We start from the raw sequence: 57092 nt of genomic DNA on the forward strand, positions 1-57092 counted from the left end.
GCCGCATCCGCCGAGCTAGGCTGGCTCCGCCGCGAAGAAGTCGTCCGCGTGCGCCATCTCATCGCCGCCGCCGGCCTGCCGGTCAAGGCGCCTGCCATGCCTACCGAACGATGGCTGAATCTGATGAGCCACGACAAGAAGGTGGAAGCCGGCACCGTGCGTTTCGTCTTGTTGCGACGGCTTGGCCAGGCCGTGATAGAGTCAGGGCTGGAAACCGCGTTGCTGGACAAAATTCTGCGCGAGAACTGCTGAATCCGGCTGTTCGGACGGCCAGGCTACGGATTTATACGAATTGCCAAGCCGCCCTCCTCGTCAGAATAATCAACAGACTAATAAAAGATGTTGTTTCACAACGAGGGGGGAGAATTAGAATGGATGTCTTCACGGCACTGGCCAGCAGTCTGGCCCTGATGCTCGTCTATTACACCTTGCGCCAGTTCTGGCGTCGCCTGCGTTACACCAAACCCATCCAGCGCGGCATTGATCCCGTAGGGGAGGCGGAAGTCTTTCTCGCCTACGGCCGCACCCGCGAAGCCGTCAGGGTGCTGAAGGATTCGCTGAAGGATGATCCCGACAATCTGCACGCCAAGGTCGCTCTGCTCCGCGCTTACTCCAGCGCGGGCGACAGCAAGGCCTACGTGTCGCTGGCCCGCGACGTGCACCCTCAGGTGCAGGGACAGGCCGTCTGGCACACGATACGCGAAAACGGTCGCGAACTGGCGCCGCAGGAGCCCCTGTTCGCCAAACCCTGAACCTTGCCTGCGAATGAAACAAGGCCGCCGAAAGGCGGCCTTGTCTTGTCTTCGCTCCCGCGCGAAACTCAGTCCGCCTGAGGCTCGCTGAATTGCAGGCTGTGCAGGCGGGCATACATGCCCCCCATGGCCAGCAGTTCATCGTGCCGGCCTTGCTCCACCAACCGGCCCTGATGCATCACCACGATACGGCTGGCGTTCTCGATGGTGGATAGCCGGTGCGCGATCACGATGGTGGTGCGGTTCTTCATCAGGTTCTCCAGCGCCGCCTGCACCAATCGCTCTGACTGGGTATCCAGCGCCGATGTCGCCTCGTCCAAGATCAGCAAGGGGGCATTCTTCAACAATGCCCGCGCGATGGCCAAGCGCTGGCGCTGGCCGCCGGACAGCCGAGTGCCGTTTTCGCCGATGACCGTCTCCAGGCCCTCTGGCAGGGCCTCGATGAACTCCCAGGCATTCGCCGCCCGGGCCGCCTCGATGATCTCCTCTCGCGACGCGCTGCTCCGGCCATAGGCGATATTGGCTGCCACGGTATCGTTGAATAGTTCCACCTGCTGGCTTACCAGCGCGATGCCGTCCCTCAGCTGATGCAGCGGGATGTCAGTCAAGGACACGCCATCCAGCAGCAAACGGCCGACGGATGGCTCGTAAAAGCGCGGCACCAGGCTGGCCAGCGTGGTCTTGCCGCTGCCAGAGGACCCCACCAGCGCCACGGTCTCGCCGGGCTGGATCACCAGATCGATATCGGACAACGCCGGCGCGTCTACATTAGGGTAGGCGAAGCTGACGCCATCGAAGCTCAACTGCCCCTTGCTTGCCCCCAAATCGCGGACGCCATCGTCCGGTTCTCCCGGTTCGTCGATGAAGGCGAACACCGACTCCGCCGCGGCCAGCCCTCGCTGCATCGCCTGCGACACGCTGGAAATCCGCTTCACCGGCGCGAACAGGCCCAGCATCGCGGTCAGGAACACCATGAAATCGCCGGCTGTCAACGCGCCATGCTGAGCGCGCAGGCCGGCGAAATACAAGATGGCCGCCAGCGCGCAGGCGATCATCAACTGGGTCACGCCGGTATTGGCCGCGCTGGCCGCGCTCTGCTTGACCTGATTGCGCCGCACCGAAGCCGCGGTCTCGTCGAAGCGCGCCGTTTCCCGCTCTTGGCCGCCATACACCTTGATCGCCCGCTGGCACTGTATGCTTTCCGCCAGCACCTGGGTCATCTGGGCCATATGCTGCTGGTTCTGGCGCGCCAAGCCGCGCAGCCGCTTGCCGACCAATCGCATGCAGTAGGTGACGCCCGGCATCACCAAAAGGCAGATCAGCGTCAGTTGCCAGTCGGTGGTCAGCATCAGGCCCAACATGCCCAGCGCGGTCAGGCCATCCCTGACCGTGACGGTGATCACGTTGAAACCCGCCTCGGTCACTTGGTTCACGTCATTGGTGATGCGGGACATCAGCCGCCCGGATTGGTTTTCGTCGTAATAGCGCGCCGGCAAACGCACCAGCTTGGCGAACATCTGCTGCCGCAACCGCTGCACCAGCTGCCCGGTCAGCCAACTGGCGGTGTATTCATTGATGAAGCCGGCCACGCCGCGGATCAGGTAAATGCCGATGATGGCCAAGGGCACCCACAGGATCACCTGCGGATCCTTGTTGACGAAGCCTCCGTCTATCAGCGGCTTGAGCAGCTTGGCGACCGCGGGCTCGGTCAGCGCCGCCACCGACATCGAAAGAATGGACAGCAACAGCACCTTCCAATAGCCCAGCAGATAACCCAGCAAACGCCGGTAAATGGCCCAGCTATCCTTGAAACCGCTCTTCGTCATGCGCCTCCTTGTGGCGGCACTTCCGCCAACCCCGATATGCTGTTAATTCATATTCCGTCGCGGAGCGGAAATCCGCGGCGATCGCAACTGCCTATGGCCCAATCACATCAAGCCGATGATGGACGGACGCCCTCCGCAGCGACAACGTATCAACGCCACCGCCTTCCGCCAACAAACCGGCTGCGCTCATGGGCCAGGCCTCCATCGAGTACCTCGGCAGCATCCCTGAAGACCGCCGTCGCCTCATGCCTGGCCAGGAGAGCGAGTTCAGCTTCTGTCGCCCTCTTCCCGACGACGGCTCATCTCCGCCAACAACGCTGCGCTGGTGAACAGGAAGATATGCAGCATATGGTCGCGAAACACGCTCTCCAGCATCATCCGCCCCAGGAAGCCGCAAGTGATCAACATCAGTACCAGACCAAGCACATCGCGTCTTTGCTTGAACCCCTGAAAGCCAATAAAGATCAGACTGCCGCAAAAAGCGACCCACAGCAGAATGCCAGCGACGCCCAAGCCCAGGCCCAAATCGATGAAGCCGCTATGGCTATGGCCAACCTGATTCGGGCGCCCGGTCTCTGCCAACGCCAAACGGAAGGCATCCCGGCTATAACCGTAGCCGGCGGGCTTCGCAGCGATCAGATCCAAACCGCTGTGTATCCAAGCCACCCGCTCATAGGCAGAGGCATCCACCATGACGCCTGGGCTGATCATGGGGTAGGGCTCCATGCGCAACCATGCCTTGGTAGCCGAATAGTCCCATCCAGCCTGCGCTGAGGCCATGAACAGCGCATTGCGCTCGTCCTTCTTCACCGCATAAGCCGCCATGCCGCCAACGCCTATCACAACCACAGCGAATAACGCCACAGCCTTGCGCCAGCCAAACTCGATCCCTTCGAATACCATGTAGACGAACAACATCGACAACATCAGGTAAACCATCCCGATCATGCCGTTGCGTGCGCCCGCGCACAGGCTGACGAACAGGATCAAGACGGCTGCCGCCAACAAAAACCAACGTGGCAGGCGGCTGATGCGTTGCCGATGGCCAAAACACAAGATGGCCACAATGAACGCCAGCACGAAGTTCATGAAGAATGTGAACTCGAGCTTGGTCGCCGTGGTAAAGGCTTTCATGTATGGCCAATAACCGGTGCTGCAATAGGTATAAAGCCCGTACGAGAACTCTGTGGCAGCGATCAGCACCCCCGCTACGATGGTCAAATCGAGTATCGATCCCATCCTGGGGCGACGGAACAATACCAGGCCGACACCGAACCACAAACCGCCGATCAGCAACTGGCTATACACCTCTCCCAATGACTCCTCCCGCCACAACGACAGCGACAAGCTATGCGCCACGGCGAAAGCCAGCAGCGCCGACAACAGCGACACCGGAACTATCCGCTCTTTAAACACTGCCTTGCACGCGGGCCACTGCAGCCACTGCGAACCAGCCATCAGCAACAATATCGCCAGGATGACATAGCGCAGCGCGATCGTATGCGACACATTCGCCAATGACAGAAAAACCACGAACAACAGCGACAACACGCCCGCTGCAAACGGCTCTTGCTTAAGACCCCACATTCAACAGACCTTCCAGATGCTTGATAACCTCGGCAGCCGCTACCGCCGCCATGCATTGCGGCAAACGGCAACGTCCCTCTTCGGAGCCCGCCTGCCTGAAACAGCGCAGCGCCCAATCGACTTCCCTATAATGCACGCTGCGTTGGTTGCGGCACGGAAACAGGCTGGGCCCGACTCCGACACAGACATGCTCCGCAAAAAATCGGCTGCCGCCGAACAGCATTTCGCTGCCCGGACCGAACAACATGATCAATGGACAGCCCGCCACCTTGGCCAGGTGCGCGATGCCGGTATCGGGGCAGACGCAGGCGCTGGCGCCGGCCAGCGCCGCGCGCAACTGGACCAGGGACAGGGAGCCGGCGAAGACCCTATCGCCCGGCTGCGGCGCCAGTTCGTCGATCAAACGCTGCTCGCCTGGGCCGCAAGACCAGACCACCGTCGCCCCCAGGCTACGCGCTTGCCGCGCCACCTGCCGCCATGAGTCGGCCGGCCAGAACCGCGTGGCCGAGCTGGCTCCGACATGCAGCACCACATAACGCGCAGGCAGCGTCGGCAGCGACGCCTCCCCCAGCGGCCAGTCCGTGAGGCGGAACGGCCTGGGCTCGGGACCGTCGACCAGCCTGCCCGCCGTATCGGTCCAGGCTTCCGGCTGATCGGCATACGGCACCGCCTCGTCCACCAGCCAGTTCTTGTAGCGCGGCGTCTCTCCGGCGAAACCGACGATCCAGCGCGCCCCCATCGCCCTCGCCAGAAAGCTCAGCCGGTTTTCGCCCATCAGGTAGGCGATGTCGAACCGCCGCTCGGCGAACAAGCGGCGTATGGAAGCGAAATCGCGCGGATGCCAGGGCAAGGGCCGGATACCGTATGGGCGGCTTTCATACAGCTCGGCCTGGCCCGGCGGGCAGGCCAGCGCGATATCGGCATTCGGAAATCGCTGGCGAGCCTTGGCCAGCAGGCTGGTCGCCATCAGCGCGTCGCCCAGCAAGAACTGGTGCAGGATCAGCACCCGCTCCACCGCTTCCGGCTTTGGTTTGCGCCGCAGCCATTGCCATGGCAGCCGGCACAGCAACGCGGCGAAAATCAGTAAGCGGCCGGGAAAACGTCCAGGCCTCATTTCACACTCTCCATCCTTCTCGCCGCCGCTCAGCGGCGGCCTTCCCGTTCCGACAGCAGACGCCGATACAAGGCCAGCATCTGCGCAACCATACTCTCTTCGCTCAGGGCTTCCACCCGCGCGCGCGCGCGGTCGCCCATTTCGCTCCAGCGCCCCCGAGACGCCAGCCAGGAAGCGACATTGCGCTGCCAATGGCCGGCGTCCAGCGCAGGCGCCACCCAGCCGGTTTCCCCTTCTTCCAGCAGTTCGGCGCCACCGCAGCGCGCGCTGGTCAACACCGGCAGCCCGCACGCCATCGCCTCCGCCACTACCGAGCCGAAAGGCTCGTACAGGGTAGGCAGAATGAATCCGTCGGCCATGCCGTAAAATCCGCGCACATCGCGCTGCGGCCCGACGAAGCGGACACGTCCGCCTATGCCCAGCGTCTCGGCCAGCCGACGATAACGCGCCAGCTTCTTGTCGCCTCCCACCACCACGAGCCGCACGGAGGGATGCGCTGCTATCGCATTCAGCGCCTGCGCGACGCCTTTGCGCTCGAAACCTGAGCCCACGTAGACCAGCACCGGCGCATCCTGTTCGATGCCATATCGCTCGCGCAGTTCTGCGCGTGTTCGCCGCGCCTCCCGCGGATGGAAAAACGCGCTGTCCACGCCGTTGTAGATCACTTCGCAGCGCGCGGCCGGCACGCCGAAACGACGCGTCACGTCATTGCGCACCAGCTCTGAATTGCAAATCACCGCCCGCAGCGATGGGTGCAGGAACATCGCCCGCTCGGTGCGCAGCATGTAGTGGTGGTAGGGATTGCAAAACGTCGCCAGCCGCGCCAGCCAGGTCTTCCCTTCCAGCCGGGCCTCCAGCCAGGCCGCATGCACGCCGTCTCCCGCGCGGAAAATGTCGCAGCCGGGAATGCGTTCGTGCGACTGGACCAGATCGGCCCCCGCCTCGCGCCAGGCGCGCCGCGCCGCGCGGGCGAATCCCCAGTCGCGCCAGACGCTGCCCAGATAGAACGGCTTGACCCGCGCGGCCTCGATGCCGTCCACCGCCTCCCAATTACGGGTGATCAGCAGCGGACGCAGACCGCCGCCGCCGCGCAACTGACGCAAGATGGCGCTGACGATGCGCTCGGCGCCGCCGGCTGGATTGTACTTCTGCCGGACGATGGCCAGGCGTTTCATTATGTTTCCTTTTGCAACGCGTCCACCGCCGCCAGCACCCGCGCCACCGGAATGCGCTGCAGGCACTCGCTCTGCCAGCCGCCGCCGCAGCCGGCATTGCCGCATGGGCGACAGGGCATCGGTTCGGTCACGACGCGGTGCAGCACCTGCCACGGCCCCCATTCGATGTCGCCGGACGGGCCGAACAGCGCCACGCAAGGCGTCTTCATCGCCGAGGCGATATGCATGGGCACCGAATCCACGCCGATATACAGACTAGCCTGATCGATGGCGGCCGCCAGCTCCTTCAGGCTGAGCAGCCCGGCCAAGCTGGCTACCGGCCTCGCCAAGCGGCTCTCGATGTCGGCCACCATCGCCAGTTCCTCCCGGCTGGGCGCCGCGGACAAGACCACCGTCTCCCCGCGCGCCGTCAAGGCGTCGATCAGGGCGGCCATCCTGTCCGCCGGCCAGCTCTTGAACGACCAGCGCGAAGTCGGATGCACCAGGATGTAGCGCCCCGCCTCCAGCCCTCGCTCGGCAAGCTTGGCGCGCAGCGTCTCCTCGGCATTGGCGCCCGGCACCAGCGTCAGCTCCCGCTGCGCCTCGGCCGGGTAAACGCCGATTCGGCGCAAGGCGTCCAGATGGATTTCTATGGTGTGGCGGCGGTTGCCCGGCACCTGCAGATAGCGACGGCTGAAGCTTTTCTTGAAGAAGCGGCCATACGGACCGTGCGGCCCCACCGACCAGCGCGGCTTGAGCAGCCTGACCAGCCAGGCGCCGCGATTATGCTCGGTCAACGTGACCACCAGGTCGTAACCGCGCGCCTTCAGGCGGGATAACAGTCCCCACTCCGCGCGCAGTTGCCCCAGCGGCCCCAACTTTTTCCAGCCGCGGTCTATCGTATGCAGCTGGCTGATGGCGGGATGCAGGCTCAGCATCTCGCGGGTATCGTGGTAGACCAGCGCGTCGATTTCCACATGCGGCGCAGCGGCCCTCAGCGCGGAAAACACCGGCGAGGCCAGCAACACGTCGCCATGATGGCGCAGCTTGATCACCAGCGCGCGGCGGACTTGGGATAAATCGACAGGATCGTTCAGCATGGATTGAAAAAGCCGGGCTAGTCACCCGGCTCTGCATTCAGCAGTTGTAACAAATCGGCTATTTTATCAGGGTCTTCCGATCTGAGCATGCGCGCCGCGATCGGCGCGATTTCGTCCAGATGGCTGGTCAGCACCCGCTGCTTGACCGACAGCAGATTGGCCGGATGCATCGAGAACTTGCGCAGCCCCATGCCCAGCAGCAGCCGGGTCAGCCTGGCGTCTCCGGCCATTTCGCCGCACACCGACACCGGCAGATTGGCCTTGATGCCGGTCTTGATGGTATGCAGGATCAGCTTCAGCACAGCCGGGTGGATAGGATCGTACAAATGGCTGACGGTGTCGTCGTTGCGGTCTATCGCCAGCGTGTACTGGATCAGGTCGTTGGTGCCGATGGACAGAAAATCCACGTGCTTGGCCAGGCTGCCGGCCACCAGCGCCGCCGACGGGATTTCTATCATCGCGCCGACTTCCACGTCGTCGGCGTAGCCTATGCCCTCGTCGCGCAGCTCTTCCTTGGCGTACTCGAACTGGGCGATCGCCTGCCTCAATTCCGGCAGCGAGTTCAGCATCGGGAACAGCACCCGTATCCGGCCATGCACCGAGGCGCGCAGCAGCGCCCTCAGCTGGGCGCGGAACATCAAGGGCTCGGCCAGGCACAGCCGGATGCCGGTCAAGCCCAGCGCCGGGTTCTCCGCCTGGCAATGGTTCAGCCACTTCGGACTCTTGTCCGCGCCCAGGTCCATGGTGCGGATGGTGACCGGCATCCCCTTCATCGCGGTCGCCACATGGCGGTAGGCTTCGAATTGCTCATCCTCGGTGGGCAGCGTGTCGCGCCCCAGAAACAGGAATTCGCTGCGGAACAGACCAATGCCCACCACGCCGGACTCGCGCACCTCCTCCACATCCTGCGGCCGCTCGATATTGGCCAACAGCTCGATCACGGAGCCGTCGCGGGTGACGGCGTTGGACTTGCGGATGGACGATAGCTTGCGCCGCGCGCCGCGCCAGGCGCGCAGGCGGCGGCGATACTCGGCCAACACCAGCGCGTCCGGATTGATGATCACCACGCCCTGCTCGCCATCGATGACGATCATCTCGTCCTGGCGGATCAGCTCGCGCGCGTGGTGCAGCGCGATCACCGACGGCAGGTCCAGGCTGCGGCCCAGGATGGCGGTATGCGAAGTGGCGCCGCCGACATCGGTGATGAAGGCGGCGAAGTTGGAATCCTTGAAATAGACCATGTCCGCCGGCGACAGGTCGTGCGCGATCAGGATATGGTCCTCGACCAGATCCTCCGGCGCCGGCAGTTGCGGCGCGTCGCCGTCCAGATTGTTGAAGATGCGCTCGATCACCTGCAGCACGTCGTTCTTGCGCTCGCGCAGATAATCCTCTTCGATGGCGTCGAACTGTTCGACCAGGTGGTCGCACTGCAGCTTCAGCGCCCATTCGGCGTTGCAATGCTGCTTTTCGATGATTTCGCGCGGTTCGCGCGAGATGGTGACGTCGCCCAGCAGCATGATGTGCAGCGACAGAAAGGCGCCCAGCTCGGCCGGCGCGTTCTCCGGGATGCTGCCCCACAGCATTTCCAGTTCCTTGCGCGTGGCTTTCACCGCTTCGTCGAAGCGCGTCTTTTCCGCCGGGACGTCGTCGTCGTCCAGCAGATAGTGCGCAACATCGTCCATGCTGCGCGAAATCAGGTGGGCCCGGCCGATGGCGATGCCGCCGCCGATGGCCACCCCATGCAGGATGATGCTCATTGCCCCCTCCCGGGCAGGCCGGTTTTATTATGCTGTGCCTGCCATTGTCTCCACCCGGAGGCGCCGCTCCGCCCACGCTTTCCGCTGATGCGGCCAGTGGTCTGCGCGTTACGGTCGACAGCCCCAAGCGGGCTCCCTGAAAGCCGGAGGAAACCGGCCTCCCGTCCCGTTACGTCTTACTCCGCCTCGTCGAAGCGGTTGTTGATCAGCGCGGTCAGCGCCTCCAGCGCCTGCTGTTCATCCTCGCCGCTGATCTCCAGCTCCACCTTGGCGCCCTTGGCCGCCGCCAGCATCATCACGCCCATGATGCTCTTGCCGTTGACCCGGCGGTTGTTGCGGGAGATGAAAATATCGCTCTTGTAGCGGCTGGCCAGTTGGGTGAACTTGCTCGACGCGCGCGCGTGCAGCCCCAGCTTGTTGATGATTTCGACTTCAGATCGCAGCATTACCTTCCCCCGGGATTATATAAAGCACACCTTCCAGCCCGCCGGTGATCGCCTTGCTGACGACGATTTCGAGCGGCTGGCTGCTGTAGCACAGCGCGCGCACCAGCATGGGCAGACTGGCGCCGGCCACCGCCTCGACGCGGCCCGGCCGGATCAGCCGGCTGGCGATGTTCGATGGCGTGCCGCCGTACATGTCGGTCAGCACCACCACGCCCTCGCCCTGCTCCAGCTTGTCCACCAGTCCCTGCGCTTCGGCCAGCTTGCGCTCCGGGTCTTCGGTCTTGTCCACCGCCATCACAGCCAGATTGTCCGGCTCTCGGCCCAGGATGTGCTTGGCGCAATCAGCCAGGCTGCGTCCCAGGTCCCCATGTGCAATTATCAGAACACCTACCATGCCCGAGTCTTCGAATTGGTGGGCCGGACGAATCCAGCCGCTTGATTTGAACCGCGCGGCGACGCCGAACCAACCGGCGCGCCGCGCATCCGCGAAATCAATCTTCCTGAATTGTAACAGCTGAATTCTCGCTGCGGCGGTACCAGGCCAGCTTGTCCGCCAATTCCACCACTTCTCCGACGATGATCAGCGCCGGCGACGCGATGCCGTGCGAAGCCATCAGACCGGGCAGCGTGGCCAAAGTGCCGCACACCGTGCGCTGCCTGTCGGTGGTGGCCCACTCCACCGCCGCCGCCGGCGTGGCCGCGGCGCGGCCGTTGTCGACGAAGGCCTGGCACAGCTCGGCTGCGGTGGATACCCCCATGTACACCACCACGGTCTGCTGCGGCCGGGTCAACGCCTGCCAGTCCAGATCCATGCTGCCGTCCTGCTTGTGGCCGGTGACGAAAGTCACCGACTGCGCGTAATCGCGATGAGTCAGCGGAATGCCGGCATAGGCCGCCGCGCCGCTGGCCGAGGTGATGCCGGGCACCACCTCGAAGGCGATGCCCTGCTCCGCCAGGGTGGCGATCTCCTCGCCGCCGCGGCCGAAGGTGAACGGATCGCCGCCCTTGAGCCTGAGCACCCGTTTGCCCTGGCGGGCCAGATCCACCAGCAACTGGTTGATGTCGTCCTGCGGCAACGCATGGTTGGCGCGCGCCTTGCCCACGTAAATCCGCTCCGCGTCGCGCCGCACCAGCTGCAGCAGCTCCGGTGCCACCAGTTTGTCGTACAACACCACGTCGGCCTGCTGCATCAGCCGCAGCGCGCGGAAGGTCAGCAGATCGGGATTGCCGGGGCCGGCGCCCACCAGATAGACCGCGCCGGCGCGGTCGGGGGCGTCCGTCGCGATGCGGCGCGCCATCTCGGCTCGCGCCGCCTCTTCGTCTCCGTTCATCACCATGTCGGCCAGCGGGCCTTCCAGCGCCGTCTCCCAGAAGCGGCGACGAGCGTCGACGTCGGGAAAACGCGCCTTGACCGCGTCGCGGAACGAGGCGCCGAAGCGCGCCAGCCTGCCGTAGCCGGCCGGAATCAGGCTTTCCAGCCGCGCGCGGATCGAGCGCGCCAGCACCGGCACGCTGCCCCCGCTGGCCACCGCGACCATCAAGGGCGAGCGGTCGATGACCGCCGGACTGATGTAGCGCGAGGATTCGGCGTCGTCCACCACGTTCACCAGCACGCCGCGCGCCTCGGCATCGGCGGCCACCCGGCGGTTGGTGTCGGCGTCGTCGGTGGCGGCCACCGCCAACCGCAGCCCGTCCAGCATCGCCGGCTCGTAGCGCCGCGGCAGATGCTCCAGCTCGCCGGCGGCGGCCAGCTCGGCCAGCTCCGGCGCCAGCTCCGGCGCCGCCACCTTCAGCGCGGCGCCCGCCGCCAGCAGCAAGCGCGCCTTGCGCAGCGCCACTTCGCCGCCGCCCACCACCAGACAGGGCTGCTGCCGCAGCTTGAGAAATATCGGGAAGAATTCCATTGCACACTCCACGCCTGAGGCCTGTTGCCGGCCTGTCCGCGCATCGTGCGGCAGGCTTGTCGTTAGCACCCAAGCATACTGTATTTGTTGCGTAAATACGACGCCAAAGCGCGGCTTCGCGCCGCCGCCTGCGGCGCATCCGGCCGCAAGTGTCAAAATTCCCGTTTCGACTCACCTTCGTCGCCCTGGAGCGCTGTTTGATTCTCCGTCCCTTTGCCCGCCGGCCCGCCCTCGCCGCGCTGGTCTGCTTGCCCTTGCTGCTGTCCGTTCCCTTGTCGGCGATGGCGGCCGGCCGCCACGCGCAATGGCTGGGCCAGACAGGCTGGCTGCTGGCCATGGGCTGCGGCGCGTTATGGCTGTACGGCCGCGAGCAGCGGCGCAAGGCCCGCGCCACGCTGCAGGACGCTTGCCTGGGGTTGCTGGAGTTCGATCTGACCCAGCAATACGTTCGCGGCAGCGTCCACACCCTGCAGCGGCTGCTGGGCCTGCCCGCCCACACCCGCGGCATGAACTGCGCGCGTTGGCTGATGCTGCTGCACCCCGAAGACCGCCAACTGTTCTCCAATCTGCTGCTGCACCCGCCCGGCAACCCGGAAACCGGCTACGAGATGCGCATCCGCCACCACAGCGGCCATTGGGAATGGCTGGAAATGAACCTGCAGCCGGCTTGGCGCAACGGCAAGGTGCAGCGGCTCACCGCCATCTGCCGGGTGATCACCGCCCGCAAGCACGACGAGGCGGCGATGCTGCAGCGCGAGCAGCAATTCCGCACCCTGGTGGAAAACGCCGAAGACATCATCGCCCGCTACGATCTGGAGCTGCGCTGCCTGTTCATCAACCGCAGCGTCAGCCGCTTCTCCGAACTGCCTCTGGACGAGCACCTGGGCAAGACGCCGCGCCAGAAAGGCTGGTCGGACGATGCCAGCGACCGCTTCGAGCAGGAGTGCCAGCTGTTGATCAACAACTGGGAGGCGCGCCGCTTCGAACTGGAGCTGCAGCACCGCCAGCAACGCCATATTTTCGAGATCCGCCTGTTCCCGGAGTTCGACAGCGCCGGCATGCTCAAGTCCATCCTGTCGGTGGACCGCGACGTCACCGCCACCCGCCAGGGAGAACGGCTGCTGGCCGAGGAAAACGAGGTGCTGGAAATGATAGCCGGCAACCATCCGCTGCCGCAGACGCTGGAGCAGATCTGCCAGATGATGGAGTCGCAGCAGCCCGGCGGCATGTGCAGCGTGCTGCTGCTGGAAGAGAATGGGCAAGCGCTGCGCTTCGCCGCCGGCATGAGCCTGCCGCCGGCCTACCGCAAGCTGTCCGAGCGCGTGGCGGTCGGCCCCAGCGTCGGCTCCTGCGGCAGCGCCGCCCACTGGAAGCGCGCCATCGTCGTCGACGACATCCTGAACAGCCCCTTGTGGGCCCACGCGCTGGACCGGGTGCGCCCTTTCGGCCTGCGCGCCTGCTGGTCCATTCCCATTTTCTCCAGCGACAGCCAGCTGCTGGGCACGCTGGCCACCTATTACCGCGAGCCGCGGGGCCCCTTGCCGGAAGAGCTGGCGCTGGCGCTGCGCATCACCCGCATCATCGCCATCGCGCTGCAGCGCGACGGCCACGAAAGGCAGCTGTACCGGCTGGCCACCCAGGACGGGCTGACTGAGCTGAACAACCGCCGCCAATTCATCGAGCTGGCCGACCGCGAGATCGAGCGCAGCCGCCGCCACGGCGGGGCGGTGACGGTGCTGATGATGGATCTGGACCGCTTCAAGGACATCAACGATCAATACGGCCACGCCGTCGGCGACGAAGTGATACGCCACTTCTCCCAGGTATGCCGCGAGGTGCTGCGCGCCAGCGACCTGTGCGGCCGGCTGGGCGGAGAAGAGTTCGCCGCGGTGCTGCCGGAAACCGGTATGGACGCCGCGCTGCTGGTGGCGGAACGGCTGCGCGGCCTGGCCGGAGCCGCCCGGCTGGACACTGCTGGCGGCCTGCTGGGTTACACCGTCAGCATCGGCATCGCCGAGCGCCAGCCGGAAGAGTCCGGCATCGACGAGGTGCTGGGCCGCGCCGACCGCCAGCTGTACCGCGCCAAACGCGGCGGCCGCAACCGCGTTTGCGGCGCGGCGCTCGCCCTTTCCAGCTAGAATGCCGGTTTCCAACGCATCCGCCCTCCTTGTGAACCGCTGGCATACCGACTACCTGACGCACCCGCTGTACCGCCCCGTTCGAAGCGTCGTCCCCGTCCTCGCAGACTGGCCGGACCAGGCTGGCTACGACGCGCTGCTGGCGGCGGCGCGCGCCCGGCGCGCGCCGTTGCCGCTCGGACTGCGCTTCGTCCTGGGACTGGAGCCGGACGCCTACTATGAGACCCATATCGGCGATACCGGCGAGGTGCCCACCCGCGCCGGCAACTGGCACGACTGGTTCAACGCGCTGGCCTGGCTGGCCTGGCCGCAGGCCAAGGCGGCGCTGAACCGCCGCCACATCCGGGCCATCGCCCGCGGCGAGGCCAAACGCGGTCCGCTGCGCGACGCCGCCACCTTGTTCGACGAATGCGGCGTCATCGTCGCCGTCTCCGACTCCTTGCTGGGCCGGACGCTGGACGATATGCGCTGGCATGAGCTGTTTCTTGCGCGCCGGCGGGACTGGGGCCGGCGCATCGCCGCGTTCACGCTGGGCCATGCGCTGATGGAAACCGGGCTGGCGCCGCATATAGGCTGGTGCGGCAAGGCGCTGATCGTGGACGTGGAGGAGGATTTCTTCGGACGCGACGAGGACGAGCAGACCGCCAGGCTGGACGCGGAGCTGGCCGCGCGGCTGGATGACGACGCCTTTCTCGCCAGCCCACGCGCGCTGTGCCCGCTGCCGCTGTTGGGCATTCCGGGCTGGTGGCCGGACAACGAGAGCCCGGCCTTCTACGACAATGCCGATTACTTCCGGCCGACGCGCCGCGCCAAATCCGCCACCGTCACCGCCTGCAGCTGATCGGTCAGCGGCCCCAGCAGCTCGGCCAGCGTCGCGTCCAGCGCGTCGCCGCAGCCGGGATCGCGCCGATAGACGAAAATCTGGAACAAATCGGACAGGTTGATCGCCGATGCCCGGCGCATCAGCACCCAGGCGTCGCCGCCGCCCTTCTGCACATAGCCGCGCTGCGCCAGCCGGTCCAGCACCAGGCCCAACTCGTCGTAGCCCACCTTCACCTGCTGCCGCAGCCGGCGCGGCGTCATCGCCTCGCCGCGCTCCTGAGCCGCGTCCAGCAGCAACAGCACCTCCAGCGCGTCCTGAAAGCGGCGGTGCGGCTCGTTGCGGCGGCGCCAGGCGTCGCCTTCCCAATAAGACAGCGCCGACGTGAACACCGCGCCGCCCAGCACCACCAGCCACAGGCAATACACCCACAGCAGGAAGATGGGAATGCTGGCGAAAGCCCCGTACACCAGCTGGTAGCTCGCCACCTGGCCGATGTAGAAGCCGAAGCCGGCCTTGGTGAGCTCCAACAGCACCGCAGTCGCCAGCGCGCCGACGATGGCGTGCTTGATCGGCACGAAGCGGTTGGGCACGATGCGGTACAGCAGCGACAGCACCAGCGCGGTCAGCACGATGGTGCCGCCGGTCTCCACCAGCCCCGCCAGCAGCGGCAGGTTCTTCTCGAAGCGGGTGACGCGGAACAGCCAGCGCCAGGACAGCAGGCTGCCGCCCAGCACCAGCGGACCCAGCGTCAGCACCGTCCAGTACACCATGCTCTGCTGCAGCCACGGCCGGCCGCGGCGCACGCCCCAGATCGCGTTGAAAGTGCGCTCGATGGTGGACATCAGCATCAGCGCGGTGACGCCCAGCATCACGATGCCGGCGGCGGTGAGCTTTTCCGCGTTGTCCGCGAACTGGCGCATGTAGACGGTGATCACCTTGCCGGCGAACTCCGGCACCAGCGTGGACAACAGCATGATCTTGAAGCGGGTGCTGTAGTCGGAAAACACCGGAAACGCCGAAATCACCGACAGCGCGATGGTGAACAGCGGCACCAGCGCCAGCAGCGTGGTGAAGGTCAGGCTGCCCGAAATCTGCAGCACGCGCAGGCAGCTCATGCGGCGCGCGATGAAACGGGCGAAGCCGAAATAGGGTTCTAGGCGTTGGACTTGCATGGCGGCAAAGGTAAAGCCAAAGCCGCCGCGAAGCAAGGGAGGCAAGAGGCGTCGCTTTGCCCTATCATGCGGCGATCGAATCCCGAATAGAGGTCAACATGCTAGACATCCTGGTGCTGTATTACAGCCAGCACGGCGCCACCCGCGAACTGGCCCGGCTGATCGCCCGCGGCGTGGACAGCGTGCCCGGCTGCCAGGCGCGGCTGCGCACCGTGCCCAAAATTTCCGCCGTCAGCGAGGCGGTGGAGCCGGCCATCCCCGACAGCGGCGCGCCCTATGTCGAGCGGCAGGACCTGGTGGATTGCGCCGGCCTGGCGCTGGGCAGCCCCACCCGCTTCGGCAATATGGCCTCGGCGATGAAGTATTTCATCGACGGCACCGGTGGCGAATGGATGCAGGGCACGCTGGCCGGCAAGCCCGCCTGCGTGTTCACCAGCACCTCGTCGCTGCACGGCGGCCAGGAGGCCACGCTGCTGACGATGATGATTCCGCTGCTGCACCACGGCATGGTCATCGCCGGCCTGCCCTATTCCGAAGCCGCGCTGCTCGCCACCCAGACCGGCGGCACGCCGTACGGCGTCAGCCACCTGGCCGGGCCGCAAAGCGACCGGCCGATCAGCGAGCATGAGAAGGCGCTGGCATTGGCGCAGGGGAAGCGGTTGGGGGAGTTGGCGGTGAGGTTGGCGGGAAGATGATGTAGGTGGTCCCCATTAACTGCGGCCCAGTTGAGCGGATCCGCTTGATTTAAATTGAAGTGACGGCGCTTTGTATCTATGGCATCCGCTCCGCGGACACAAGATATGGCGCGCCTCCTCGCCAGGGTGACGCCCCCCAAAGCCTTCAGACCTTGCCCGCGCGCCGCATCCGAAATGGACTGCCATATCGCAGGGAACCTCTGCTCCCGGGCCGCCCTCGAAACACACTCATCCAACATTTCGACGCGAGGCCGCCGGAGGGCGCGGCGCGCCGTCCCCAGCCTGCCTCCCCATCTCGCCGACAAACCGCGGCAGAACGGCGCGCGGCCCAAAAAGGAGACCCAATGCTCAGCACCGAAAACAAATACTTATTGGCGAAAGACGAGCATGGAAATCTGTCCGAGTGGAAAAAGATAGCCTTCCTGAAGCACTTCATCACCAAAGACTTCATCGAAATCGGCGATTACACCTATTACGACGCCAGTTTCACCGACGAAAATCCGGAAGATTTCGAAAACACCAACGTCTTGTACTTCCCGACCAACGGCACCAGATTGCGGATCGGCAAGTTCTGCTGCCTAGCCAACAAATGCAAATTCGCAATGTCCGGTTCGGTGCATCCGATCAACTCCTTCACCGCCTATCCCTTGTTCTGGAATCACTTGTACAACCCGGAGGTCAAAAGTTTCGCCGATATCGACCCCGGCCCGGAGCATTACCACAAGACTTACGGAGATACCGAAATCGGCAACGATGTTTGGGTCGGCTACGATGCGCTGGTTCTGCCTGGCGTGAAGATAGGAGATGGCGCCATCGTCGGCGCGCGCTCGGTGGTGACCAAAGACGTGCCGCCGTATGCGATCGTCGCGGGCAATCCAGCCAAAATCATAAGAAAAAGATTCGACGATCCAACCATACAAAGACTTCTGGAACTCCAGTGGTGGGATTGGCGGATGGACGACATCATGGCGGCCTACGACGCGATCATGCATTGCCGGCTGGACGAGCTCGGGCGCTTCGCCAAACAGCAACGATAAACCCCGAGAATCGAGTTCCCATCCCGCAAAGAAACGCGCGCGGGGCTCTCTCCGCCCCGCAAGCCCGCCTATTCCCCGCCCACAGCATCGACCACCATCCTGCGCCACGCCTGGCCCCGCGACTTTCCAGCATGGCCAAACGCTCCGCGGAGCACTTCGGCGCTTCTCCCGCCTCTCCTCTGCATAAAGCTGCATCAACATATCCTTCCCGCCTTGCCCTCACAGCCAGACCGAAACATGACGGATACGGAGAGGTTCGCGGAGCGGGCGCAAAACCGGCACAGGCGCGGACTGGCTCAACCTTGAGCGTGCCTCAATCACGCGGCGAAGAAACTGCTCGGCGGCGCGCCCAACTCGCGCTTGAACATGGTGGCGAAGGCGCTGGGACTGGCGTAGCCCAAATCCAGCGCCACCTTCAGCACGCTGTCGCCGCAAGCCAGCCGCTGCAGCGCCAGCATCAGCCGCGCCTGCCGCCGCCACTGGCCGAAGCTGAGGCCGGTTTCGCGGCGGAAGCGGCGCTGCAGCGTGCGCGGGTCCAGCGCCAGCTCGCGCGCCCATTCGGCCGCGCCGCGCGCGTCGTCCGGGTGTGCCAGCCAGACATCGCACAGCTGGCGCAGCGCGGCGGACGACGGTTGCGGCAGCGACAGCGGCAGCACCGGCGCGCGGCCGATTTCCTCCAGCAGCAAGCCCATCACCTTCTCGTCGCGCGAGCCCGGCGCGCAGGGGCGCTCCGCCGCCACCGCGGCGACGATCAGCTCGCGCAGCAGCGGCGACACCTCCAGCACGCAGCAGCCGGCAGGCAAGCCTTCCAGCCGGTCGCCGCGCACGTAGATGCTGCGCATCCGCACCGGGCTGACCATGCTCACCTGATGCCAGGTGCCGATCGGCAGCCAGATGGCGCGCGTCGGCGGCACCACCCACTGGCCGCGCTCGGTGCCGACCAGCATCAGCCCCTCCACCGCGTACAAGAGCTGGGCAGTGGGATGGCGATGGCGTTCGGTTTCCTTGCCGGCCGGGTAGTCGCGCGGCTTGCCCACTACCGGCTCCACGCCCAGGTCGAATTCGTCTTGCGGCTCCAGGCTGTCCACTCTGCCCCTTTCGATAAGATGATTGCCTCATTTTCGCAGGACTGGCGGAAATGTGCTTGCTAGCATGGTCCTACCACCCGAAATGAGTATCGCACGATGACCACGAGCAGTTCCTCACTCGCCGCCGCGCAGGACACGCGCTTCCGCGTGCTCGGCGCGATCAGTTTTTCCCACTTTCTCAACGACATGCTGCAGTCGCTGCTGGTGGCGCTGTATCCGCTGCTGAAGGGCAATTACCACCTCAGCTTCGCCGAAATCGGGCTGATGACCTTCACCTATCAGTGCACCGCCTCGCTGCTGCAGCCCTTGGTGGGCATTTATACCGACAAACGCCCCCAGCCCTATTCGCTGGTATTCGGCATGGGTTCGACGCTGATCGGCCTACTGTTGCTGTCCAGCGCCTCCAGTTTTCCCTTGCTGCTGCTGGCCGCCGCATTGGTGGGCACCGGCTCGTCCATCTTCCACCCGGAATCGTCCCGGGTGGCGCGGATGGCCTCGGGCGGCCGCCCCGGTCTCGCCCAATCCATCTTCCAAGTGGGTGGCAACGCCGGCAGCGCCACCGGCCCGCTGCTGGCGGCGCTGATCGTGATCCCGCTGGGCCAGCGCAGCGTAGCCTGGTTCGGCCTGGCCGCGCTGCTGGCGATGTACGTGCTGTTCCGCGTCGGCCAGTGGTACGCGCATCAGCAGCGCCAGGCGAAAAAGGCCGGCGCGGTCAGTCCGCCCGGCCTGTCTCCGACGCGGGTCAAGCTGACGCTGCTGCTGTTGCTGCTGCTGGTGTTTTCCAAGCACTTCTATCTGGCCAGCATCACCAGCTACTACACCTTCTACCTGATCCACCACTTTCAAGTGGGCGTGCAGTCGGCGCAACTTTACTTGTTCCTGTTTCTGTTCGCGGTGGCAGCCGGCACGGTGCTGGGCGGCCCGATCGGCGACGCCATCGGCCGCAAACGGGTGATAGGCTTCTCCATCCTGGGCGTGGCGCCGCTGGCGCTGGCGCTGCCGCACGCCGATCTGTTCTGGACCGCCGCGCTGTCGCTGCCCATCGGCTTCATCCTGGCTTCAGCCTTCCCGGCCATCCTGATCTACGCTCAGGAACTGCTGCCGGGCAAGGTGGGCATGGTATCCGGCATGTTCTTCGGCTTCGCTTTCGGCATCGGCGGCATCGGCGCCGCGGTGTTGGGCGAACTGGCCGACCTCAGGGGCATCGAGTTCGTCTACCAGCTGTGCGCCTTCCTTCCGCTCTTGGGCATCGTCTCGCTGGCGTTGCCGGACCTGCATCGTCAGGGCAGGGTTTGACACCGTCCGCCGCCGCGCCGGATACTGCGCGGCATCGAAAACCCGAACGAGGCGTCTCAGGACGCCTCGCCTATTTGGAAGCGCCGTCATCATGTGTGGAATCGCCGGCTTTTTCTCGCGCCTTCCCGTCAACCCCGCCGTCCCGCAAGCGATGCTGGACGAGTTGCATCGCCGCGGTCCGGACGACGCCAGCCGGTTGCTGCTGGACGGGGAACTGACCCCGGCGGCCGATGACGCCATCCACAACGCGATGCTGCATGCCCGCCTGGCCATCATCGACCCGCGCCCGGCCGCCAACCAGCCGATGGCCAGCGACGACGGCCAGGTCTGGATCTGCTACAACGGCGAAGTCTACGACTGGGAAGCCGGCAAGGCCGAACTAGAAGCCGGCGGCGCCGTCTTCCGCACCCATTCCGACACCGAATTCATCCTGCGCGGCTACCAGGCCTGGGGCATCGAGGGCCTGCTCGCGCGGCTGCGCGGCATGTTCGCCTTCGCCATCCTGGACAAGCGCGGCGGCAAGGTCCACCTGGCCCGCGACCGCATGGGCGAGAAGCCGCTGCTGTACTCGCTGCGGGATGGAAACTTCGCCTACGGCTCGCTAGTGCGCGCGGTGCTGCCCTTCCTGCCGGCCGAGCAGCGCGATTTCAACCCGGCGGCGATAGACGCCTACCTCGCCCACCGCTACATCCCCTCCCCCGCCACCGTATTCAGCCACATCCAGCGGCTGGAAAACGGCTACCGGCTGGAATTCGACCTGAACACCCGCCAGCTGGCCAAGCAGCGCTACTGGCAGCCGCAGGCGGAAGCCGGCGACTGGCTGCCCGAACTGGACCGCGCGGTGGCGATGCGCACCGTCGCCGACCGGCCGCTGGGCGTGCTGCTGTCCGGCGGCATCGACTCCACCGTGATCGCCAGCCGGCTGGCCACCCAACAACTGACCCAGTTCTCCAGCTTCACCGCCGCCTTCCCCGGCACCAGCCTGGACGAGTCCGCCGACGCCGCGGATTCTGCCCGGCGCATGGGCCTGCCCAACGTCAGGGTGGAGATGCCGGAAAATCTGGCGGCCGACTTCGAACGCATCGTCGCCGACCTGGACCAGCCCTTCGCCGATCCGTCCAGCTTCCCCACCTGGTATCTGGCGCGCGAGGTCACCCGGCACGTCAAGGTGGTGCTGGTGGGCGACGGCGGCGACGAGCTGCTGGCCGGCTACAAACGGATGGGCAAGCATCTGCGCACCCGCTGGCGGCAAAACATCCGCCTGCCGTTGCCGATCAAGCCGCAGCTGGACAGCAAGCGCGGCAAGCTGGCCACCGAACTGGCGATGGACTGGACAAGCGCCTATTCGCTGCGTTTCTCCGGCTTCACGCCGGGCCAGCGTCGCTTCCTGCAAGGCGGCCGCAAACTGGAAAAGTTGTGCCACTGGCGCGCGCCCGACGACATCGGACCGGCGCCCAAAGACGGCGCGCCCGGCCTGCACCAGTTGCTGGAGCTGGACTTCGCCAACTATCTGCCCGACTACATCCTGCAAAAGTCCGACCTGTGCACGATGGCCCACGGCCTCGAAGGCCGCGCGCCGCTGCTGGACCACGGCTTCTACCAACGCCTGCTGGCCGCCTCCGCCGCAGAACGCTATACCAAGCCGGCCAAGCAGATCCTCCGCCGCGCCATCCACCCGGCGCTGCCGGCCGACTTCTTCCAGCGCAAGAAGCGCGGCTTCAACCCGCCCTTGTCCGGCTGGCTGCGAACCAGCCTGGCGCCGCGCTTCGACGGACTGGGCGCGCGGCTGGCCGAATCCACCAACGGCCAGCTGGACGCGGCGGCGGTGGACGCCTTCGCCCAGTCCTATCGCGACGGCGCCGGCCACCTGGCCGAGCAGATGCTGCAGTTGCTGATCCTGGACGAAAGCCTGGCTCAACTGCGGCGGCTGTGCCGGACGCTGGGCTGATCATTGCCTTTTGGGCCCGGCATAGCCGGGCCCGCCGCGAACCGTGGGTCGCTTGAAGACAAACGAAACCACTTGCTGATCAATAATTGACAAAGTCATATAAATTCACGATTTTCCCAGTCATTTTCACCCATTTCCGGTTTGCAAACGATAATTACTAGCATTATCATGCATTTCAACGGCCCGCTTTTCAGCCGTACTTCATAAGGAAAACATGATGCGTCGCTTTGTCTGCCAGCTGGCTGTCGCCAGCATCGCCCTGTCCGCCTCCTTCGCCGCCATGGCCAAGGAATATCCGATCGGCAAGCCCGCCCTGAAAAACGGCATGGAAATCGGCGCGGTCTACCTGCAGCCGACCAAGATGGAGCCGGACGGCATGATGCTGAAGCCGGAAGCGTCCGACATCCACCTGGAAGCCGATATCCACGCCACCAAGAACAACCCCAACGGCTTCGAGGAAGGCGCCTGGATGCCCTACCTGGTGGTCAAGTACGAACTGACCAAGGTGGGCGGCAAGACCCAGAAGGGCGAACTGATGCCGATGGTGGCCAACGACGGCCCGCACTACGGCGACAACATCAAGCTGCAAGGCCCGGGCAAGTACAAGCTGAAGTACACCATCCTGCCGCCGACCGCCAACGAGCACGCCCACTTCGGCCGCCACGTGGACAAGGAAACCGGCGTCGCCCCGTGGTTCAAGCCGTTCGACCTCAACTACGAGTTCACCTTCGCCGGCATCGGCAAGAAGGGCGGCTATTGATCCGCATAGTGAGAATGTAAACGCAAAGCATTCTTGACTGCGATACAATGAAACGGCGCGGGCCTGCCGCGCTGTTTCTCATTCGGGACGATGAAACGATGACTGTTCTGCGCCTGTTGGCCGCCGCCATGTTGGCCGGCCTGCTCTCCTCCGCCGCCATGGCCGAGGACATGCCGGTATTCAAGCTGCAAATGAAAGACGGCCAGCTGATTCCCGCCCGCCTGGTGGTGCCGGCCGGCAAGAAGTTCAAGATCGAAGTGATGAACATCGGCAAGACTCCGGCCGAATTCGAAAGCACGCCGCTGCGCAAGGAAAAGGTGCTGGGCCCCGGCGCGGAGTCCTTCCTGATCTTCCAGCCGCTGTCGCCCGGCGAGTACAAGTTCTTCGACGAGTTCCACATGAAGACCGGCCAAGGCGTCATCGTCGCCAAGTAACACAGAGGGAAACGCGAATGGGACAGGTACTCTTCATCGTCTGGCGCGAAAGCGTCGAGGCGCTCTTGGTCGTGGGCATTCTCAATGCCTGGCTGAACCATAATCCGGCCGGCCGCGCCGGCAAGCCCTGGCTGTGGAGCGGCGTGGCGCTGGGCATCGCGATGGCGATCGCGCTGGCGGTGGCGCTGTTCACCGCCGGCAGCCTGATGGCCGGCGCGCAGGACTACTTCCAGACCGCCATGGTGTTCATCGCCGCCGCGCTGATCGTGCAAATGGTGCTGTGGATGCGCGAACATGGCCGCACGCTGAAGAAAGAGCTGGAAAGCGGCTTGTCGGAGAAGGCCGCCAGCGGCAGCTGGTGGGGCGTGACCGTGCTGGCCGCGCTGGCCATCGCCCGCGAAGGCAGCGAGACCGTGGTCTTCCTCTACGGCATGCTGGCGGAAGCCGGCGGCATGGAACTGGTGAAAATGGCCGGCGCCGGCGCGGCCGGCCTGGCGCTCGCCTTCCTCACCTTTTACGTGCTGCAGCTGGGCGGCAAGGTGCTGTCCTGGCGGCTGTTCTTCCGCGTCACCGAGATCATGCTGCTGCTGCTGGGCGCGTCCCTGTTCCTGTCCGGCGTGGAAAAGCTGATCTCGATGGACGTGCTGCCGGCGCTGGTAGACCCGCTGTGGGACAGCTCGGCGCTGCTTGACGACATGAGTCCGGTAGGCGGCGTGGTGGCCGCGCTGACCGGCTACCGCTCGCACCCGGCGCTGACCAGCCTGCTCGCCTACCTGCTGTTCTGGGGCGCGATCTGGTCGCTGTTCCAGTGGCGCAACCGCCGCCAGGCCGCCGCCCCCGCATGAAGCCGCCCCGTCAACCCCGCCCGCCGCAACGGGTGATCCCCATCGTCGCCGCCCCCGCCGGCGGCGGTTCCTGTATGCCAGAGCGCCAGCCGCGCGGCCTGCTGGCGCTCGCGGGCGCCTGGCTGCGCGACCACGCCGCCCTGTTGCGCTGGCTGCAATGGGCGGTGGTGCTGGTCTACGCCTTTCTGCTGATCGTTCCCGCCTGCCTGGAACTGCCGGGCGACGCGGCGCGGATGTGGAACAACCTGACCATCTTCGCCCAGTTCGTGTTCTGGGGCATCTGGTGGCCGTTCGTGCTGCTGTCCATGGTGCTGTTCGGCCGCCTGTGGTGCGGCGTGCTGTGTCCGGAAGGCGCGCTGTCGGAATGGGCGGCGCGCAAGGGCATGGGCCGGCCGATTCCGCGCTGGATGCGCTGGGGCGGCTGGCCTTTCGTCGCCTTCGTGCTGACCACCGTTTACGGCCAGCTGGTCAGCGTCTACCAATATCCCAAGGCGGCGCTGCTGGTGCTGGGCGGCTCCACCGTGGCCGCCGTCGCCGTCGGCTTCGTCTACACCCGCGGCAAGCGCGCCTGGTGCCGCCACCTGTGTCCGGTCAATGGCGTGTTCGGCCTCCTGTCCAAGCTGGCGCCGCTGCATTACCGCGTCGACGAAGCCGCCTGGAAGGCCTCGCATGAGCGGACGCCGGCGGTGGATTGCGCGCCGCTGCAACCCTTGCGCCACATGCAGGGCGGCAGCGGCTGCCATATGTGCGGCCGCTGCAGCGGCCACCGCGGCGCGATCGAGCTCAGCCTGCGCTCGTCCAGCGACGAGGTGGTGCGCGTAGCCGAGAAAGAAGCCGACGGCTGGCAGACCGCGCTGATCGTCTATGGCCTGCTGGGCGTGGCGATGGGCGCCTTCCACTGGACCATGAGTCCCTGGTTCGTCGCGTTGAAGCAGGCCGCCGCCGAGTGGCTGGTGGACCGCGACATCATGTGGCCGCTGGATACCGAAGCCCCATGGTGGCTGCTCACCCACTACCCGATGCACAACGACGTGTTTTCCTGGCTGGACGGCGCGTCGCTGATCGCCTACGTCGCCGCCACCGCGCTGGTGCTCGGCACCGGCATCCTGGCCTCCCTCGCCCTGTCGGTGGCCGTTTCCGGCCGCTGGCGGACGCAGCGTCTGCACCATCTGGCGCAGGCGCTGATCCCGCTGGCCGGCTGCGGCGTGTTTCTCGGCCTGTCGGCGCTGACCGTGACGCTGCTGAAGGCCGAAGGCCTGGACATGCGCTGGGTCAACGATGCCCGCCTCGTCCTGCTCGCCGGCGCCAATCTATGGGCGCTGCGGCTGGCTTTCGGCATCCTCGGCCGCTGGCAGGCCGGCCCGCGCCGCTGGGACGCGCTACTGCCGTTCTGCGGCGCGCTGGCGCTGGTCGACTGCGCCTGGGGCTTCATGTTCTGGTGGTGGTAAAACCTTGGTAGGGGGATGACACTGTGCGATAACTACAGTGTCCCTCCGCTAGGAAAAGCCATGTGGCGTCTGCTGCTATCCGCTCTCGCTTTGTCCTTGGCCTGCCGCGCCCAGGCTGCCGAGCAAACAGTGGACCTAGCCACCGGGGAGTGGCCGCCCTACGTGTCCCAGCAACTCCCGGAACAGGGCGTGTTCACCGAAATCGTCCGCGAGGCCTTCCGCCGCGCCGGCTACCAGGCCCGCATGTCCTTCCAGAGCTGGCCGCAGACAGAGCTGCTGACCAAATCCGGCAAGACCGCCGCGGCCTTCCCCTACCGTCCGACGCCCGAGCGGGAAAAGGACTTCGACTTTTCCGTTCCGCTGATGCACTCCACCAGCTACCTGTTCTATCACAAACCCCACCTGCCGAACCCGCCGCAACAGTTCCAGTCGCTGGACGAATTGCGAAGCTATCGCATCGCCATACAACTGGGCTACTGGTATCTGCCGCTGTTCCAGCGGCATCGGCTCAACACGCTGATGACCAGCGACGAGACCAACGCGCTGCGGCAGCTCTACCTGGGGCATCTGGACTTGGTGCCCATGGTGCTGGAGCGCGGACTCTACCAGATCCACCACGTTTTTCCGGGGCGCGAGAAAGAGTTTGGCTACATCTCAACCCCGCTGGACAAGGAAACGGCGCTGGCGCTGATGTTCTCGCGCAGCTATCCGCAGGCGGAGCGCATCCGCGAAGACTTCGGCCGGGCGCTGGCGCAGATGGAAAAGGACGGCAGCCTGAAGGCGATCTACCAGCGCCACTTCCCAGAGGCTACGCCGCCGCGGTGACCAGCGTAGGCTGCAACACCCGGATCACTTCCCGCGGATCGACGCCGACCAGAAAACCGCGCTTGCCGCCGTTGATGTAAATCACCGGCAGCTCGGCGATGCTGGCCTCCATATACACCGGCATCGGGTGGCGGGTGCCGAAAGGGCTGGTGCCGCCTACCTGGTAGCCGCTGTGCTTGTCCGCGGTTTTCGGATCGCAGGGATGGACTTTCTTGACGCCGATCTGCTTGGCCAGCATGCCGGTGCCCACTTCGCAGTCGCCGTGCATCAGCACGATCAACGGACGCTTGTTCTCGTCCTCCATGATCAGCGTCTTCACCACCGCGTGCTCGTCCACGCCCAGCTCGCGCGCCGACACCGTGGTGCCGCCCTTATCCTCGTACTTGTACAGATGTTCGGTGTAATCCACCTTGTGCTCGCGCAGCGCGCGGATGGCCTGAGTGACCGGGGCTTTTTCCTTGGACATGATGTTTCGCTTGCGATGAAAACAAAACACCCGACTTTAAAACCGCGACCGCCCGCTGCCAAGCCGGGGGATCAAGCTTTGCGCGACCGCCACCACAAGCGCAGCCCCAACAGCAGGACAAGCACCGCGCCATAGATCGCGGGCTGGGTGATGTCCAGTTTCACCAGCCACCAGTAATGAAGCACCGCCAGCACCGCCACCGGATACACCAGACGGTGCAGCTTGCCCCAATTGCGCTTCAGCCGCCTCATCCAGCCCTGGGTGGAGGTCAGCGCCAACGGCGACATCAAAACGATGGCGGCGAAGCCTATGGTAATGAAGGGCCGCTTGGCGATGTCCTTCAAGATATGCTGCCAGTCGAAGAACTGGTCCAGCCAGACATAGGTGGCGAAATGCAGGCTGGCGTAGAAAAAGGCGAACAGGCCCAGCATGCGCCGGCACTTCAAAGGCCAGGCCTGGCCGGTGAAACGGCGCAGCGGCGTCATCGCCAGCGTGGCCAGCAGCCACACCAGCGTCCAGGTGCCGGTGGAACGGGTGATGAACTCGATCGGGTTCACCGCCTCGCCCATCAATACGATCCAGGCAGCCCGCGCCAGCGGCAGCAGACAGGCGATGAACAGCAACGCCTTGCCGATGGCGAGGCGGCGTCCGGCCGGCGCGGCGTGGAGTTTCATGCGCAGCGTCGTCATCAATAGTTCTTCCTCAAGTCCATGCCGCGGTACAAGCCGGCCACCTGGTCGGCGTAGCCGTTGAACGGCAGCGTCTTGCGCTTGAAAAACTCTCCGATGCGGCGTTCGGACGCCTGGCTCCAGCGCGGGTGGTCGACATCCGGATTCACATTGGAATAGAAGCCGTACTCGCGGGCATTGGCCATATTCCAGCTGGTGGCCGGCATCGTTTCCTGCAGCCGGATGCGCACGATGGACTTGATGCTCTTGAAGCCGTACTTCCACGGCACCACCAGCCGGATCGGCGCGCCGTTCTGATTAGGCAGGACATTGCCGTACAAGCCGACGGCGAGAATCGCCAATGGGTGCATGGCCTCGTCGATGCGCAAGCCCTCGCGGTACGGCCAGTCCAGCACCGGAGAGCGCTGGCCGGGCATTTCGCCAGGCCGCTGCAAGGTTTCGAACGCCACGTACTTGGCGCGCGAGGTGGGATTCATCTGCTTGATCAGGCTGGCGAGCGGAAAGCCCACCCAGGGAATGACCATGCTCCAGCCCTCGACGCAGCGCAGCCGGTAGACGCGCTCCTCCAGCGGAAACTTCAGCAGCTCCTCGATGGAGAAATGACGCGGCTTGGCCACCTCGCCGTCCACCAGCACGCTCCAAGGCCGCGTTTTCAAGCTGCCGGCGCTGGCGGCCGGATCGGACTTGCCAGTGCCGAACTCGTAGAAATTGTTGTAGCTGGTGATGTCCTTCAGGCTGTTGGGCTTGTCGTTGGACGCCAGTTGCGACAGCGGGCTCTTTTTGGCGTTGAGGCCGGCCAGCGTCTCGGCGGACAGCAATAACCCGGCGGCGCCCAGCATGAACGCGCGGCGATTGAAATAAACCGATTCGCTGGTGATTTCCGACGGCGAATGGTCGGCGGGTTTGCGGATCAACATGGCGGATCTCCTGTCGTTTCCACTTGGTCGGGCGACCTTCCGGATTCTGACAGTAGTTCATGAAAACAGTTTTGTCCGGCCAGGCGATGCTGACAGAGCCCCGCAAAATGCTTGAGCCGAGGCCAGCCGGCGCGAGCCGCGCGCCGCTAGGGCCGCCAAGCGCGCCCCAGCGCGCTGCCCTGCCCGCCATCCCGCGCCAGCCGCTCCCCTATCGCCTGCAGCGCGGCCCAGCGCGGCCCGCACCAGTCGGGCGCGATCAGCGTCGGCGCCTGGGCGGAGGCCGAAATCCGGTGATAGACGACCTCCGGCGGCGTATGGCGGATCAGATCGGCGGCAAGGTCGGCATAGGCGTCCAGCCCCATCGGCGCGACCTCGCCGCGCCGGTATTGCGCGGCCATACGGCTGCCTCGGACTATCATCAGCGGATGCAGCTTCACCCCCTCCGCGCCGATGTCCAGCACCGTGCGCAGGGTCGCATGGGCATCCTCCGCGTCCTCGCCCGGCAGGCCGGCGATCAGATGCGCGCACACCTTGAGGCCTCTTGCGTGGGCGCGGGCGACGGCGTCGCGGTAGTCGTCCAGCCCATGGCCGCGACGGATCAAGACCTGGGTGCGGTCGTGCGCGGTCTGCAGCCCCAGCTCCAACCATACTTCGGCGCCGCCATCCTGGTACGAGGCCAGAAGGTCCAGCGCGGCGTCCGGCACGCAGTCCGGCCGGGTGCCGACGCATAGCCCCACCACGCCGGCGCCGGCCACCGCCTCGTCATACAGCGCGCGCAGCGTATCCACCTCGGCATAGGTGCTGGTATAGGCCTGAAAATAGGCCAGGTATTTCCGCGCCCGGTCGGTCTTGCCCTTTTCGCGCGCCAGTTGCTGGCTAATGGACAGCTGCGCCGACTCGCGGCCGAAGCTGCGCACATTGCAAAAGGTGCAGCCGCCGCGATCCAGCGTGCCGTCGCGGTTGGGGCAGGTGAAATCGCCGGCCAGCGACAGCTTGTGCACAGTCTCGCCGAAGCGTCGTTTCAGGTAATGGCCGAAGGTGTGGAGGTGGCGGGTGAAATCCATCGGGCTGCCGACAAAAGGCCGCAGTCTAGCGCGGCGGCTGCGATGGCAAAATGCGCCGGATCAAGGACTTGTCGATTCAGATGTTGCGCCAGCCCAGCCAGTACAGCGCGCAGAACAGGCCGGCGCTGACCAGCAGCGCGATGGCCAGCGCGGAGACGAGCTCGTGCACGTTGCGGCGCTGGCTGGGCTTGAGGAACCAGCGGGCGACCGCCCAGGCCAGCAGGCACAGCACGAAGAATTTGAACAGGCGTCCGAACATGATGGGGACCGTGGCGGGGACCCGGCCGATTATCCCGGCGCGCCATACTCCCGCGCAAGCTTATGTTATGGATATAATCAACCGGTAGCCGCAGGAGACCGCGTCACGACATGCCCCGGCAGAGGGCGGCGGGCGCGGACAAATACGAAGAGGCAACCCACTGATGACCGACACCCATTGTTCGGTAGGCATCGTCGCGCCCCAGGATGCCGCGTTCGATGTCCCCCTGCCGCTGGCCAGCGGCGCCGCGCTGCCCGGCTACCAGCTGCGCTTTGAAACCTATGGCGAGCTCAATGCCGACAAGAGCAACGCCATCCTGATCTGCCACGCGCTGTCCGGCCATCATCACGTCGCCGGCCGCCACCATGCCGATGAGAAAACGGCCGGCTGGTGGGACAATATGATAGGCCCCGGCAAACCGATAGACACCGCCCGCTTCTTCGTCGTCGGCGTCAACAATCTGGGCGGCTGCCACGGCAGCACCGGCCCGTCCAGCGTCAACCCGGCCACTGGCCAGCCCTGGGGCTCGGCCTTCCCGGTGGTGACGGTGCCGGACTGGGTCAACGCGCAGGCGCGGCTGGCCGACCGCCTGGGCATTGAGCGCTGGGCGGCGGTGATCGGCGGCTCGCTGGGCGGCATGCAGGCGCTGCACTGGAGCGTCGCCTACCCCGACCGCGTCGCCCACGCGCTGGTGATCGCCTCCGCGCCCAAGCTGTCGGCGCAAAACATCGCCTTCAACGACGTGGCGCGCCAAGCCATCCTCACCGACCCCGATTTCTGCGGCGGCGACTTCTACCAGCAGGGCACCATCCCCCGCCGCGGCCTCAGGCTGGCGCGGATGCTGGGCCACATCACCTATCTGTCCGACGACGGCATGGGCGAGAAATTCGGCCGCATGCTGCGCTCCGGCGAATACCGCTTCGGCTACGACGTGGAATTCGAAATCGAAAGCTATCTGCGCTACCAAGGCGACAAGTTCTCCGACTACTTCGACGCCAACACTTATCTGCTGATGACCAAGGCGCTGGACTACTTCGACCCCGCGGCCGCCCATGGCGGCGACCTGGCCGCCGCGCTGAAGCCGGCGCAGGCGCAGTTTCTGCTAGCCAGCTTCACCAGCGACTGGCGCTTCTCGCCAGAACGCTCGCGCGAGACGGTGCAAGCGCTGATCGCCGCCGGCAAGCGCGTCAGCTACGCCGAAATCGAATCGGCGCACGGCCACGACGCCTTCCTGATGACCGACCAACCATACGTGGACCTGATGCGCGCCTACCTGGACCGCGTGGCCAAGGAGGTGAACGCATGAGCGCCGCCCACACGCTCCGCCCCGACCTCAGACTGATCGCCGACTGGATCTCCCCCCATAGCCGGGTGCTGGATTTGGGCTGCGGCGACGGCCAACTGCTGGCCGCGCTGCAACAAGACAAGCATATCCGCGGCTACGGCGTGGACTTCGACGTCGCCAACGTGGTGCGCTGCGTCGCCGCCGGCGTCAACGCGGTGCAGGGCGATCTGGAAAGCGGCCTGGCCGATTTCGGCGACCACCGCTTTGACCACGTGGTGCTGTCGCAGACGATACAGGCGATGCGGCACACCGAGGCCATCCTCAACGAGATGCTGCGCGTCGGCCGCGAGGCCATCGTCACCTTCCCCAATTTCGGCTACTGGCAGAACCGGCTGCAGATCCTGAAGGGCCATATGCCGGTATCCGACACCATCCCCTACCAGTGGTACGACACCCCCAACATCCACTGGTGCATGCTGGGAGACTTCGAGGAACTCTGCGCCAAGAACGGCATCCGAGTGGTTCAGAGGGTGGTCATGGACAAGGGCAAGCGGGTATCCTTGCTGCCTAATCTGCGCGGCAGCCTGGCCTTCTACCGGGTGGCGCGCGGCTGATTCCGCCTCGCACAAGGAGAGACGCATGCGCCTGTTGCTGGCCATTTTCCTGCCCTGGCTGCAGTTTTTCACCATAGGCCGGCCATTCGCCGGCTTGTTCTGCCTGCTATTGCAACTGACCGTGATAGGCTGGTTGCCTGCCGCGCTGTGGTCGGTGTACGCGCTGAGTCAATACAAGACCGATCAGAAAATTGAGCGGGCGCTGCGGCGCTGACGCCGCGCTCAACCCGCCCTCCGCCCGCGTCCGCCGCGGGCGCTCCTTCCACCACAAGCACAACAAGCACATGACCCTGGCCACCATCCATTGGCGGCGCGACGTGTTCTCGCGCACCATGCTCGTCTGCGTGTTCACCGGCTTCGCCTCCGGCCTGCCGCTGTACACCCTGATCAACCTGTTGCCGGCCTGGCTGCGCAGCGAGGGCGTCGATCTCAAATCCATCGGCCTGTTCGCGCTGATCGGCCTGCCCTACACCTGGAAATTCCTGTGGTCGCCGCTGCTGGACCGCTACGCGCTGCCGCTGCTGGGCCGCCGCCGCGGCTGGATGCTGGCCACCCAGCTGGCGCTGCTGGGAAGCCTGGCGCTGCTGGGCCTGTTCGATCCGCGGCAAGACATCTGGAGCATCGCCGGGCTGGCGCTGACCGTGGCTTTCTTCTCCGCCAGCCAGGACATCGTGCTGGACGCCTTCCGCCGCGAGATCCTCAGCGACGTCCAGCTAGGCCTGGGCAACACCGTCCACATCAACGCCTACCGGCTGGCCGGCCTGGTGCCGGGCTCGCTGTCGCTGATCCTGGCCGACCATCTGGACTGGGGCAGCGTCTTCGTGGTCACAGCGCTGTTCATGCTGCCCGGCGCGCTGATGACGCTGATGGTGAAGGAGCCCGCTCAGGCGCCCGGCAGCCCGAAAACGCTGCGCGAGGCGGTGGTGGAGCCCTTCCACGAATTCCTCACCCGCCAGGGCTGGCAAGGCGCGCTGTGGATATTGGGCTTCATCTTCCTGTACAAGCTGGGCGACAGCATGGCCACCTCGCTGGCCACGCCGTTCTATCTCGACATGGGCTACGCCAAGTCGCAGATCGGCCTGGTGGCCAAGCACGCGGCGCTGTGGCCGGCGGTGATAGGCGGCCTGCTGGGCGGCCTGTGGATGATCAAGCTGGGCATCAACCGCGCGCTGTGGGCCTTCGGCGTGGTGCAGGTGGTGTCGATTCTGGGCTTCGCCTGGCTGTCCAGCTACGGCCGCTTCGACAGCGTGGGCGCAGCGGAACTGTCCATGCTGGCGGTGGTGATAGGCTTCGAGGCGCTGGGCGTCGGCCTGGGCACCGCGGCCTTCGTCGCCTTCATCGCCCGCAGCACCCATCCGGCCTATACCGCGACTCAGTTCGCGCTGTTCACCAGTCTGGCGGCGGTGCCGCGCACGCTGGCCAACGCCGCCACCGGCTATATCGTCGACTCGGTGGGCTGGACCTCGTTCTTCTTCCTGTGCACGGCGCTGGCGCTGCCCGGCATGATGTTGCTGGCTCGGGTCGCCCCCTGGGGAGACGATCCGCTGCCAGAGAAAGCCTGAACGGCTACATCCGGCAGTTCTCAACGCCGCTCTCCTGCCGGCACTGGCGGATATTGCCGTCCTGGTCCAGCTTCAGCAGCCACTCCTCCAGGCCAGAGCCCGTCTTGGGCCTGGCCTCGATGATGAAGCTGGCCTGATCCAGATTTTCCGAGGACGGCGCCAGGCTGCTGAAGCCGATCACGAAGGCGCCGGTCTCCAGCACCGGCAGCTGCGGCCAGGACAGCGTCCCCTCCTGATGATATCCGCCGCGCAGCTGGTACCAACGCTGCATGTAATGGCCGTTTTCCAACAAAGCCGCCCTGGCTTCCGCCAATCGGGCCCGCTGCAGATGCTGACTGTATCCCGGCACCGCCAACGCCAGCAATACCGCCAGGATGGCCATGCAGACAACCAGCTCGGTCAAGGTAAAGCCGCCTCGCCGCCTCATTCCTCCACCTCCCGCCAATCCAGCCGCCGCCCTTCATCCGCCTCCTCTCCGACCCGATACCAGCTTTGCAGCGTCACAGCGTTCTGCGGCTGCCGCCCCCAGGCCCGCACCGTGATGCGGTACAGACGATCCCTGGCGGCATCGCCGAAACGCGGATCTATCAGCTCTACCACGTAGCGGGGATTCCACCAGCCAAACGCGCCGCCTCGCACCCGCTGCGGACAGCCTGTCTGCGGGCCGCCGGGAGACAGCGCGTATTCGCGGCTATTGCCGCAGGGATGCAACAAATCCTGATCATTGACGCGGCGCCGGTGCGGCGGCTCCCTGGGCTCGCACAGACCTTTCCCCTCCGCGCCATCGCAACTGGGCGGAAACAGCCGGCCCTCGCCATACAGCTTGTCCGGATCGGCGGCCGCCAGCGCCAGACGGCGATCCAATCGCCATACCCACTGCTCGGCGCCGAGCAGCGCCTGCCGCGCCTGAGTCTCCGCTCGCTGTCTGTCTTCGGCATTGTCGGCTTGCCTGCCGACTGACTCCAATTGCCGCGATGAAGACAACACCAGCAAACTCACCAACGCGAGCAACGACAATACCAGCGGCAGCGCGCCTCCAGCCTGCCGGCTCACCGTGCCGCTCCGCAGACAGGCGCGGCATCCAGCGCCAACTCCAGCTCCAATTGGCTGACCGGAGTTTCCCTGTCGTCCGGATACCATTCCAGACTCAGCCTGGCCGCTTGCGGAACTTGGCCGGCAGGCCAGGATCCCGGCGCACGCCAGCTCCATCGCGCGGTCTCGCCGCAGCCCTGTCGTTCCAATAACCTCAGTTCCATGCGCTTCACTCCGTCCAGAACCAGCCTCTCCTCGCCATCCGACAAACCGCCCTCCCAATCGCGCACCAGCAGGCGGTATCCACGCCCGACCGCCTCCAGGCGATAACGGCGCTCGCGAGGAAGCCACAGTTGCATCGAGGGCAGATGCACGCCATCCTCCCGCGGCGACAAGGGCAAGGCCGGAGTCAGGCGCAGCTCAGGCGCATCGGAGTCTCCTCGCCATTGCGCCCCGCTTCCGTCCAGCATTCGACCGCTGCCGCAACTTCCCAGCCAGACGCGGCGCCATTGCCGCCAGGTTTCCGGCGCCTGTTTCATCAACTGCATGCCTTCCAGGCTGTCGCCCACTCTCAATGCCCGGATAACGCCAAGCTCCCGCCCCGGCAAACGCAGCCGCCACTCTCCCGCAGAAAAGTCGCTTGGGAGCCATGGCAGGGACTTGCATCCGAGCCGGCCATGAGCGGACAGGTCCCGCGCCAGCAGCCGCAGCACCCATCGCGCATCCTGTGTCCGGCTCATCCTGTGTTCGACGGTCCTCGCGCCCTGCAGCACCGTGATCAGCGCTGTCAGCGATAGCGCAAACACCAATGAGGCAAGCGCAGCGGCAATCAACATGCCCAGCAGCGTCATGCCCTGTTGCCGCCTAAGGTCGCAGCGGCCAGACACCGGCATGCTCCAGCCACTTGCCGCCCAGACGGGCGCGCCAGGCGACGCGCACCGCCCATTCGCCTTTGCCGTCGCAACCGGCATTCGCCAAGGTGGGCCTGACCTTGCTGTCGCCGCGGCAAACGATGCCGCGGGCCCGCACGCTTCTTCCCTCGGCTTGCAAGGCCCGCTTGAAACGGAACAAGGCCGCATCGGCCAACTGTTGCGCCGAACATGCCGTCAGGCAGTCGCCCCCGGACATGTGGTCGTCGTAGCCGCCTTCCAGATAGTGCGGCCAAACGCTTTCCGGACTGGCCTGGATGGCGCTGGCCAAAGCGGCCACGGCATCTCCGACCCGGCCGCCGAACTCCGAGTCCCTCGCCTGCGACAACGACTTGGCCTGGACGGAAACAAGCGCCAGCACCGCCAATGCCCAAATCAATAGCGCCACCTGCGCTTCGACCAGGCTGAACCCGCGCTCACCCGCAATCATTCCTCACCTCTCCCTGCCATACCCTTCCAGTCGCCTCCACCATCAAATCCAGACACTGGCTGCGTCCTTTCAATTGAAAACGCTGCGGCTGCCTGAGCCGCCCCTCCGGCGTCCAGGACAATTGACGCGCCGACGCGAACACCTGGACATGCTCGCCATCGAACATCGCCAGGCTCAATCGCTCGCCGCTATCGTAGTAGCCATTGGCGGCCCCCTGATCGGCATAGATCAGCGCGCCCTCCGGCCAACTCTGGCGGGCTCCTCCCAAGGCTGGCTGACAACCTTGCAGTTCGCGGTTCACTTTCAGATTCGCCGCGCACAGGAAGACCGGCCGATTGAGCCTCAAGGCCTCGCCCCGCGCATGCCGCAAGCTTCCCGTCAGGGCCATGGCGTGGCTGCGCAAGCGCTGCCGCTCCACCATCCGTCCCAGGTCTGGCAAAGCCAGGCTGGCCCCGATGGCGGCTACCGCCAGCGCCGCCATCATTTCCAGCAGGGTCAAACCGGCATGACGCGATCCGCTCATCTCCCGCTCCATTCCCGCATATGGAAGTTTCAGTTTGGAAGGCGGCTCCGGGCCACCTCTCGCACGCCTGTACCAAAGCAGGAGGCGGAGGTTCCCGGCTCATGCCCAAAGAGCAGGTTGCAAACGATGCAAAAACAAAACGGCGCCGAAGGCGCCGTTGGCGGGTGGAACACAGCCGTGCTCAGTGCGCAGCTTCCCAGCTATCGCCGAAACCGACCTCGGCCAGCAACGGCACCTTGAGTTTGGCCGCCTCGGCCATGATCTCAGGCAGCTTGCGCTTGACCCGCTCCAGCTCGGCCTGCGGCACCTCCAGCACCAGTTCGTCGTGCACTTGCATGATCAGCTTGCTTTGCAAACCGTCACGTTCCAGCCAGTCCTGCACCGCGATCATCGCCAGCTTGATCAGGTCGGCCGCGGTACCCTGCATCGGCGCGTTGATCGCCGCGCGTTCGGCGCCGGCGCGGCGGCCCGGATTGCTGAGCTTGATGTCTGGCAAATACAGGCGGCGGCCGAACACGGTTTCCACGTAGCCCTGCTCGCGCGCCTTCTCGCGCGTGGTCTGCATGTATTCGGCCACGCCCGGGTAGCGCATGAAGTAGCGGTCGATGTACTGCTGGGCGGCGCTGCGCTCGATGTCCAGCTGGGCGGCGAGGCCAAACGCGCTCATGCCGTAGATCAGGCCGAAGTTGATCGCCTTGGCCGCGCGGCGCTGGTCCGACGTGACCGCGCCGAGATCGACGCCGAACACCTCCGCCGCGGTGGCGCGGTGGATGTCTTCGCCGCTGGCGAAGGCCTTCAGCATGCCCTCGTCGTCGGACAGGTGGGCCATGATGCGCAGCTCGATCTGCGAATAGTCGGCCGACACGATCTGCCAGCCGGCCGGCGCGATGAAGGCTTCGCGCACGCGGCGGCCCTCGGCGGTGCGCACCGGGATGTTCTGCAGATTGGGATCGTTGCTGGACAAACGGCCAGTGATCGCCACCGCCTGTGCATAAGTCGTGTGCACGCGGCCGGTCTGTGGATAAATCAGCGTCGGCAGCTTGTCGGTATACGTGGACTTCAGCTTGGCCAACCCGCGGTATTCCAGGATGCGTTTGGGCAACGGGTGGTCCAGCGCCAGTTGTTCCAGCACCGACTCGTCGGTGGAATAACCGCCGCTCGGCGTCTTCTTGACCCCCTTGGTCGGGATCGCCAACTTGCCGAACAGGATTTCCTGCAGCTGCTTGGGCGAGTTCAGATTGAAAGGCTGGCCGGCCAATTCGTAAGCCTGCTCCTCCAGCTCCAGCATCTGGCTGCCCAGCTGGTGGCTCTGCGCGGCCAGCTTGTCGCGGTCGATCAGCACGCCATGCCGTTCCATCTTGAACAACACCTCGGCCACCGGCAGCTCGATGTCGCGGTAGACCTTTTCCAGATCGCCGCTCAATTGGCCGGCGAAGTGCTGGTTCAAGCGCAGTGTGATGTCGGCGTCTTCGGCCGCGTAATTGGCGGCGATGTCGACGTCCACCTCGCCGAAACCGATCTGCTTGGCGCCCTTGCCGCAGATGTCCTCGTAGCTGACGGTGTCCTCTCCCAGATGGCGGCGCGCCAGGTCGTCCATATTGTGGCGCTGGTGGCTTTCCAGCACGTAGGAGGCCAACATCGAATCATCGACGATGCCGCGCAGGGCGATGCCGTGATTGGCCAGCACGTGGCTGTCGTACTTCAGGTTCTGTCCGCACTTCTTCTGGCGGGCGTCCTCCAGCCACGGCTTCAGCCTGGCCAGGGCAGCGTCCAGCGGCAATTGTTCCGGCGCGCCGGCGTAATGGTGTCCCAGCGGCAGGTAGGCAGCCTGGCCGGCCTCCACCGAGAAGCTGACGCCGACGATGCGCGCCTGCATTGGGTCCAGGCTGGTGGTTTCGGTGTCGAAGGACACCACCTTGGCTGCCGCCAGCTTGGCCAGCCAGGCATCCAGCTGCGCGTCGGTGAGAATGGTTTCGTAATGGCGCGCCAGCGCGCCTTCAGCCGGGACGGCTTGGGCCGATGGCGCGGCGGCCGGCTCGGCGAACATGTCGCCCTGGGCCTGATCGCCGCGCGGGGCGGCCGGCGCGTCCTCGCCGCGCTGGGCGACCGCCGGCATCTCCGAGCCCGCGGTCACCTCGCGGTAGAAGGTGCGGAAACCCAGGTCCTGGAATAGCTCGGCCAGGCGCGGCTTGTCTTTCTGCCCATGCTGCAGGCCCGGCAGGCCATGCGGCAGGTCCGTCGCTAGGTTCACCTCGCAATCGATGGTGATCAGCCGCCTGCCCATCGGCAGCCAGTCCAGCGCCGCGCGCAGGTTCTCGCCCACCTTGCCGCCGACCCTATCGGCCTGGGCGACGATGGCGTCCAGGCTGCCGTACTCCTCCAGCCACTTCACCGCGGTCTTCGGCCCGCACTTGTCGACGCCGGGCACGTTGTCCACTTTGTCGCCGATCAGGGTCAGGTAGTCGATGATCCGGTTCGGCGGCACCCCGAATTTTTCCTTCACCCCGGCTTCGTCCAGCAGCTCGTTGGTCATGGTGTTGACAAGAGTGACGTCCGCCGTCACCAGCTGCGCCATGTCCTTGTCGCCGGTGGAGACGATCACCTTCATGCCGGCCGCCGCCCCCAGGCGCGCCAGCGTGCCGATCACGTCGTCGGCCTCCACGCCCGGCACCGCCAGCATCGGCCAGCCGGAAGCTTGCACCACGTCGTGGACCGCCGTAATCTGGGAAGCGAGCTCCTCGGGCATCGACGGGCGGTTGGCCTTGTATTCGGGGTACAGGTCGTCGCGGAAAGTCTTGCCCTTCGCGTCGAAGACGCAGGCGCTATAATCGAACTCAACCTCTTTCTCCAGCCGCCTGAGCATGTTGACCATGCCATAGACAGCCCCCACCGGGCGGCCATCCGGAGAACGCAAATCGGGCATCGCGTGAAAGGCGCGGTACAAATAAGAAGAGCCGTCGATCAATAACAATGTTTTCATAAGAGGCAGAAGTATGAGCTTGTCCGATAAGTTACCGCAGACCAGCGATCGTCACGCCATGATGCAGCGCTTTCGTTCGCGCGAAGCCTGGCACGTGATGAAGATACTGTCGGAGTTTGTCGAGTCGGCCGAGGAACTGCAAGGCATCACGCCGGCCGTCAGCATATTCGGCAGCGCGCGCACCCCGCGCGACCACAAGTACTACAAACTGACCGAAGACGTGGCCCGCCGCCTGTCCGACTCCGGCTTCTCGGTGATATCCGGCGGCGGTCCCGGCATCATGGAGGCCGCCAACAAGGGGGCATTCTACGGCAGAAGTCCGTCCGTTGCGCTCAACATCGTGCTGCCGCACGAGCAAAAACCCAATGAGTACCAAGATCTGGCGGTCAAGTTCAATCACTTCTTCAGCCGCAAGGTGATGTTCGTCAAACACGCCATCGCTTACGTGGTCATGCCCGGCGGCTTCGGCACGCTGGACGAGATGTTTGAAGCCTTGACGCTGATCCAGACCGGCAAGAGCCGCAAGATTCCCATCATCCTGTGCTGCCACGAGTTCTGGGCCGGCCTGCTGGATTGGGTCAAGGACCGGCTGGTCAGCGAGGGCATGATCAACCCTGAGGATCTGAACCTGATCCAATTGATCGACGATCCGCAGCAAATCGTCGACACCATTTTCAAACACTACGAAACCCGCGGCTTCGACGCGTTGCCCGAAGAACGCGAACAACTGCTCAACTTGTAATCGCCGCATACCAAAAAGGATAAATCATGCGCCGCCTCTCCCTATTGCTCCTTCTCCTGCCGCTGACGCCCGCCCTGGCAGCGGAAAGCCCCGCCGCCCCCCCCAAGGCGGTAGTGCCGCCGCCGCCGACCATCAGCCCTTCCAACGCCGCGGAGCCGGAACCGGAAGTGCGTCTGATCCAGAAAGGCGACGAGAAGATCGAGGAATACCGGCTGAACGGCCAGCTCTACATGGTCAAGGTCACGCCGTCCCACGGCGTGCCCTATTACCTGATTGACGACAACGGCTCCGGCACCATGAGGCAGATCGATCCCGCCACCCGCATCGTGGTCCCCCGCTGGGTCCTGGTTCGATTCTGACGGAGGCGGCATGTCGGTTTACACCACGGTCAGCCGGGAATCGCTGGAACACTGGCTGCAGGGCTACGCGCTGGGGCAATTGATAGATTTGCAGGGCATAGCAGCCGGAATCACCAATACCAACTATTTCGTCACCACCACGCATGGCCGCTACGTGCTGACGCTGTTCGAAACACTGCAACTGAAAGAGCTGCCCTACTACCTGACGCTGATGAGCCATCTGGCCAAGCACGGCGTGGCCTGCCCGGCGCCGGTCGCCGATCACTCCGACCGCTTCGCCTCCCTGCTCGCAGGCAAGCCTGCATGCCTTGTCAGTTGCCTGTCAGGCGCAGATGTCGACGCCCCCAGCGCCGAGCAATGCCGTGCTGTCGGCGAAACGCTCGCCCAAATGCACAAAGCCGGGGCCACCTTCCCCTTGCTGATGAAAAATCCCCGCGGCCCCAGCTGGTGGAGCCGGACAGCCCAACAGCTGTATCCGCGACTTCCCGAGGACCAGGCCGCGCTGCTGCGCGAGGAAATCCAGTATCAGGACGCCCACCGTTTTGATCATCTGCCCAGCGGCGTCATACACGCGGACCTGTTCCGCGACAATGTGTTGTTGGATGGAAACCACATCAGCGGCTTCATTGATTTTTACTACGCCTGCAACGACATACTGCTGTACGACGTCGCTATCGCGGTCAACGACTGGGCCCGCCTCGACGATGGAGAAATGGATGACAACCGGGCAAGAATCTTCCTAGAAGGCTACCAGTCGGAACGTCCACTGGAAATGGCTGAGCGCAGCTGCTGGCCTGTCATGCTGCGGGCCGCGGCGCTGCGGTTCTGGGTCTCCCGCCTTCAGGATTTGTATCAACCGGCAAGTGGCGAACTGACTTACACCAAGGACCCGATGGTGTTTCAACGGCTGCTGCAAGCGCATCGGCAACGCCAGGACTTCTGGCTAGGCTGATACTGGCCAAAAGCATCATTGCGCAAGCCGTATCGAGAATTCACGATAACGTCATCTCCTCAGACTTGAAAAATGTGAAAAATCACATAACATCAAAGCTGAAGTAGTGGCTGTCAGCGAATTTCCATCGTTCAACTTGAGCAAAGGGTTCACCATGCTGCTGAAAAAAATCTCCGCTTGCCTTCTGATTTCCATGCTGGCCACCCCGGTTCTCGCCGCTGAAGAAGCTGGCGCCGCTGGTTCCGCCGGTTCTGCTGGCGCGGGCACCGCGGGCGCCGCCGGCGCGGGAGCCGCCGGCGCTGGCGTCGCGGGTGTCGCCGGCATCGGGATCGGCACTGTTGCCGCCATCGGCGCTGCTGTCGCCGCTGCTGTTGCCGTCTCCAGCAACTCCAACTCTTCGTCGAGCCACTCCTCAACGACGCACCACTAAAACACCTGTTGGGCATTATCCCCAAGCCAAGCAAGCCGGTACTCAAACCGGGCTGCTTGGCTTGTCCGTCAAACAGATCTTTAAATTCACTTGGCATCTCAGCCATGAATGGCGAGAGCACGCCAAACCCAAACAAAATATCTACAAAAACAAGCAGCACTCTTCAGCTTTGAAATTTGGGGGCCCGCCATCAGTGTTGGCGCGCATATAAGTAGCTTCAGCTACATCCAGTTCGGACTGCAGTGAATGCATAATAAATCCAGCTACCATCTGGTTACGGGGATATTACAAGGAGGGCTGCCGCTTCTCTTCGCGTGCGGTGCGCTGGCTCAGCCATCGCTGACAGGACAAATCGGCTATATCAATATGCCGTCGGCCCGAGTCGGCGATGACGGCACCTTCAGCTTTGGCTACGGCTACGACAAGCCTTACGGCATCCTTTGGACCTCGATCACCGCTCTTCCTTGGCTTGAGGTGTCTGGCCGTTATACCTCCATTTCCGGGATTGCTGGTTTTAGCGATCAGCAATATGGCGGCGCGTATGGCCGCTATAAAGACAAAACAATAGACTTGAAGTTCAAGCTTTGGGATGAATCAAAATGGTTGCCTGGAATCTCGCTAGGCGCCACCGACATCCAAGGCACGCGCCTTTGGAAAGGCACGTATCTGGTAGCCAGTAAAAACATGCTTCCCAATCTGGAAGCCTCTCTTGGCTATGGGAAGGATCGCATCCAAGGCGCATTCGGCGGTGTGCGATTTACTCCCCAAGCCTTGCCCAATTGGTCGCTGATTGCCGAATACGACGCCAACAACTATCGAACCGATCCGTTCTCCAGCCAGACCGCTGCCGCGCAAAGAGAAAAAGGGCTTGCTGTTGGTTTGGAATATCAATGGGGCTGGCTAGGCTTGCAAATTGCCCGGCAAAAGACCCACTCCAGTATCAATGCGAGGATCGACATTCCACTCAACTGGAAAGAGTTCGTCCCCAAAATTCAGGAGCCGCCTTATTTTACCGGCGAATCAGACTTGCCAGCCCGCCCCAGCCTGACTGAGTGGCGTCGTTCGCCTGACAGCGCCAAAGCGCTGGCCACTGCATTAGGGAAACAGGACTTCAAGAACATCCGCATTTCCATGCAAAAAGACAGCTTGGTAATGGAACTGGGCAATAGCAGAATTTCAAATGTAGGCAGAACAGTCGGACGTGCGGTACGCACCGCTTTGTACTTTTCCCCATTGGAAACCCGTGAGATCCGAGTCGTCTATACCGAACTGGAACAGCCGATCGCCACATACAATTTCTATGACCTGCCCATACTGAATGACTATCTCCTAGGAAAAATTGACCGTGACCGTTTCCTGCAAACGGTCAGCATCAAGTCCGGTCGGGACGAAGAAATCAAGCCTCTAGACAGTCAAACGCTTGCCTTGACTTTGCGGGAGGGCATAGATGTCAATTTATTGACAAATCGGGAAGGCGACCTGATTCAGGTTACAAGCGATGACACCGAGGACAATCGCTTCCATCTCGCCCCTAAAATGGGCTTCTATTTCAATGATCCTAGTGGCGCCTTTCATTACGATATAATGGCAGAAGCCAATTATAAACGCAGACTTGCAAAAGGCCTGTATTTAGATAGCGCCTTAAATGTAGATCTGTACAATACCATCACAGCGGTCAAGCAGCCTTCGAACAGCCTGCTCCCGCACGTGCGTTCCGATATTGCGGACTACAAGCGAGTCAAAGCCCCCAAGCTGAATCGACTTCTCCTCAATCAGTATATGACCCTGTCGCCTAATACCTATGCCAGGGTCTCCGCGGGTCTATATGAAGAAATGTTCAGAGGCGTAGGAGGGCAGGTCCTCTATTATCCAAACATCAAGAATTGGGCGGTAGATCTAAACGTAGACGCCTTGCAGCAACGCGACGTGAATGGATGGTTCGGCAAGCGGGACTATCAAACCATCTCAGCCTTGGCATCACTGCATTACCAATTGCCGATGGGCGTCACCGCCACCCTGCGCGCCGGCCGTTTTCTGGCAAAGGACGATGGCGTGCGCATGGAGTTAAAGCGCCGTTTCCGCTCAGGCATAGAGGCCGGTTTCTGGTACACCAAAACCAATGGCAATGATATTACCTCCCCAGGCACGCCCAGCAAGCCCTATAGCGATAAAGGACTTTTCCTCACCATTCCCATCAATAGCCTGCTGACATTCGATACCAAAACCGTCGGAGATTTTTCGCTGTCGCCATGGACCCGAGACGTCGGGCAAATGGTGATGACGCCGGGCGATCTATACGAAATCCTCAGCAATCCGAAACGCGACATCGACAGCTATGATGGGCTGGGAAATTTCGCGGAGCGAGCGGATGAGCAGGCATTGCCGGCAGTGACACCGCCGCTGCCCAGTTATCACCCATGGCCAACGATCAAGCTTAGATTGGAAGACAGCGGCAACCACTGGCTTGAAATGGATGACAAAACCGCGGCGCTCGCCGCGGCTTCCGTCGTCTCCCTGGCCGCAATCGGACTGGACAAACCGGTCAACCGCGCGTTCGACAATCATCAAGACAATCGCGCAGTCAAAGAATGGGGGAAATGGGGCAAGAACCTCCCCATCGCCAGCATCGCCTTGTCCGGCGCCGCATTCGCGCTTGGAGACGAGAGGCTGAGCAATACCGGGCTCATTGCGCTCGAGTCCAGCGTAGCCGCAGTCGCGGGAAGCTCGGTCCTCAAGCTGGCTGCCAATCGAGCGCGCCCCAGCAGCAGCGACAGCCCATGGCGCAAGCAAGCCGCCGGCGAGTCCCGGCTGCAAAGCAGCTTCACCTCCAATCACTCTGCGGTTCTATTCGCGTCCGTCACGCCTTTCGCCAAGGAATACGATCAACCCTGGCTATACGGCGCTGCCGCGCTTGGCTCGGTCGGCCGCATCGCCAGCCGCGATCACTGGCTGTCCGACATCACCGTTGGGGGGCTGCTCGGGTATGCTATGGGCAGTTGGCTCTGGCAATCCCAACGCGACGATTCCCGTTACCGCAGCAAATTGATCGCCACGCCCCAACAGGTTGGCGTGCAAATCGATGTCCCCATCCGATAAGTCCGAACAACAGGAACCCCGCACATGACTGCCAACATCCTGAAATCGTATAGCCGACCTCTTCTTGGATTATGGCTATTGGCAAGCAGCGCCAGCCTATTGGCCGCGACCTCCGGGACCAATGATGGATCGGTCAACTATCCCAGCCCCAATATGCCCGGTTATGAGACCGACAACATCAATGGTCAGCCATCCATCAACAGCATGCCGATGAATGCGACGCAGCCGTCCCAGACGATGGACAAGGGCCAGCAAAATGCTCGCCAGCAGAATAATCCCTACAACTCGCAACAACAGCCCTTGATCCGTTTGGACGAAAACGGCTATGCGATCAATCCGCTCGATGGCAAACCCAAGCTGCCGCCCTTCCCCTCCTATGTGCAAAAAGCGACCGACCAGATCCTGCCCATGTTCGGCAGCAAATTGTTTCGTGCGCCCAGCAACCGCTTCGAAGCGCCGGACGCGGTCCAGGTCAATCCTGACTACGTAATCGGCAGCGGCGACCAGTTGCAGGTCAAAGGCTGGGGCATGGTGGACATCGACCTCACCCTCACCGTAGATCGCAATGGAACGATCTATTTGCCCCGCGTCGGAAGCATTTCCGTCGCAGGAGTCCACTACCGCGATCTGCAAGCCACGCTGAAAAAAAGCGTCAGCCGCGTCTTCAACAATTTCGACCTCAGCGTCAGCCTGTTGCAAAGCCGGGCGGTCCAAGTCTACGTGGTAGGCCATGCCCGCCAACCGGGCAGCTATACGCTGAATGCGATGAGCACGTTGTTCAATGCCGTATTAAGGGCCGGCGGCCCTGACGACAGCGGCAGCCTGCGGAACGTCACCCTGATGCGGGATGGGCGGCCGATAGCCAAAGTCGACCTGTACGCCATTCTGGTGAACGGCGACAAGTCTTCGGATCAGACGCTGCGCGACGGCGACGTCATCCAGATTCCGACCGCCGGCCCCCGAGTCGCCTTGCTCGGCGACATCAAGACGCCCGCCATATATGAATTCCGCCCCGGAGAAACCGCCAGCGACTTGCTGCGCTGGGCCGGGGGGCTGGAGTCCGCCGCGGAAGGCAAAGAGTTGCTGCTGGAAAAGAGCGTCGATAACCGTTTCGTCAATCTATTCCGCGGCCAGAACTCCACTCAAAGCCTGAGCGCCATCACCTTGGGCGCCGGAGACATCTTCCGGCTGTACGTGCCAGGGGCCCAGGCTGTCAGCGTGCTGCGCGGCGACGAGTTCGTGACCATAGGCGGAGAGGCAAAACAAACCGGAACCTTTCAAATTCGACGCGGCGAAACGCTGCGGCAACTGGTGATGCGACTGGGAGGCACGAACGATGACGGGTACGTTTACGCCACCACGCTGAAACGAGAAAGCATACGGTCAATGCAGCAGCAAAAACTGGATGAAGTCGCTACCCGCTTTGAAAAAGAACTCGAACAAAACGTCTCGATACGATTGGCCAAGCTAACCGACAAGGACACCATCGCCGCCGTCACGGCGGAAGCCGAAGGGCAGCGGCAGTTGGCAAAGAAAATGCGCGGGATCAAAGCGGAGGGCCGCATCGTTCTGGAACTGAAAGACTCCGATGCCCAGGCAAAGGATCTGCCCGATATCGAACTGCAAGATGGCGACCAGATCGAAATTCCGCGCCGCCCCGGCACGGTCAATGTGCTGGGCGCCGTCTATCAGACCAATGCCTTCATCTACCGCCCCCAGCGTTCTGTTGGAGACTATCTGGGACTGGCTGGCGGCGTTAGCGATAGCGGCGACAAGTCTGCCACTTACATATTGCGGGCGGACGGCACGGTGACCAGCAACAACTCCGGCGGTTGGTTCTCCAGCGTGAATGGCAAGAAGGTCAATCCAGGCGATAGCATCGTGGTTCCGGAGGAGCTCAGCAAAGGCAGCTGGACGCAATCCCTGAAAGAATGGACCAGCATCCTGTATCAGTTCGGCCTTGGCGCAGCCGGTCTGAAAGTCCTGAAATGACAATCTGTTCCTGCATGAGGAAATGAAAATGTCGAACGAAGCAAACATGCGGACTGATAATGAGCTGGACTTGCTGGCCTTGTTGTCCACCTTGCTCAGCTACAAACTCTGGATACTGGCCTGCACGTCGCTGTTTGGAGCGATTGCGCTGATCTACTGCTTGTCGGCCACGCCGATCTTCACCGCTTCCAGCTCCATCATGCCCCCGCAGCAGCAAAGCAACGGCATGTCTGCCTTGCTGGGACAGTTAGGGGGGCTGGAGGGCGCCGCGGGCGGGATGGCCGGTTTGAAAAACCCGAATGGCTTGTATATCGGCATGCTTAAAAGCCGCACCATCCAGGATCATCTGATCAAGCAGCTTCACCTGAAAGAACGCTACGGTCAGAAAACGCAAGACGGCACCCGCCAAACGCTGGCTGGTCAGACCAACATCGCTAATGGCAAAGACGGTCTGATCACCATCAGCGTCGACGATCCGGACCCGAAGTTCGCGGCCGCGCTGGCGAACGCCTATGTCGAGGAATTGAAAAAGCTCAATCAGACTCTTGCCGTCACCGACGCCGCCAAGCGACGCCTTTTCTTCGAGCAGCAATTGAGGCAGACCAAGGAGCAATTGAACGAAGCGGAGATCGCGCTCCGGCACACCCAGGAAAAAACAGGCTTGATACAGCCGGAAGGCCAGCTCCCCGTCATCGTCAACTCCATCACGCAGCTGCGCGCCACCGTCGCCGCCAAGGAGGTGCAACTGGAGGCCATGCGCAGCTACGCCACCGCGCAAAACCCCATGTACATCCGCACGGAGCAGGAGCTCAACGGGCTGCGGGAACAATTGACCAAGCTGGAAACCGGCAAAGGCAATGGCAGCGACCTGATGGTTCCCACCGGCAAGGTGGCGCAAAGCGGGCTGGAATACTTGCGCCGGCTGCGGGAGGTCAAATATCAGGAGACCATATTCGATCTGCTGGCCAAGCAATACGAACTCGCAAAAATCGACGAGGCAAAGGATTCGTCGCTGATCCAGGTTCTGGACCCAGCGGTGCCGCCGGAACTGAAGAGCAGGCCAAAACGCAGCATCATCATGGTCCTGTCCGTGCTGGCCGGTTTTCTGGTCGGCGCCCTCGGCGCTTTGCTGCATTCTCAACTGACGCAAAACAGGCGCCAATCGCCAAGCGCGCCTGCCGCGCTAGCCCTTCGCAGCGAGAACCGGTAGCGCTCAGTGCTGCTGGCTGCGAATGCGCCAACGATAGCCCATCCGGCAAACAAAGCCCAAAATTAGCAGCCCGTTCATCACCAGGGCCAGCCTCAAGGGGCTGGCCCAGGCCAACGGCGCGACGACGCCGGCCACCAGGCTGGACACCATGGTCTGGCAAAACCCCTGCAGGGACGACGCCGTGCCGCGCAGGGCGGGAAACTGATCCATCAGGTTCAGCGTAATAGACGGCGCCGCCAGCGACATGCCGGTAGTGTAGAGCGCCAGCGGCAACACCGCCCACGGCAGCGCCTGTTCGGCGGCGAACAGATTGTAGGCGAGGTTGGCCAACGCGGCGGCGAACATCAGCGCATAACCTCGCGACACGATCTCTCTGGGCGAGAAGTGCCCCGCCATCCGCCCGGACAGATACGCGCCGAACATGATGCCCGACACCGCCGGACCGAACAGCCACAGAAACTGGGTCGGCCCCAGATGCAGATGCTGCATCAGGAACACCGGCGCAGACGGCACATACAGGAAGAAGCCGGCGAAATTCAAGGATACCGCCGCCGTCAGCAGCTGGAAGTTGACGGTGCGGCCCACCCGCCAGTAGCTGGACAGCAGGTTGCGCGCCCGCAGCGGCTGCCTCGCCTCCCGCGGATGGGTTTCCGGCAAGCCGAACCAGCACATGGCGAACAGCGCGAACCCCACCAGCGCCATGAACACAAAAATGGAGTGCCAGCCGAACGCGCCGAACAGCCAGCCGCCGACCACCGGCGCGATCGCCGGCGACAGCGAGAACAGCATGGTCACCTGCGACATCAAGCGCTGGGCGGCCGCCCCCTCAAGCCGGTCCCGGATGATGGCGCGTCCCACCACCAGGCCAGCGCCGCCGCACAAGCCCTGCAGCGCGCGGAACAGCAGCAGCGCGCCCAGGCTGTCTGACAGCGCGCAGCCGACCGAGGCCAGCCCGAACAGCAGCGTGGTGGCGAGTATCACCGGCCGACGGCCGACGGCGTCGGAAATCGAACCGTGCCACAACATCATCAGCGCATAGCAGAACAGATAAACCGTCAATGCCTGTTGCATTTCCAGCGGAGACGCGGACAAGGTATCGCCGATAGCCCGCATCGCGGGCAGAAAGGTGTCGATCGAGAACGGGCCCAGCGTGGACAGCGCCGCCAGCAAGACGGCCAGGCCAAAGTGATTGCGAGAGGTACGAGGCATGACGGAGGAATCTCGGATAATGTTCGCATGTTAACGTTTGCCGCGCCGCTTGCCAAACCGCGGCCGTCGCCTTGGGCAAGCCTGCGCACCGCCAGAATTCGCCCCTTCTCAAGCCATGGGGCGCGGGTTATGCTGCCAGCACCGTCTCCGCTCAGGATCCATCGCAAGGGAGAAGCCATATGATCCGCCTCTACCACAACCCCAAATGCTCGAAGTCCCGCGCCGCCCTCAGCCTGCTTGAAGAAGCCGGCGCCGAGGTCGAAGTCATCGAATACCTGAAACACCCGCCCAGCCATGAAGAGCTGGACCGGCTGCTGGACATGCTGGGCCTGGAGCCGCGCGAACTGATGCGCCAGAAAGAGGAAGAGTACGCAGATCTCTATCTGGACGACATCACGCTGGAACGCAAGCACCTGATCGCCGCCATGGTGGACAATCCCAATCTGATCGAGCGCCCCATCGCCGTATCCGGCGAACGCGCCGTGATCGGCCGCCCGCCAGAGCAGGTGCTGAGCTTGCTGGGCAAATAAGCGCGGCGGCAGCCCCTCCTCCCCTTCTCGCGCCCCCTTGGCCATGCTCGTCAGAAGGCCTCGGCGGCGCGGTCCCATCCTGATCGGACAAGCTCCCGCCCCGCCGTCGCAACCTGGTAGATGCCGTCGCCAGACAACTCCATTGTCATTTCGCCACACTTCAGCCAGACATTTTATTAATAAGGTTATTATTACTTGCAAAATAATACCGCACGTTACTAAAATGGCCGAATGAGTCCGAACAAGTCCTTTTCCCAGTTAGAGCAGGCGATCAGCCATGTCGAAACTCGCTTTCCAGGCGTTCCTCGCCAGGAAGTGATCCTGACCCGGCTGATCTTCCACATCGTGCCTCGCCTGACCGCCCATCTGGGCGAATGCCTGAAACAGCATGGTCTGAACGAGACAGTGTGGATGGCGCTGCTGGCGCTGTACGCCTGTCCGAGCCAGATGCTGAATCCCTCGGATATCAGCGAAACGCTGGACTCCTCGCGCACCAACGCCACCCGCATCGCCGACGAACTGGTGAAAAACGGTTGGGCCGCGCGCTCCACCAGCGTGGAGGACCGCCGCAAGATCGTGCTGGAGCTGACGCCCGCGGGCGTGGCGCTGGTTGAAAGCTTGCTGCCTTATTCCCGCGAGATCCATCGCTCGCTGTGGTCGGACTTCGAACCCGATGAGAAAGCCGAACTGGAACGGCTGATGCGCAAGCTGCTGAGCAAGCTCGGCGGCTGAGCCTGCGCTTTTTTCGCTCAAATAATAACTGCCGTGATTATCACATGCTTAATCACGCCCAGATCATCATCACGCATTACTGATGGAGACCGACAGGTGAACAAGAAATCCTGGCCTCAAGCCGCCGGGGTGTTGCTGATCAGCGCCGTGCTGAGCGGCTGCGCCAGCTTCGGCCCTGATGCCGCGCCCGACCGCATGACGGACGCCGACCAGCTCAAGCTGGCCGTCTCCGCGCAGCAAAACATCCGCGCCGACTGGTGGCGCCAATTGAACGACGCCGAACTCGACAAGCTGGTAGACGCCGCGTTGCAAGACTCGCCCTCCCTGAAACTGGCCGCCGCGCGCCTGCGCCAGGCCCGGGCCGCCGTCGGCATCGTGGAAAGCAAGGACGGGCCGCAGCTGGACGCCATGGCCAATATGGCGCAGATCCACGCCGACCCGATCAAGGCGCTCCCTCATAACGACAAGAACTACATCAACGCCTATACCGCGGCGCTGGTGGGCAGCTGGGAGTTCGATTTCTGGGGCAAGAACCACGCCGCGGTCAGCGCCGCGCTGGGCCAACAGCAAGCCGTCGCCTACGAAGGCCAGCAAACCCGTCTGCTGCTGACCCAGGCCGTGGTCGCCCAATATACCCAGCTGCAACGCAGCCAGGCTCAAGCCGAGCTGCTGACGCAGCGGCTGGCCATCGCCCAAAGCCGTCAGAAACTGACCCAGGCCCGCATCAACGCGGGGCTGCTGCCGGGCGACAACCAGCGCGGCAACGAAGTGTCGATCGAACGGCTGCAACAGCAGAAGAGCGCGTTGGACAACGACATCGCCCGCAGCCGCCATGCGCTGGCCGCGCTGACCGGCCAGGGTCCAGAACAGCAAAACGCGCCGAGCCCCGCCAAGCTCGCCGCCGCGCCGGAGCCGGCGCTGGATCGACTGGACGCCAATCTGCTGGGCCGCCGACCGGACATCGCCGCCCAACGCGCGCGCGTGGAGTCGATGTCCGCCTCGGTCAAGGAGGCTCGCGCCGAGTTCTACCCCAATGTGAAGCTGACCGCCTTCGCCGGCCAGAGCTCGCTGGAGCTGGACCAATTGTGGAAGAGAGGGTCTTCGTTGTGGGGCTTCATGCCGGCCATCAGCCTGCCCTTATTCCATTCCGGCCAACTGCAGTCGAATCTGGCCCGCCAGCAAGCCGGCTACGACATGGCGGTGCAGCAATACAACCAGACCGTTTTCGACGCGCTGCGCGACGCCGCCGACGCGGTATCCGGCTGGCAGAACAGTCAACGCCAGCTGCAACAATCCGACCGCGCGCTGCAGTCCAGCCGCAAGGCCAATGAGGCGATGGCAGCCCGATTGCGCGCCGGCCTGGTCAACAAGCTATCGCTGCTGGACGCGCAGGACGCGTTGCTGAGCCAGCAATCCGCCAATATCGACGCCAAGGCGGCCGCGCGCCTGGCCTGGGCCACCCTGAACACCGCATTGGGCGGCGGCTTCGACCAGCAGCCCGCCCCCCGCTAAGGACGCAGAAACAATGGACAAGAAACTGGAAACCGCGAAAAGCCGCAAGCGCAATCTGATGGTGGCCACCACGCTGTTCGCCGCCATCGCCATCGGCTATGGCGCCTACTGGGCACTGGTGCTCAGCCATCAGGAAGACACTGACGACGCCTATGTCGGCGGCCACCTGGTGCAAGTCACCCCGGAAGTGGGCGGCACCGTCGCCAAGGTGCTTGTGGACGACACCGTGGCAGTCAAGGCCGGCCAGGTGCTGCTCAGCTACGACGACAGCGACGCCAAGCTCGCATTCGAGCGCGCCCGCAACGAATTCGCCCAGACCGTGCGCCAGACCCGCCAGCTGATGGCCAACAGCCAGCAGCTGGATGCCCAGGTGGCGCTGCGCCAGGCCGAGCTGTCCCGCGCCGAAGCCGACCTGAAGCGCCGCAAGCAGCTGGCCGGCAGCGAGGCGATGTCGGCCGAGGAACTGGGCCACGCCGCCGCCGCCGCCGCCGCCGCCCAGGCCGCGCTGGCCGCCGCCCAGGAACAGGCCAAGGCCGGCCTGGCGCTGGTGGGCAAGGACCAACTGGCGCAGCAGCCGGCGGTGAAAGCCGCCGCCAGCCGCCTGAAGGAAGCGTGGCTCGCGCTGCAGCGCACCGAGATCAAATCGCCGGTGAACGGCACCATCGCCCGCCGCAACGTGCAGGTGGGCCAACGCGTCGCCGCCGGCACGCCGCTGATGGCGGTGGTGCCGCTGGAGCACCTGTGGGTGGACGCCAACTTCAAGGAAGGCCAGCTGGCCAAGATCCGCATCGGCCAGCCAGTGGAGCTGAAGTCCGACCTCTACGGCGGCAAGGTGGTCTACCACGGCAAGGTGCAGGGCCTGTCGGCCGGCACCGGCAGCGCCTTCTCGCTGCTGCCGGCGCAAAACGCCACCGGCAACTGGATCAAGGTGGTGCAGCGGGTGCCGGTGCGCGTCGCGCTGGACCCGGAGGACCTGAAGCAGCATCCGCTGCGCGTAGGCCTGTCGATGGACGCGGTAGTAGACACCAGCAACCAGGACGGCAAGTCGCTGGCCGAGTCCGCGCCCGCCGCGCGCGCCAGCGAGAACAACAGCGCGCTGCCCGACCTGAAGCAGGCCGACAAGCTGGTCGCCGAAATCCTGGCCGCCAACGCCGGCCAGTAAGGACCCTCCATGAACCATCCGCCACTGACCGGCTCGAAACTGGTCTGGATCACGCTGGCGCTGTCGATGTCGGTGTTCATGCAGGTGCTGGACACCACCATCGCCAACGTGGCGCTGCCCACCATTTCGGGCAACCTCGGCGCCGCCACCAGCCAGGGCACCTGGGTGATCACTTCCTTCGGCGTGGCCAACGCCATCGCGGTGCCGCTGACCGGCTGGCTGGCCAAGCGCTTCGGCGAGGTGAAGCTGTTCACCGCGTCCACGCTGCTGTTCGTGCTGACCTCCTGGCTGTGCGGCATGTCCAGCAGCCTGGAAATGCTGATCGCCTTCCGCGTGCTGCAAGGCGCGGTGGCCGGCCCGATGATTCCGCTGTCGCAAAGCCTGCTGCTGTCGTGTTATCCGCCGGCCAAGAAAAGCATGGCGCTGGCGCTATGGGCGATGACGGTGATCGTCGCGCCGGTGTTCGGGCCCATTCTGGGCGGCGTCATCAGCGACAACTGGCACTGGGGCTGGATCTTCTTCATCAACGTGCCGGTGGGCCTCGTCGCCGCCTTCATCTCCTGGCGCATCCTGAAGCCGCGCGAAACCGATACCGTGGACCTGCCCATCGACAAGATCGGCCTGGCGCTCTTGGTGATAGGCGTGGGCTCGCTGCAGATGGTGCTGGACCGCGGCAAGGAGCTGGACTGGTTCAACTCCGCCGAGATCATCACCCTGGCGGTGGTCGCCTTCCTGGCGCTGACTTATCTGGTGATCTGGGAGCTGGGCGAGGAACACCCCATCGTCGATCTGTCGCTGTTCAGCTACCGCAACTTCACCGTCGGCACCGTCGCCATCAGCCTGGGCTTCATGCTGTATTTCGGCGCCGTGGTGCTGCTGCCCTTGATGCTGCAGACCCAGATGGGCTACACCGCCACCTGGGCCGGCTTGGCCGCCGCGCCGATCGGCCTGATCCCGGTCGTGCTGTCGCCCATCATCGGCAAGAACGCGCACCGCTGGGACATGCGCTGGATCGTCACCGTCAGCTTCAGCGTGTACGCGATCTGCTTCTTCTGGCGCAGCACCTTCTCGCCGGACATGGACTTTTCCTACGTGGTGTGGCCGCAAGTGGTGCAAGGCATAGGCGTGGCCTGCTTCTTCATGCCGCTGACCGCGATCACGCTGTCCGGCCTGCATCCGTCGCGCATCGCCAGCGCGTCCAGCCTGTCCAACTTCCTGCGCATTCTGGCGGGCAGCATAGGCACCTCGATCACCACCACGATGTGGGACCGCCGCGAGGCGCTGCACCACTCCAAGCTCACCGAGCACGTGACGCAGTACGATCCGGCCTCGGTATCCTGGTTCAGCGCGATGGGCAAGCTGGGCTTGAACACCAGCCAGCAGCAGGCGCTGACCCAGTTGCAGATCACCAAGCAGGGTTACATCATGGCCGCCAACGAGATCTTCTGGATCTGCGGCATTCTGTTCGTGCTGCTGATCGGCCTGGTATGGTTCGCCAAGCCGCCGTTCACCGCCTCGGGCGGCGACAGCGGCGCGCACTAGGAAGCCATGGAAGAAGGCCCGGCGCCCCCCCCCCCGGCATCGGGCTTTTTTCAGCCTATTCGGCGTCGGATGAAAGACGGGCAAGACCTCGCGGTCTTGTCCGCTTTCATTTCAGATGGCGGTCGAAGGCCGCCATCCCGCGGCCGATCGCCTTGTCGCGGTGCTGAATGCGGTACAGCGTCCGGGTCAGGAGCGGCAGATCGGCGTCCACCTCCACCACGCTGCCGGCAGCCAGCATATCGGCCACCACGTGCCGCGACAGGCAGCTGACGCCCAGCCCCGCCGCCACCGCGTGCTTGATCGCCTCCGAGTGGCCCAGCTCCATGCTGATGGCCAGTCGGTTCAAGTGAGGCAGCAGCACCCGCTCCACTTCTTCCCGGGTGCCGGAGCCGGCCTCGCGCAATATCCACTCCGCCTCGGCCAGCTCCGCCGCCGCCACCTTGCGGCCGGCCAAGGGATGCGACACGGCGGCGAACACCAGCAACGCATCCTGCCGCCACGGGCTGGCCAGCAGTTCCGGATGGTGGCAGGGGCCCTCGATCAGGCCGAAATCGACGCGGAACGCCGCCACCGACTCGACGATGTCGCGGGTATTGGCCACTTCCAACTCTAGCCGCGCCTGCGGCCAATCCTTGCGGAAGGCCGCCAGCAGCGGCGGCAGCAGGTAGTTGGCGATGGTGGTGCTGGCGCCGATGCGCAGCGCCAGTCCGCCGCCGTCGAACAGGCTCTGGACATCGCCGGCGGCGTCCAGCAGCGCGCGGGCGCGCGGCAACAGCAGATGGCCGTGCTCGTTGATCAGCAGCCGGCGGCCGACGCGGTCGAACAACTTGGCCCCCAGCCCCTGCTCCAGCTTGTCCAGCGCCTGGCTGGCGGCCGACTGCGTCAGCGCCACCCGTTCGGCCGCGCGCGTCACCGTGTCCAGTTCCGCCACCGCGACGAACACCTCCAGCTCTCTCAGGCTGATGCGCAGGCTCATGCCGCCTCCTAAGCGATTTTTTTAATGATATCTATTAATTTTATATGTTTTTTTACTTATAAACAGTGGCGTATCGTGGGCATATACCAAAGAGGCATTAGCATATGACCAATTATCGCAACCTGATTCCTGGCCTGGCCTTGTCGCTGGGCTTGGCCATCGCGGCCATCTGGGCCGCGGAGCTGCCGGCGATGAAAAATCTGGGCCTGTCCGCCCTCACTCTCGCCATCGTCGGCGGCATGATCGTCGGCAACACGGTCTACCGTTTCGTCGCCGGCCCCAGCCACCACGGCGTGACCTTTTCCAAACAGAAGCTGCTGCGCGCCGGCATCATCCTGTTCGGCTTCAAGCTGACTTTCCAGGACATCGCCGCAGTCGGCTTCTCCGGCGTGCTGATCGACGCGCTGGTGCTGACGTCCACCTTCTTCCTCGCTTTCTGGCTGGGCCGCAAAAAACTGGGCCTGGATGAGCAAAGCGTGATCCTGATCGGCGCCGGCAGCTCGATCTGCGGCGCGGCCGCGGTGCTGGCCACCGAACCGGTGATCAAGGCCCACGCGGAAAAGGTGGCCGTCGCGGTGGCCACCGTGGTGGTGTTCGGCACCGCCGCGATGTTCCTGTGGCCGCTGATGTACGACGCGGTGCGCCATCTGGGCATCTCCGAATTCAGCTACGGCCTGTTCGCCGGCTCCACCATCCATGAAGTGGCGCAGGCCGTCGCCGCCGGCAAGTCGGTCAGCGACGCGGCGATGAACACCGCGGTGATCGCCAAGATGATCCGCGTGATGATGTTGGCGCCGTTCCTGATCGCGCTGTCCGCCTGGCTGGCCGCCAAGCATAGCGGAGGCAAAACGCAGAGGCAGCCCCTCTCCATCCCCTGGTTCGCCGTCGCCTTCCTCGCCGTGGCCGGCTTCAACTCCTTCGACCTGCTGCCGCGCGCGCTGCTGCAACAGATCATCTCGCTGGACAACCTGCTGCTGGCCGCCGCGATGGGCGCGCTGGGCCTGACCACCCACATCTCGGCCATCCGCCAGGCCGGCGCCAAGCCGCTGCTGCTGGCCAGCGCGCTGTTCGGCTGGCTGATCGTCGGCGGCGGGCTGATCAATGCCGGAGTGGCCATGCTGGTTCGCTGAGCCCGGCCGCTCCCTGCGCAAACGCCTGTCCGCAGGCGTTTTTTTGCCGCTGGCGATCGGCAAGCGCGCAATTTACCCGGAGACGACTGTCATATAAGATATTTCCAATTTATTGACATAGACTTCCGCATGAGACATTGGATTCTTGCCCTGCTAGGACTCTTGCTGGGCATCGCCATAGACGGTTTTTCGCTGGGTTTGAGCCTGGCCGTGCTTGGCGGCGTGGTCAGCCTGGCTTTGGGAAAATCCGGCGGCGCCACAGGAAAAGACGGCTCCCCGCCCAGCCAGCACGCCTCCCGGTCGATGACCCTGTGGCAATTGCAACAGCGGCTGGAGGCGCTGGAAATAGAAGTGCAGCTGCTTCGCGAGCAAGCCCGCTCTCAGGCTGGGGCCGCCCCCGCTCCAGAAGCTGCCTGGCAAGCCGAGCCTCCGTCCCCGCCCCCCTCTGAGCCCGCGCCGGCAACGCCGCCTCCACAAGAAGCAAGCCCACCCGAGCCGCAAGTCTCTATCGAATGGGAAGCCACGCCGCCCCGGCCCGAGCCGGAACGCCTCCCGGCCGCCGAAACGCCCCAGGCGCCGGCCATGCCGCGCATCGCCGCGCCTACCGAACCCACATTGC

General features: G+C 64.2%; 54 protein-coding genes and 1 pseudogene (2 of these 55 cut by a window edge). 31 read left to right on the forward strand and 24 right to left on the reverse strand.

Annotation, left to right across the window (positions count from 1 at the left end; translation table 11 throughout):
* Both aroB and DK842_RS05240 read left to right on the forward strand, forming a co-directional pair.
* A protein-coding gene (gene aroB, locus DK842_RS05235; protein WP_114060406.1) for a 3-dehydroquinate synthase crosses the window boundary here: on the forward strand, nucleotides 1-252 show its 3' end. Its footprint begins 828 nt before the window's first position; the window shows 252 of its 1080 coding nt (coding positions 829-1080); its start codon lies beyond the left edge, outside the window; the stop codon is at nucleotides 250-252.
* A 119-nt stretch (nucleotides 253-371) separates the two neighbouring features.
* Complete coding sequence (locus DK842_RS05240; RefSeq protein WP_232538598.1) at nucleotides 372-752, forward strand: type IV pilus assembly protein FimV; 381 nt, start codon at nucleotides 372-374, stop codon at nucleotides 750-752.
* Nucleotides 753-820: 68 nt separating this feature from the next.
* On the opposite strand, the gene msbA is transcribed toward DK842_RS05240, so the two are convergent.
* The 9 genes from msbA to cysG form a co-directional block, all read right to left on the reverse strand.
* Nucleotides 821-2578 carry a lipid A export permease/ATP-binding protein MsbA gene (gene msbA, locus DK842_RS05245; protein WP_114060408.1) on the reverse strand — a complete coding sequence of 586 codons (1758 nt, stop codon included), beginning with the start codon at nucleotides 2576-2578 and terminating at the stop codon, nucleotides 821-823.
* Between the two features lie 267 nt (nucleotides 2579-2845).
* On the reverse strand, nucleotides 2846-4165 hold the full coding sequence (locus tag DK842_RS05250; protein ID WP_114060409.1) for an O-antigen ligase family protein: 1320 nt from the start codon (nucleotides 4163-4165) through the stop codon (nucleotides 2846-2848).
* A complete protein-coding gene (locus DK842_RS05255) occupies nucleotides 4152-5279 on the reverse strand; it encodes a glycosyltransferase family 9 protein (protein ID WP_114060411.1) in 1128 nt (375 codons plus the stop codon). Before DK842_RS05255 ends, DK842_RS05250 begins: the two co-directional genes overlap by 14 nt.
* 29 nt (nucleotides 5280-5308) lie before the next feature.
* Entirely contained in the window at nucleotides 5309-6454 is a 1146-nt protein-coding gene (locus tag DK842_RS05260) for a glycosyltransferase family 4 protein (protein ID WP_114060413.1), read from the reverse strand.
* Nucleotides 6454-7533 carry a putative lipopolysaccharide heptosyltransferase III gene (rfaQ, locus tag DK842_RS05265; RefSeq protein ID WP_114060414.1) on the reverse strand — a complete coding sequence of 360 codons (1080 nt, stop codon included), beginning with the start codon at nucleotides 7531-7533 and terminating at the stop codon, nucleotides 6454-6456. Before rfaQ ends, DK842_RS05260 begins: the two co-directional genes overlap by 1 nt.
* A gap of 17 nt (nucleotides 7534-7550) precedes the next feature.
* Nucleotides 7551-9290, reverse strand: a complete 1740-nt coding sequence (gene ptsP / locus DK842_RS05270; protein ID WP_114060416.1) for a phosphoenolpyruvate--protein phosphotransferase — start codon at nucleotides 9288-9290, stop codon at nucleotides 7551-7553.
* 176 nt (nucleotides 9291-9466) lie between these two features.
* Entirely contained in the window at nucleotides 9467-9736 is a 270-nt protein-coding gene (locus DK842_RS05275) for an HPr family phosphocarrier protein (RefSeq protein WP_114060418.1), read from the reverse strand.
* A complete protein-coding gene (locus tag DK842_RS05280) occupies nucleotides 9723-10130 on the reverse strand; it encodes a PTS sugar transporter subunit IIA (RefSeq protein ID WP_114060419.1) in 408 nt (135 codons plus the stop codon). Before DK842_RS05280 ends, DK842_RS05275 begins: the two co-directional genes overlap by 14 nt.
* A gap of 97 nt (nucleotides 10131-10227) precedes the next feature.
* On the reverse strand, nucleotides 10228-11640 hold the full coding sequence (gene cysG, locus DK842_RS05285; protein WP_114060421.1) for a siroheme synthase CysG: 1413 nt from the start codon (nucleotides 11638-11640) through the stop codon (nucleotides 10228-10230).
* A 197-nt stretch (nucleotides 11641-11837) separates the two neighbouring features.
* On the opposite strand from cysG, the gene DK842_RS05290 reads away from it, so the two are divergent.
* Together DK842_RS05290 and DK842_RS05295 are read left to right on the forward strand one after the other, a co-directional pair.
* Nucleotides 11838-13778: a sensor domain-containing diguanylate cyclase gene (locus DK842_RS05290; RefSeq protein WP_114060422.1), complete on the forward strand. Its 1941-nt coding sequence runs from the start codon at nucleotides 11838-11840 to the stop codon at nucleotides 13776-13778.
* Nucleotides 13779-13809: 31 nt separating this feature from the next.
* Nucleotides 13810-14619, forward strand: coding sequence for a DUF3025 domain-containing protein (locus DK842_RS05295; protein ID WP_114063626.1), 810 nt, complete (start codon nucleotides 13810-13812; stop codon nucleotides 14617-14619).
* On the opposite strand, the gene DK842_RS05300 is transcribed toward DK842_RS05295, so the two are convergent.
* Nucleotides 14565-15773 carry a YihY family inner membrane protein gene (locus tag DK842_RS05300; RefSeq protein ID WP_114063625.1) on the reverse strand — a complete coding sequence of 403 codons (1209 nt, stop codon included), beginning with the start codon at nucleotides 15771-15773 and terminating at the stop codon, nucleotides 14565-14567. The genes DK842_RS05295 and DK842_RS05300 overlap by 55 nt on opposite strands.
* Nucleotides 15774-15871: 98 nt before the next feature.
* Here DK842_RS05300 and wrbA point away from each other — a divergent pair, with 98 nt between their 5' ends.
* Complete coding sequence (wrbA, locus tag DK842_RS05305; protein ID WP_114063627.1) at nucleotides 15872-16468, forward strand: NAD(P)H:quinone oxidoreductase; 597 nt, start codon at nucleotides 15872-15874, stop codon at nucleotides 16466-16468.
* Between the two features lie 728 nt (nucleotides 16469-17196).
* A pseudogene (locus DK842_RS24330) lies at nucleotides 17197-17418 on the forward strand (CatB-related O-acetyltransferase); the annotation flags it as partial.
* A gap of 404 nt (nucleotides 17419-17822) precedes the next feature.
* Here the strand turns inward: DK842_RS24330 and DK842_RS05315 are convergent.
* Nucleotides 17823-18593, reverse strand: a complete 771-nt coding sequence (locus DK842_RS05315; RefSeq protein ID WP_114060425.1) for an AraC family transcriptional regulator — start codon at nucleotides 18591-18593, stop codon at nucleotides 17823-17825.
* Nucleotides 18594-18689: 96 nt separating this feature from the next.
* Between DK842_RS05315 and DK842_RS05320 the strand changes: the two genes are divergently transcribed.
* From DK842_RS05320 to DK842_RS05350, 7 genes are all read left to right on the forward strand, one after another.
* Nucleotides 18690-19889, forward strand: a complete 1200-nt coding sequence (locus DK842_RS05320; RefSeq protein WP_114060426.1) for an MFS transporter — start codon at nucleotides 18690-18692, stop codon at nucleotides 19887-19889.
* A 91-nt stretch (nucleotides 19890-19980) separates the two neighbouring features.
* Nucleotides 19981-21837 (forward strand): asparagine synthase (glutamine-hydrolyzing), encoded by a 1857-nt coding sequence (gene asnB / locus DK842_RS05325; protein ID WP_114060428.1) that lies wholly within the window; start codon nucleotides 19981-19983, stop codon nucleotides 21835-21837.
* Between the two features lie 214 nt (nucleotides 21838-22051).
* Nucleotides 22052-22597, forward strand: coding sequence for an iron transporter (locus DK842_RS05330; protein WP_168191815.1), 546 nt, complete (start codon nucleotides 22052-22054; stop codon nucleotides 22595-22597).
* A 98-nt stretch (nucleotides 22598-22695) separates the two neighbouring features.
* Entirely contained in the window at nucleotides 22696-23031 is a 336-nt protein-coding gene (locus DK842_RS05335; protein WP_114060430.1) for a cupredoxin domain-containing protein, read from the forward strand.
* 17 nt (nucleotides 23032-23048) lie between these two features.
* Nucleotides 23049-23876 (forward strand): FTR1 family iron permease, encoded by an 828-nt coding sequence (locus tag DK842_RS05340; protein WP_114060432.1) that lies wholly within the window; start codon nucleotides 23049-23051, stop codon nucleotides 23874-23876.
* Nucleotides 23873-25324 carry a 4Fe-4S binding protein gene (locus DK842_RS05345; RefSeq protein ID WP_232538599.1) on the forward strand — a complete coding sequence of 484 codons (1452 nt, stop codon included), beginning with the start codon at nucleotides 23873-23875 and terminating at the stop codon, nucleotides 25322-25324. The genes DK842_RS05340 and DK842_RS05345 overlap by 4 nt, the downstream gene beginning before the upstream one ends.
* A 60-nt stretch (nucleotides 25325-25384) precedes the next feature.
* The gene (locus tag DK842_RS05350; protein WP_168191816.1) at nucleotides 25385-26149 is read left to right on the forward strand and encodes a substrate-binding periplasmic protein; all 765 of its coding nucleotides are present in this window, start codon (nucleotides 25385-25387) and stop codon (nucleotides 26147-26149) included.
* Here DK842_RS05350 and ybaK read toward each other — a convergent pair.
* The 5 genes from ybaK to DK842_RS05375 form a co-directional block, all read right to left on the reverse strand.
* Entirely contained in the window at nucleotides 26133-26615 is a 483-nt protein-coding gene (gene ybaK, locus DK842_RS05355; protein ID WP_114060435.1) for a Cys-tRNA(Pro) deacylase, read from the reverse strand. The two genes, DK842_RS05350 and ybaK, sit on opposite strands and share 17 nt — an antisense overlap.
* Before the next feature lie 71 nt (nucleotides 26616-26686).
* Nucleotides 26687-27304, reverse strand: coding sequence for a protein-methionine-sulfoxide reductase heme-binding subunit MsrQ (locus tag DK842_RS05360; RefSeq protein WP_114060436.1), 618 nt, complete (start codon nucleotides 27302-27304; stop codon nucleotides 26687-26689).
* Complete coding sequence (gene msrP / locus DK842_RS05365; RefSeq protein WP_114060437.1) at nucleotides 27304-28221, reverse strand: protein-methionine-sulfoxide reductase catalytic subunit MsrP; 918 nt, start codon at nucleotides 28219-28221, stop codon at nucleotides 27304-27306. Before msrP ends, DK842_RS05360 begins: the two co-directional genes overlap by 1 nt.
* A gap of 146 nt (nucleotides 28222-28367) precedes the next feature.
* Complete coding sequence (locus tag DK842_RS05370) at nucleotides 28368-29285, reverse strand: TIGR01212 family radical SAM protein (protein WP_114060439.1); 918 nt, start codon at nucleotides 29283-29285, stop codon at nucleotides 28368-28370.
* Between the two features lie 76 nt (nucleotides 29286-29361).
* The gene (locus DK842_RS05375) at nucleotides 29362-29544 is read right to left on the reverse strand and encodes a protein MIGRI (RefSeq protein ID WP_114060440.1); all 183 of its coding nucleotides are present in this window, start codon (nucleotides 29542-29544) and stop codon (nucleotides 29362-29364) included.
* Between the two features lie 163 nt (nucleotides 29545-29707).
* Between DK842_RS05375 and metX the strand changes: the two genes are divergently transcribed.
* The 4 genes from metX (at nucleotide 29708) to DK842_RS05395 (ending at nucleotide 33005) form a co-directional block, all read left to right on the forward strand.
* Complete coding sequence (gene metX / locus DK842_RS05380) at nucleotides 29708-30850, forward strand: homoserine O-succinyltransferase MetX (protein ID WP_114060442.1); 1143 nt, start codon at nucleotides 29708-29710, stop codon at nucleotides 30848-30850.
* Nucleotides 30847-31443, forward strand: a complete 597-nt coding sequence (gene metW / locus DK842_RS05385; protein WP_114060443.1) for a methionine biosynthesis protein MetW — start codon at nucleotides 30847-30849, stop codon at nucleotides 31441-31443. Before metX ends, metW begins: the two co-directional genes overlap by 4 nt.
* A 25-nt stretch (nucleotides 31444-31468) precedes the next feature.
* Nucleotides 31469-31657: a YqaE/Pmp3 family membrane protein gene (locus DK842_RS05390; RefSeq protein ID WP_114060444.1), complete on the forward strand. Its 189-nt coding sequence runs from the start codon at nucleotides 31469-31471 to the stop codon at nucleotides 31655-31657.
* A 70-nt stretch (nucleotides 31658-31727) separates the two neighbouring features.
* Entirely contained in the window at nucleotides 31728-33005 is a 1278-nt protein-coding gene (locus DK842_RS05395) for an AmpG family muropeptide MFS transporter (protein ID WP_114063629.1), read from the forward strand.
* A 4-nt stretch (nucleotides 33006-33009) separates the two neighbouring features.
* Here DK842_RS05395 and DK842_RS05400 read toward each other — a convergent pair whose 3' ends face one another.
* From DK842_RS05400 to polA, 6 genes are all read right to left on the reverse strand, one after another.
* Nucleotides 33010-33432, reverse strand: a complete 423-nt coding sequence (locus DK842_RS05400; protein ID WP_114060446.1) for a type IV pilin protein — start codon at nucleotides 33430-33432, stop codon at nucleotides 33010-33012.
* Entirely contained in the window at nucleotides 33429-34058 is a 630-nt protein-coding gene (locus DK842_RS05405; protein WP_168191818.1) for a pilus assembly protein, read from the reverse strand. Before DK842_RS05405 ends, DK842_RS05400 begins: the two co-directional genes overlap by 4 nt.
* Complete coding sequence (locus tag DK842_RS23335) at nucleotides 34055-34924, reverse strand: PilW family protein (protein WP_168194817.1); 870 nt, start codon at nucleotides 34922-34924, stop codon at nucleotides 34055-34057. Before DK842_RS23335 ends, DK842_RS05405 begins: the two co-directional genes overlap by 4 nt.
* The gene (locus DK842_RS05410; protein ID WP_114060449.1) at nucleotides 34902-35396 is read right to left on the reverse strand and encodes a PilV family protein; all 495 of its coding nucleotides are present in this window, start codon (nucleotides 35394-35396) and stop codon (nucleotides 34902-34904) included. Before DK842_RS05410 ends, DK842_RS23335 begins: the two co-directional genes overlap by 23 nt.
* Nucleotides 35383-35919: a GspH/FimT family pseudopilin gene (locus DK842_RS05415; protein ID WP_168191820.1), complete on the reverse strand. Its 537-nt coding sequence runs from the start codon at nucleotides 35917-35919 to the stop codon at nucleotides 35383-35385. The genes DK842_RS05410 and DK842_RS05415 overlap by 14 nt, the downstream gene beginning before the upstream one ends.
* Before the next feature lie 181 nt (nucleotides 35920-36100).
* The gene (gene polA, locus DK842_RS05420; protein WP_114060453.1) at nucleotides 36101-38899 is read right to left on the reverse strand and encodes a DNA polymerase I; all 2799 of its coding nucleotides are present in this window, start codon (nucleotides 38897-38899) and stop codon (nucleotides 36101-36103) included.
* A 13-nt stretch (nucleotides 38900-38912) separates the two neighbouring features.
* Between polA and DK842_RS05425 the strand changes: the two genes are divergently transcribed.
* From DK842_RS05425 to DK842_RS05455, 7 genes are all read left to right on the forward strand, one after another.
* A complete protein-coding gene (locus DK842_RS05425) occupies nucleotides 38913-39641 on the forward strand; it encodes an LOG family protein (RefSeq protein WP_114060454.1) in 729 nt (242 codons plus the stop codon).
* 26 nt (nucleotides 39642-39667) lie between these two features.
* A complete protein-coding gene (locus DK842_RS05430; RefSeq protein WP_114060455.1) occupies nucleotides 39668-40000 on the forward strand; it encodes a DUF2782 domain-containing protein in 333 nt (110 codons plus the stop codon).
* A gap of 10 nt (nucleotides 40001-40010) precedes the next feature.
* Nucleotides 40011-40952, forward strand: a complete 942-nt coding sequence (locus DK842_RS05435) for a homoserine kinase (protein WP_114060457.1) — start codon at nucleotides 40011-40013, stop codon at nucleotides 40950-40952.
* A gap of 154 nt (nucleotides 40953-41106) precedes the next feature.
* Entirely contained in the window at nucleotides 41107-41382 is a 276-nt protein-coding gene (locus DK842_RS23340) for a hypothetical protein (protein ID WP_168191821.1), read from the forward strand.
* Between the two features lie 246 nt (nucleotides 41383-41628).
* On the forward strand, nucleotides 41629-44478 hold the full coding sequence (locus DK842_RS05445) for a YjbH domain-containing protein (protein WP_114060462.1): 2850 nt from the start codon (nucleotides 41629-41631) through the stop codon (nucleotides 44476-44478).
* A gap of 24 nt (nucleotides 44479-44502) precedes the next feature.
* Nucleotides 44503-46470, forward strand: coding sequence for a polysaccharide biosynthesis/export family protein (locus tag DK842_RS05450; protein ID WP_114060465.1), 1968 nt, complete (start codon nucleotides 44503-44505; stop codon nucleotides 46468-46470).
* Between the two features lie 46 nt (nucleotides 46471-46516).
* Nucleotides 46517-47680: a GumC family protein gene (locus tag DK842_RS05455; RefSeq protein WP_232538600.1), complete on the forward strand. Its 1164-nt coding sequence runs from the start codon at nucleotides 46517-46519 to the stop codon at nucleotides 47678-47680.
* 3 nt (nucleotides 47681-47683) lie between these two features.
* Here the strand turns inward: DK842_RS05455 and DK842_RS05460 are convergent, their stop codons facing one another.
* The gene (locus tag DK842_RS05460) at nucleotides 47684-48889 is read right to left on the reverse strand and encodes a multidrug effflux MFS transporter (protein ID WP_114060469.1); all 1206 of its coding nucleotides are present in this window, start codon (nucleotides 48887-48889) and stop codon (nucleotides 47684-47686) included.
* A 179-nt stretch (nucleotides 48890-49068) separates the two neighbouring features.
* On the opposite strand from DK842_RS05460, the gene arsC reads away from it, so the two are divergent.
* The 5 genes from arsC (at nucleotide 49069) to DK842_RS05485 (ending at nucleotide 54367) form a co-directional block, all read left to right on the forward strand.
* Nucleotides 49069-49419, forward strand: coding sequence for an arsenate reductase (glutaredoxin) (arsC, locus tag DK842_RS05465; RefSeq protein WP_114060472.1), 351 nt, complete (start codon nucleotides 49069-49071; stop codon nucleotides 49417-49419).
* 231 nt (nucleotides 49420-49650) lie between these two features.
* On the forward strand, nucleotides 49651-50151 hold the full coding sequence (locus DK842_RS05470) for a MarR family transcriptional regulator (protein ID WP_114060474.1): 501 nt from the start codon (nucleotides 49651-49653) through the stop codon (nucleotides 50149-50151).
* A gap of 96 nt (nucleotides 50152-50247) precedes the next feature.
* A complete protein-coding gene (locus DK842_RS05475; RefSeq protein WP_232538601.1) occupies nucleotides 50248-51663 on the forward strand; it encodes an efflux transporter outer membrane subunit in 1416 nt (471 codons plus the stop codon).
* 13 nt (nucleotides 51664-51676) lie between these two features.
* Nucleotides 51677-52825 carry an EmrA/EmrK family multidrug efflux transporter periplasmic adaptor subunit gene (locus tag DK842_RS05480; RefSeq protein ID WP_114060477.1) on the forward strand — a complete coding sequence of 383 codons (1149 nt, stop codon included), beginning with the start codon at nucleotides 51677-51679 and terminating at the stop codon, nucleotides 52823-52825.
* Between the two features lie 9 nt (nucleotides 52826-52834).
* A complete protein-coding gene (locus DK842_RS05485) occupies nucleotides 52835-54367 on the forward strand; it encodes a DHA2 family efflux MFS transporter permease subunit (protein ID WP_114060479.1) in 1533 nt (510 codons plus the stop codon).
* A gap of 106 nt (nucleotides 54368-54473) precedes the next feature.
* On the opposite strand, the gene DK842_RS05490 is transcribed toward DK842_RS05485, so the two are convergent.
* Nucleotides 54474-55343 (reverse strand): LysR family transcriptional regulator, encoded by an 870-nt coding sequence (locus DK842_RS05490; RefSeq protein ID WP_114060482.1) that lies wholly within the window; start codon nucleotides 55341-55343, stop codon nucleotides 54474-54476.
* A gap of 104 nt (nucleotides 55344-55447) precedes the next feature.
* Between DK842_RS05490 and DK842_RS05495 the strand changes: the two genes are divergently transcribed.
* Both DK842_RS05495 and DK842_RS05500 read left to right on the forward strand, forming a co-directional pair.
* Complete coding sequence (locus tag DK842_RS05495; RefSeq protein WP_114060485.1) at nucleotides 55448-56473, forward strand: YeiH family protein; 1026 nt, start codon at nucleotides 55448-55450, stop codon at nucleotides 56471-56473.
* Between the two features lie 129 nt (nucleotides 56474-56602).
* Nucleotides 56603-57092, forward strand: the start of a protein-coding gene (locus DK842_RS05500) for a DUF2339 domain-containing protein (RefSeq protein WP_114060488.1). Its footprint extends 3092 nt past the window's final position; 490 of the gene's 3582 nt are visible here — the first part of the coding sequence; it begins with the start codon at nucleotides 56603-56605; its stop codon lies beyond the right edge, outside the window.

It is taken from the genome of Chromobacterium phragmitis, from assembly GCF_003325475.1.
Lineage (GTDB): Bacteria > Pseudomonadota > Gammaproteobacteria > Burkholderiales > Chromobacteriaceae > Chromobacterium > Chromobacterium phragmitis.

Coding starts and splice junctions, on each gene's coding strand:
- DK842_RS05240 (WP_232538598.1), top strand. CDS start 372: ATGGATGTCTTCACGGCACTGGCCAGCAGTCTGGCCCTGATGCTCGTC.
- msbA (WP_114060408.1), bottom strand. CDS start 2,578: ATGACGAAGAGCGGTTTCAAGGATAGCTGGGCCATTTACCGGCGTTTG.
- DK842_RS05250 (WP_114060409.1), bottom strand. CDS start 4,165: ATGTGGGGTCTTAAGCAAGAGCCGTTTGCAGCGGGCGTGTTGTCGCTG.
- DK842_RS05255 (WP_114060411.1), bottom strand. CDS start 5,279: ATGAGGCCTGGACGTTTTCCCGGCCGCTTACTGATTTTCGCCGCGTTG.
- DK842_RS05260 (WP_114060413.1), bottom strand. CDS start 6,454: ATGAAACGCCTGGCCATCGTCCGGCAGAAGTACAATCCAGCCGGCGGC.
- rfaQ (WP_114060414.1), bottom strand. CDS start 7,533: ATGCTGAACGATCCTGTCGATTTATCCCAAGTCCGCCGCGCGCTGGTG.
- ptsP (WP_114060416.1), bottom strand. CDS start 9,290: ATGAGCATCATCCTGCATGGGGTGGCCATCGGCGGCGGCATCGCCATC.
- DK842_RS05275 (WP_114060418.1), bottom strand. CDS start 9,736: ATGCTGCGATCTGAAGTCGAAATCATCAACAAGCTGGGGCTGCACGCG.
- DK842_RS05280 (WP_114060419.1), bottom strand. CDS start 10,130: ATGGTAGGTGTTCTGATAATTGCACATGGGGACCTGGGACGCAGCCTG.
- cysG (WP_114060421.1), bottom strand. CDS start 11,640: ATGGAATTCTTCCCGATATTTCTCAAGCTGCGGCAGCAGCCCTGTCTG.
- DK842_RS05300 (WP_114063625.1), bottom strand. CDS start 15,773: ATGCAAGTCCAACGCCTAGAACCCTATTTCGGCTTCGCCCGTTTCATC.
- wrbA (WP_114063627.1), top strand. CDS start 15,872: ATGCTAGACATCCTGGTGCTGTATTACAGCCAGCACGGCGCCACCCGC.
- DK842_RS05320 (WP_114060426.1), top strand. CDS start 18,690: ATGACCACGAGCAGTTCCTCACTCGCCGCCGCGCAGGACACGCGCTTC.
- asnB (WP_114060428.1), top strand. CDS start 19,981: ATGTGTGGAATCGCCGGCTTTTTCTCGCGCCTTCCCGTCAACCCCGCC.
- DK842_RS05330 (WP_168191815.1), top strand. CDS start 22,052: ATGATGCGTCGCTTTGTCTGCCAGCTGGCTGTCGCCAGCATCGCCCTG.
- DK842_RS05335 (WP_114060430.1), top strand. CDS start 22,696: ATGACTGTTCTGCGCCTGTTGGCCGCCGCCATGTTGGCCGGCCTGCTC.
- DK842_RS05340 (WP_114060432.1), top strand. CDS start 23,049: ATGGGACAGGTACTCTTCATCGTCTGGCGCGAAAGCGTCGAGGCGCTC.
- DK842_RS05345 (WP_232538599.1), top strand. CDS start 23,873: ATGAAGCCGCCCCGTCAACCCCGCCCGCCGCAACGGGTGATCCCCATC.
- DK842_RS05350 (WP_168191816.1), top strand. CDS start 25,385: ATGTGGCGTCTGCTGCTATCCGCTCTCGCTTTGTCCTTGGCCTGCCGC.
- ybaK (WP_114060435.1), bottom strand. CDS start 26,615: ATGTCCAAGGAAAAAGCCCCGGTCACTCAGGCCATCCGCGCGCTGCGC.
- DK842_RS05360 (WP_114060436.1), bottom strand. CDS start 27,304: ATGACGACGCTGCGCATGAAACTCCACGCCGCGCCGGCCGGACGCCGC.
- msrP (WP_114060437.1), bottom strand. CDS start 28,221: ATGTTGATCCGCAAACCCGCCGACCATTCGCCGTCGGAAATCACCAGC.
- DK842_RS05370 (WP_114060439.1), bottom strand. CDS start 29,285: ATGGATTTCACCCGCCACCTCCACACCTTCGGCCATTACCTGAAACGA.
- DK842_RS05375 (WP_114060440.1), bottom strand. CDS start 29,544: ATGTTCGGACGCCTGTTCAAATTCTTCGTGCTGTGCCTGCTGGCCTGG.
- metX (WP_114060442.1), top strand. CDS start 29,708: ATGACCGACACCCATTGTTCGGTAGGCATCGTCGCGCCCCAGGATGCC.
- metW (WP_114060443.1), top strand. CDS start 30,847: ATGAGCGCCGCCCACACGCTCCGCCCCGACCTCAGACTGATCGCCGAC.
- DK842_RS05390 (WP_114060444.1), top strand. CDS start 31,469: ATGCGCCTGTTGCTGGCCATTTTCCTGCCCTGGCTGCAGTTTTTCACC.
- DK842_RS05395 (WP_114063629.1), top strand. CDS start 31,728: ATGACCCTGGCCACCATCCATTGGCGGCGCGACGTGTTCTCGCGCACC.
- DK842_RS05400 (WP_114060446.1), bottom strand. CDS start 33,432: ATGAGGCGGCGAGGCGGCTTTACCTTGACCGAGCTGGTTGTCTGCATG.
- DK842_RS05410 (WP_114060449.1), bottom strand. CDS start 35,396: ATGATTGCGGGTGAGCGCGGGTTCAGCCTGGTCGAAGCGCAGGTGGCG.
- DK842_RS05415 (WP_168191820.1), bottom strand. CDS start 35,919: ATGAGCGGATCGCGTCATGCCGGTTTGACCCTGCTGGAAATGATGGCG.
- polA (WP_114060453.1), bottom strand. CDS start 38,899: ATGAAAACATTGTTATTGATCGACGGCTCTTCTTATTTGTACCGCGCC.
- DK842_RS05425 (WP_114060454.1), top strand. CDS start 38,913: ATGAGCTTGTCCGATAAGTTACCGCAGACCAGCGATCGTCACGCCATG.
- DK842_RS05430 (WP_114060455.1), top strand. CDS start 39,668: ATGCGCCGCCTCTCCCTATTGCTCCTTCTCCTGCCGCTGACGCCCGCC.
- DK842_RS05435 (WP_114060457.1), top strand. CDS start 40,011: ATGTCGGTTTACACCACGGTCAGCCGGGAATCGCTGGAACACTGGCTG.
- DK842_RS23340 (WP_168191821.1), top strand. CDS start 41,107: ATGCTGCTGAAAAAAATCTCCGCTTGCCTTCTGATTTCCATGCTGGCC.
- DK842_RS05445 (WP_114060462.1), top strand. CDS start 41,629: ATGCATAATAAATCCAGCTACCATCTGGTTACGGGGATATTACAAGGA.
- DK842_RS05450 (WP_114060465.1), top strand. CDS start 44,503: ATGACTGCCAACATCCTGAAATCGTATAGCCGACCTCTTCTTGGATTA.
- DK842_RS05455 (WP_232538600.1), top strand. CDS start 46,517: ATGCGGACTGATAATGAGCTGGACTTGCTGGCCTTGTTGTCCACCTTG.
- DK842_RS05460 (WP_114060469.1), bottom strand. CDS start 48,889: ATGCCTCGTACCTCTCGCAATCACTTTGGCCTGGCCGTCTTGCTGGCG.
- arsC (WP_114060472.1), top strand. CDS start 49,069: ATGATCCGCCTCTACCACAACCCCAAATGCTCGAAGTCCCGCGCCGCC.
- DK842_RS05470 (WP_114060474.1), top strand. CDS start 49,651: ATGAGTCCGAACAAGTCCTTTTCCCAGTTAGAGCAGGCGATCAGCCAT.
- DK842_RS05480 (WP_114060477.1), top strand. CDS start 51,677: ATGGACAAGAAACTGGAAACCGCGAAAAGCCGCAAGCGCAATCTGATG.
- DK842_RS05485 (WP_114060479.1), top strand. CDS start 52,835: ATGAACCATCCGCCACTGACCGGCTCGAAACTGGTCTGGATCACGCTG.
- DK842_RS05490 (WP_114060482.1), bottom strand. CDS start 55,343: ATGAGCCTGCGCATCAGCCTGAGAGAGCTGGAGGTGTTCGTCGCGGTG.
- DK842_RS05495 (WP_114060485.1), top strand. CDS start 55,448: ATGACCAATTATCGCAACCTGATTCCTGGCCTGGCCTTGTCGCTGGGC.